55 protein-coding genes, 1 pseudogene and 1 riboswitch (2 of these 57 running past the window's edge) are annotated in these 55,198 nt (G+C 65.8%); of the genes and pseudogenes, 25 read left to right on the plus strand and 31 right to left on the minus strand.

All coding sequences use genetic code 11. The features are described 5' to 3' along the window. A protein-coding gene (locus D4754_RS02440) for an S-(hydroxymethyl)glutathione dehydrogenase/class III alcohol dehydrogenase (RefSeq protein WP_121061256.1) crosses the window boundary here: on the minus strand, positions 1-596 show its 5' portion. 532 nt of this gene lie to the left of the window's left edge; 596 of the gene's 1,128 nt are visible here — the first part of the coding sequence; it begins with the start codon at positions 594-596; the stop codon falls past the left edge of the window. Positions 597-738: 142 nt separating this feature from the next. Here D4754_RS02440 and D4754_RS24210 point away from each other — a divergent pair, with 142 nt between their 5' ends. Next, a complete protein-coding gene (locus D4754_RS24210) occupies positions 739-1,206 on the plus strand; it encodes an I78 family peptidase inhibitor (protein ID WP_205589563.1) in 468 nt (155 codons plus the stop codon). A 96-nt stretch (positions 1,207-1,302) separates the two neighbouring features. Here the strand turns inward: D4754_RS24210 and D4754_RS02450 are convergent, their stop codons facing one another. Further along, entirely contained in the window at positions 1,303-1,788 is a 486-nt protein-coding gene (locus D4754_RS02450; RefSeq protein WP_121061257.1) for a cytochrome c, read from the minus strand. Positions 1,789-1,926: 138 nt separating this feature from the next. Here D4754_RS02450 and D4754_RS02455 point away from each other — a divergent pair, with 138 nt between their 5' ends. Together D4754_RS02455 and D4754_RS02460 are read left to right on the plus strand one after the other, a co-directional pair. Then, complete coding sequence (locus D4754_RS02455) at positions 1,927-3,582, plus strand: DUF6504 family protein (RefSeq protein WP_121061259.1); 1,656 nt, start codon at positions 1,927-1,929, stop codon at positions 3,580-3,582. A 409-nt stretch (positions 3,583-3,991) separates the two neighbouring features. After that, positions 3,992-5,650, plus strand: coding sequence for an ArnT family glycosyltransferase (locus D4754_RS02460; RefSeq protein ID WP_121061261.1), 1,659 nt, complete (start codon positions 3,992-3,994; stop codon positions 5,648-5,650). Between the two features lie 387 nt (positions 5,651-6,037). Here the strand turns inward: D4754_RS02460 and D4754_RS02465 are convergent, their stop codons facing one another. Then, positions 6,038-7,513, minus strand: a complete 1,476-nt coding sequence (locus tag D4754_RS02465) for an NAD-dependent succinate-semialdehyde dehydrogenase (protein ID WP_121061263.1) — start codon at positions 7,511-7,513, stop codon at positions 6,038-6,040. Positions 7,514-7,576: 63 nt separating this feature from the next. On the opposite strand from D4754_RS02465, the gene D4754_RS02470 reads away from it, so the two are divergent. Continuing rightward, the gene (locus D4754_RS02470; RefSeq protein ID WP_121061265.1) at positions 7,577-8,389 is read left to right on the plus strand and encodes an alpha/beta hydrolase; all 813 of its coding nucleotides are present in this window, start codon (positions 7,577-7,579) and stop codon (positions 8,387-8,389) included. On the opposite strand, the gene D4754_RS02475 is transcribed toward D4754_RS02470, so the two are convergent. Then, positions 8,386-9,279, minus strand: a complete 894-nt coding sequence (locus D4754_RS02475) for a LysR family transcriptional regulator (RefSeq protein WP_121061267.1) — start codon at positions 9,277-9,279, stop codon at positions 8,386-8,388. The two genes, D4754_RS02470 and D4754_RS02475, sit on opposite strands and share 4 nt — an antisense overlap. 100 nt (positions 9,280-9,379) lie before the next feature. Between D4754_RS02475 and D4754_RS02480 the strand changes: the two genes are divergently transcribed. After that, the gene (locus tag D4754_RS02480; RefSeq protein WP_121061269.1) at positions 9,380-10,318 is read left to right on the plus strand and encodes an NAD-dependent epimerase/dehydratase family protein; all 939 of its coding nucleotides are present in this window, start codon (positions 9,380-9,382) and stop codon (positions 10,316-10,318) included. Between the two features lie 103 nt (positions 10,319-10,421). On the opposite strand, the gene aroC is transcribed toward D4754_RS02480, so the two are convergent. Continuing rightward, positions 10,422-11,519 (minus strand): chorismate synthase, encoded by a 1,098-nt coding sequence (gene aroC, locus D4754_RS02485; protein WP_121061271.1) that lies wholly within the window; start codon positions 11,517-11,519, stop codon positions 10,422-10,424. 110 nt (positions 11,520-11,629) lie between these two features. Next, positions 11,630-11,730, plus strand: a riboswitch (TPP riboswitch). Between the two features lie 35 nt (positions 11,731-11,765). Here aroC and thiB point away from each other — a divergent pair. The 4 genes from thiB (at position 11,766) to D4754_RS02505 (ending at position 15,770) form a co-directional block, all read left to right on the plus strand. Next, on the plus strand, positions 11,766-12,755 hold the full coding sequence (gene thiB, locus D4754_RS02490; RefSeq protein ID WP_121061273.1) for a thiamine ABC transporter substrate binding subunit: 990 nt from the start codon (positions 11,766-11,768) through the stop codon (positions 12,753-12,755). Further along, positions 12,731-14,290 carry a thiamine/thiamine pyrophosphate ABC transporter permease ThiP gene (locus tag D4754_RS02495; protein ID WP_121061275.1) on the plus strand — a complete coding sequence of 520 codons (1,560 nt, stop codon included), beginning with the start codon at positions 12,731-12,733 and terminating at the stop codon, positions 14,288-14,290. The genes thiB and D4754_RS02495 overlap by 25 nt, the downstream gene beginning before the upstream one ends. Beyond that, positions 14,277-14,981: a thiamine ABC transporter ATP-binding protein gene (locus D4754_RS02500; protein WP_205589564.1), complete on the plus strand. Its 705-nt coding sequence runs from the start codon at positions 14,277-14,279 to the stop codon at positions 14,979-14,981. The genes D4754_RS02495 and D4754_RS02500 overlap by 14 nt, the downstream gene beginning before the upstream one ends. Before the next feature lie 174 nt (positions 14,982-15,155). Then, positions 15,156-15,770, plus strand: a complete 615-nt coding sequence (locus D4754_RS02505; protein ID WP_121061277.1) for an FMN-binding negative transcriptional regulator — start codon at positions 15,156-15,158, stop codon at positions 15,768-15,770. 4 nt (positions 15,771-15,774) lie between these two features. On the opposite strand, the gene D4754_RS02510 is transcribed toward D4754_RS02505, so the two are convergent. The 5 genes from D4754_RS02510 to D4754_RS02530 all read right to left on the minus strand — a co-directional run bounded on the left by D4754_RS02510 (position 15,775) and on the right by D4754_RS02530 (position 21,207). Continuing rightward, positions 15,775-16,374 (minus strand): glutathione S-transferase family protein, encoded by a 600-nt coding sequence (locus D4754_RS02510; RefSeq protein WP_121061279.1) that lies wholly within the window; start codon positions 16,372-16,374, stop codon positions 15,775-15,777. Positions 16,375-16,433: 59 nt separating this feature from the next. Further along, positions 16,434-17,465, minus strand: a complete 1,032-nt coding sequence (holA, locus tag D4754_RS02515) for a DNA polymerase III subunit delta (protein ID WP_121061281.1) — start codon at positions 17,463-17,465, stop codon at positions 16,434-16,436. Further along, the gene (lptE, locus tag D4754_RS02520) at positions 17,462-17,959 is read right to left on the minus strand and encodes an LPS assembly lipoprotein LptE (RefSeq protein WP_121061283.1); all 498 of its coding nucleotides are present in this window, start codon (positions 17,957-17,959) and stop codon (positions 17,462-17,464) included. The genes holA and lptE overlap by 4 nt, the downstream gene beginning before the upstream one ends. Then, positions 17,946-20,585 carry a leucine--tRNA ligase gene (leuS, locus tag D4754_RS02525; protein ID WP_121061285.1) on the minus strand — a complete coding sequence of 880 codons (2,640 nt, stop codon included), beginning with the start codon at positions 20,583-20,585 and terminating at the stop codon, positions 17,946-17,948. Before leuS ends, lptE begins: the two co-directional genes overlap by 14 nt. Positions 20,586-20,715: 130 nt before the next feature. After that, complete coding sequence (locus D4754_RS02530) at positions 20,716-21,207, minus strand: DUF3576 domain-containing protein (RefSeq protein WP_205589565.1); 492 nt, start codon at positions 21,205-21,207, stop codon at positions 20,716-20,718. A gap of 329 nt (positions 21,208-21,536) precedes the next feature. Here D4754_RS02530 and D4754_RS02535 point away from each other — a divergent pair, with 329 nt between their 5' ends. Together D4754_RS02535 and D4754_RS02540 are read left to right on the plus strand one after the other, a co-directional pair. Continuing rightward, a complete protein-coding gene (locus tag D4754_RS02535) occupies positions 21,537-22,598 on the plus strand; it encodes a porin (protein ID WP_240453722.1) in 1,062 nt (353 codons plus the stop codon). A 106-nt stretch (positions 22,599-22,704) separates the two neighbouring features. After that, on the plus strand, positions 22,705-23,367 hold the full coding sequence (locus tag D4754_RS02540) for a YggS family pyridoxal phosphate-dependent enzyme (protein ID WP_121061292.1): 663 nt from the start codon (positions 22,705-22,707) through the stop codon (positions 23,365-23,367). Here the strand turns inward: D4754_RS02540 and D4754_RS02545 are convergent. Both D4754_RS02545 and ribA read right to left on the minus strand, forming a co-directional pair. Then, positions 23,364-23,858: a L,D-transpeptidase family protein gene (locus tag D4754_RS02545; RefSeq protein WP_121061294.1), complete on the minus strand. Its 495-nt coding sequence runs from the start codon at positions 23,856-23,858 to the stop codon at positions 23,364-23,366. The two genes, D4754_RS02540 and D4754_RS02545, sit on opposite strands and share 4 nt — an antisense overlap. Then, positions 23,855-24,982: a GTP cyclohydrolase II gene (gene ribA / locus D4754_RS02550; protein ID WP_121061296.1), complete on the minus strand. Its 1,128-nt coding sequence runs from the start codon at positions 24,980-24,982 to the stop codon at positions 23,855-23,857. The genes D4754_RS02545 and ribA overlap by 4 nt, the downstream gene beginning before the upstream one ends. A gap of 138 nt (positions 24,983-25,120) precedes the next feature. Between ribA and D4754_RS02555 the strand changes: the two genes are divergently transcribed. Both D4754_RS02555 and D4754_RS02560 read left to right on the plus strand, forming a co-directional pair. After that, complete coding sequence (locus tag D4754_RS02555; RefSeq protein ID WP_121061298.1) at positions 25,121-25,807, plus strand: response regulator transcription factor; 687 nt, start codon at positions 25,121-25,123, stop codon at positions 25,805-25,807. A 299-nt stretch (positions 25,808-26,106) separates the two neighbouring features. Next, the gene (locus D4754_RS02560; RefSeq protein WP_121061300.1) at positions 26,107-26,475 is read left to right on the plus strand and encodes a VOC family protein; all 369 of its coding nucleotides are present in this window, start codon (positions 26,107-26,109) and stop codon (positions 26,473-26,475) included. Positions 26,476-26,506: 31 nt separating this feature from the next. Here D4754_RS02560 and D4754_RS02565 read toward each other — a convergent pair whose 3' ends face one another. After that, a complete protein-coding gene (locus D4754_RS02565; RefSeq protein ID WP_121061303.1) occupies positions 26,507-27,325 on the minus strand; it encodes a sulfotransferase family protein in 819 nt (272 codons plus the stop codon). A gap of 146 nt (positions 27,326-27,471) precedes the next feature. On the opposite strand from D4754_RS02565, the gene D4754_RS02570 reads away from it, so the two are divergent. Next, positions 27,472-29,049: a DUF5928 domain-containing protein gene (locus tag D4754_RS02570; RefSeq protein WP_121061305.1), complete on the plus strand. Its 1,578-nt coding sequence runs from the start codon at positions 27,472-27,474 to the stop codon at positions 29,047-29,049. Between the two features lie 5 nt (positions 29,050-29,054). On the opposite strand, the gene D4754_RS02575 is transcribed toward D4754_RS02570, so the two are convergent. Continuing rightward, positions 29,055-29,699, minus strand: a complete 645-nt coding sequence (locus D4754_RS02575) for a DUF1523 family protein (protein WP_121061307.1) — start codon at positions 29,697-29,699, stop codon at positions 29,055-29,057. Positions 29,700-29,827: 128 nt separating this feature from the next. On the opposite strand from D4754_RS02575, the gene smpB reads away from it, so the two are divergent. From smpB to D4754_RS02590, 3 genes are all read left to right on the plus strand, one after another. After that, on the plus strand, positions 29,828-30,304 hold the full coding sequence (gene smpB, locus D4754_RS02580; RefSeq protein ID WP_121061309.1) for an SsrA-binding protein SmpB: 477 nt from the start codon (positions 29,828-29,830) through the stop codon (positions 30,302-30,304). A 368-nt stretch (positions 30,305-30,672) separates the two neighbouring features. After that, positions 30,673-31,530, plus strand: a complete 858-nt coding sequence (sseA, locus tag D4754_RS02585; RefSeq protein WP_121061311.1) for a 3-mercaptopyruvate sulfurtransferase — start codon at positions 30,673-30,675, stop codon at positions 31,528-31,530. Between the two features lie 20 nt (positions 31,531-31,550). Beyond that, positions 31,551-32,735 (plus strand): amino acid aminotransferase, encoded by a 1,185-nt coding sequence (locus tag D4754_RS02590; protein ID WP_121061313.1) that lies wholly within the window; start codon positions 31,551-31,553, stop codon positions 32,733-32,735. A 249-nt stretch (positions 32,736-32,984) separates the two neighbouring features. Here D4754_RS02590 and D4754_RS02595 read toward each other — a convergent pair whose 3' ends face one another. Next, a complete protein-coding gene (locus D4754_RS02595) occupies positions 32,985-34,313 on the minus strand; it encodes an ammonium transporter (RefSeq protein WP_121061315.1) in 1,329 nt (442 codons plus the stop codon). Between the two features lie 31 nt (positions 34,314-34,344). After that, positions 34,345-34,683 carry a P-II family nitrogen regulator gene (locus tag D4754_RS02600; protein WP_121061317.1) on the minus strand — a complete coding sequence of 113 codons (339 nt, stop codon included), beginning with the start codon at positions 34,681-34,683 and terminating at the stop codon, positions 34,345-34,347. A 274-nt stretch (positions 34,684-34,957) separates the two neighbouring features. On the opposite strand from D4754_RS02600, the gene D4754_RS02605 reads away from it, so the two are divergent. Next, positions 34,958-37,231 carry a transglycosylase domain-containing protein gene (locus tag D4754_RS02605; RefSeq protein WP_121061319.1) on the plus strand — a complete coding sequence of 758 codons (2,274 nt, stop codon included), beginning with the start codon at positions 34,958-34,960 and terminating at the stop codon, positions 37,229-37,231. Between the two features lie 41 nt (positions 37,232-37,272). Here D4754_RS02605 and D4754_RS02610 read toward each other — a convergent pair. After that, positions 37,273-37,564 (minus strand): annotated as a pseudogene (locus D4754_RS02610) (antibiotic biosynthesis monooxygenase family protein). Between the two features lie 211 nt (positions 37,565-37,775). Between D4754_RS02610 and D4754_RS02615 the strand changes: the two are divergent. Beyond that, positions 37,776-38,681 carry a LysR family transcriptional regulator gene (locus D4754_RS02615; protein WP_121061321.1) on the plus strand — a complete coding sequence of 302 codons (906 nt, stop codon included), beginning with the start codon at positions 37,776-37,778 and terminating at the stop codon, positions 38,679-38,681. A gap of 201 nt (positions 38,682-38,882) precedes the next feature. On the opposite strand, the gene D4754_RS02620 is transcribed toward D4754_RS02615, so the two are convergent. The 4 genes from D4754_RS02620 to D4754_RS02635 are packed head-to-tail and all read right to left on the minus strand — an operon-like array spanning position 38,883 to position 41,905. Then, a complete protein-coding gene (locus D4754_RS02620) occupies positions 38,883-39,854 on the minus strand; it encodes an OmpA family protein (RefSeq protein ID WP_121061323.1) in 972 nt (323 codons plus the stop codon). Next, positions 39,851-40,423, minus strand: a complete 573-nt coding sequence (locus D4754_RS02625) for a peroxidase-related enzyme (protein ID WP_121061325.1) — start codon at positions 40,421-40,423, stop codon at positions 39,851-39,853. Before D4754_RS02625 ends, D4754_RS02620 begins: the two co-directional genes overlap by 4 nt. 19 nt (positions 40,424-40,442) lie before the next feature. Beyond that, positions 40,443-41,186 carry a GNAT family N-acetyltransferase gene (locus D4754_RS02630; RefSeq protein WP_121061327.1) on the minus strand — a complete coding sequence of 248 codons (744 nt, stop codon included), beginning with the start codon at positions 41,184-41,186 and terminating at the stop codon, positions 40,443-40,445. Then, positions 41,183-41,905: a competence/damage-inducible protein A gene (locus D4754_RS02635; protein ID WP_121061329.1), complete on the minus strand. Its 723-nt coding sequence runs from the start codon at positions 41,903-41,905 to the stop codon at positions 41,183-41,185. Before D4754_RS02635 ends, D4754_RS02630 begins: the two co-directional genes overlap by 4 nt. A 48-nt stretch (positions 41,906-41,953) precedes the next feature. Here D4754_RS02635 and sfsA point away from each other — a divergent pair, with 48 nt between their 5' ends. Both sfsA and map read left to right on the plus strand, forming a co-directional pair. After that, positions 41,954-42,688, plus strand: a complete 735-nt coding sequence (gene sfsA / locus D4754_RS02640; RefSeq protein ID WP_121061331.1) for a DNA/RNA nuclease SfsA — start codon at positions 41,954-41,956, stop codon at positions 42,686-42,688. Positions 42,689-42,810: 122 nt separating this feature from the next. After that, complete coding sequence (gene map / locus D4754_RS02645) at positions 42,811-43,638, plus strand: type I methionyl aminopeptidase (RefSeq protein ID WP_121061334.1); 828 nt, start codon at positions 42,811-42,813, stop codon at positions 43,636-43,638. Here the strand turns inward: map and D4754_RS02650 are convergent. From D4754_RS02650 to D4754_RS02660, 3 genes are all read right to left on the minus strand, one after another. Beyond that, positions 43,629-43,817 (minus strand): hypothetical protein, encoded by a 189-nt coding sequence (locus tag D4754_RS02650; RefSeq protein WP_121061336.1) that lies wholly within the window; start codon positions 43,815-43,817, stop codon positions 43,629-43,631. The two genes, map and D4754_RS02650, sit on opposite strands and share 10 nt — an antisense overlap. Positions 43,818-43,975: 158 nt before the next feature. Beyond that, positions 43,976-44,533, minus strand: coding sequence for a 16S rRNA (guanine(966)-N(2))-methyltransferase RsmD (gene rsmD, locus D4754_RS02655; protein WP_121061338.1), 558 nt, complete (start codon positions 44,531-44,533; stop codon positions 43,976-43,978). Next, complete coding sequence (locus D4754_RS02660) at positions 44,533-45,744, minus strand: NAD(P)/FAD-dependent oxidoreductase (RefSeq protein ID WP_121061339.1); 1,212 nt, start codon at positions 45,742-45,744, stop codon at positions 44,533-44,535. The genes rsmD and D4754_RS02660 overlap by 1 nt, the downstream gene beginning before the upstream one ends. Positions 45,745-45,837: 93 nt before the next feature. On the opposite strand from D4754_RS02660, the gene D4754_RS02665 reads away from it, so the two are divergent. Beyond that, positions 45,838-46,326: a peroxiredoxin gene (locus D4754_RS02665; RefSeq protein ID WP_121061340.1), complete on the plus strand. Its 489-nt coding sequence runs from the start codon at positions 45,838-45,840 to the stop codon at positions 46,324-46,326. A gap of 231 nt (positions 46,327-46,557) precedes the next feature. Here D4754_RS02665 and D4754_RS02670 read toward each other — a convergent pair whose 3' ends face one another. From D4754_RS02670 to D4754_RS02695, 6 genes are all read right to left on the minus strand, one after another. Next, positions 46,558-46,851, minus strand: coding sequence for a 4a-hydroxytetrahydrobiopterin dehydratase (locus D4754_RS02670; RefSeq protein ID WP_121061341.1), 294 nt, complete (start codon positions 46,849-46,851; stop codon positions 46,558-46,560). Then, a complete protein-coding gene (locus D4754_RS02675) occupies positions 46,848-48,032 on the minus strand; it encodes a GNAT family N-acetyltransferase (RefSeq protein WP_121061342.1) in 1,185 nt (394 codons plus the stop codon). The genes D4754_RS02670 and D4754_RS02675 overlap by 4 nt, the downstream gene beginning before the upstream one ends. Positions 48,033-48,231: 199 nt before the next feature. Further along, on the minus strand, positions 48,232-49,002 hold the full coding sequence (locus tag D4754_RS02680) for a glycerophosphodiester phosphodiesterase family protein (RefSeq protein ID WP_121061343.1): 771 nt from the start codon (positions 49,000-49,002) through the stop codon (positions 48,232-48,234). A 5-nt stretch (positions 49,003-49,007) separates the two neighbouring features. Next, complete coding sequence (locus D4754_RS02685) at positions 49,008-49,469, minus strand: RidA family protein (protein ID WP_121061344.1); 462 nt, start codon at positions 49,467-49,469, stop codon at positions 49,008-49,010. Between the two features lie 106 nt (positions 49,470-49,575). Next, entirely contained in the window at positions 49,576-50,955 is a 1,380-nt protein-coding gene (locus D4754_RS02690; protein ID WP_205589567.1) for an HlyD family type I secretion periplasmic adaptor subunit, read from the minus strand. Beyond that, the gene (locus D4754_RS02695) at positions 50,952-52,670 is read right to left on the minus strand and encodes a type I secretion system permease/ATPase (RefSeq protein ID WP_121061345.1); all 1,719 of its coding nucleotides are present in this window, start codon (positions 52,668-52,670) and stop codon (positions 50,952-50,954) included. The genes D4754_RS02690 and D4754_RS02695 overlap by 4 nt, the downstream gene beginning before the upstream one ends. A gap of 255 nt (positions 52,671-52,925) precedes the next feature. Here D4754_RS02695 and D4754_RS02700 point away from each other — a divergent pair, with 255 nt between their 5' ends. The 3 genes from D4754_RS02700 (at position 52,926) to D4754_RS02710 (ending at position 55,027) form a co-directional block, all read left to right on the plus strand. Beyond that, the gene (locus D4754_RS02700) at positions 52,926-53,771 is read left to right on the plus strand and encodes an MlaA family lipoprotein (protein WP_121061346.1); all 846 of its coding nucleotides are present in this window, start codon (positions 52,926-52,928) and stop codon (positions 53,769-53,771) included. Between the two features lie 22 nt (positions 53,772-53,793). Then, positions 53,794-54,396: an MlaC/ttg2D family ABC transporter substrate-binding protein gene (locus tag D4754_RS02705; protein ID WP_121061347.1), complete on the plus strand. Its 603-nt coding sequence runs from the start codon at positions 53,794-53,796 to the stop codon at positions 54,394-54,396. 148 nt (positions 54,397-54,544) lie between these two features. Continuing rightward, on the plus strand, positions 54,545-55,027 hold the full coding sequence (locus D4754_RS02710) for an RNA pyrophosphohydrolase (protein WP_121061348.1): 483 nt from the start codon (positions 54,545-54,547) through the stop codon (positions 55,025-55,027). Between the two features lie 75 nt (positions 55,028-55,102). On the opposite strand, the gene D4754_RS02715 is transcribed toward D4754_RS02710, so the two are convergent. After that, on the minus strand, positions 55,103-55,198 hold the 3' end of the coding sequence (locus D4754_RS02715) for a GNAT family N-acetyltransferase (protein ID WP_121061349.1). 501 nt of this gene lie beyond the right edge of the window; 96 of the gene's 597 nt are visible here — the last part of the coding sequence; its start codon lies off the right edge, out of view — the gene reads right to left on this strand; the stop codon is at positions 55,103-55,105.

A 55,198-nucleotide genomic window follows, 5' to 3' on the forward strand; every position in this document is an offset into this window, starting at 1 on the left:
ATCCCGCCCAGCCCGAAGACGGCGGCGGTCGATCCGATCTCGACACCCGCCGTGTTGATCACCGCGCCGATGCCCGTGGTCACACCGCAGCCGATATAGCAGATCTTGTCGAAAGGCGCGTCATCGCGGACCTTGGCCAGCGCGATTTCGGGCATGACGGTGTGGTTCGCGAAGGTCGAACAGCCCATGTAATGATAGATTGGCGTGCCATCGAGCATCGAGAACCGCGTCGTCCCGTCGGGCAGCAGGCCCTGGCCTTGCGTGGCCCGGATCGCGGTGCAAAGGTTCGTCTTGCCCGACAGACACGACGGGCATTCGCGGCATTCCGGCGTGTAAAGCGGGATCACGTGATCGCCGGGCTTCAGCGTGGTCACGCCTTCGCCCACTTCCATCACGATGCCTGCGCCCTCGTGCCCCAGGATGCAGGGGAACAGTCCTTCGGGATCGTCGCCCGAGCGGGTGAATTCATCGGTATGGCACAGGCCCGTCGCCTTGATTTCGATCAGGACTTCGCCCGCCTTGGGCCCGTCGAGGTTGACCTCCATGATCTCGAGCGGCTTGCCGGCTTCGACGGCAACGGCGGCTTTGGTACGCATGGCTGATCTCCTTCATGGGGCTTGCCGAATTTTCGCGAGACCGTGCGGCAGGTTGGCCACGTTTTCAACCGTCTTCGATCATGTGCTGGCGAATCCGTGCAGGCTTGTGGACAATGTAGCAGTGCCGGAAAAGGGAGTGGCGATGAAACGGCTTATGGTGATCTTTGTTGTGCTGGCGGCCTGTTCGGATGGAACGGCCCCGGATCTGAACGGAACGGCTCCGGATCTGCAACAACCCCCGGCGGTCCAGACGACGCCCCTTGGCGCCGTACCGGCCGCTCCGCCCGTCGGCTCCTCGGGCCAGTTCGCGACCGATCCGGTCTTGCCGGTGCCTGGTGCCGATCCGGTCGTGTCGGCGATCGGGACCGGCATGGACGATGCGGCCGAAGACGCGGCGAGCGCGGAGGAGACCGCCTCCGTCCCCGACATGTGCGGCGCCGACCAGCGCCAGGATCTTCTGGCCCAGCCGCTGGAGATACACCGCGCCAGCTTTCCCGCAGACACCCGCATCATCGAGCCGGGCAGCATCGTGACGCAGGATTACCGCCCGCAGCGCCTGAACGTGGACGTCGACGACGGCGGATCGATCAGCCGGATCTGGTGCGGCTGAGACCGGACCATTCCCTTGGATGGGGCCGTCTTTGCTCCAACGCGGGTCCGGGTATGTGAAGGAAGCCGGCTCACGCCGGTCAGGGAAGTTCGCCGGCTACCACGTGCGATAGCTGTCATGGCAGGTCTGGCAGGCGGTGATCAGCGGCGCGATGGTATCGCGCAGGCGGATCCAGGATCGGACATCCATATCCTTTGCCCGATCCTCGGCAATATCGGCCTTGCGCCGGAAGTCGTCCCATTGCGCCCAGACATGGGGTGACGTGCGCGACAGAGGATCGTCCCGTTCCTTCCGGAAATCGCGCGGGATGTGGGACATGGTCCGGATCAGGACCTTTCGGGCGGTGCGCGCATTCGACTTGTTAAATCGCACCCGGGCCGAGAGCATGTCCGTCAGGACATGGAGCGAGGTCTGCGCCTCCACCATGCCGGTGACGCGGTCCTGCACGCGGCGGTCGTCGATCAGAAGATCGGTCGGGTCGGGTTCGACGCCGCAGGCCACCAGCACGGCCAGGCCAAGGAAGATCGCCACCGGGATCGGCCAGGTGCGGCGGTTCGTGTGCCATTTCATGCGGTCGATCATCGGTTTCACCGTCGTTCAGGCCGGGGGTGGCGACTCGACTCCGCGCCCCGACTCACCCTATAAGAACAAAATAAGAACATTTCGTTCCCCACCTGTCTGCCCTTCGGTTTCCGCTGCCCAAACTGCTGCCCAACGTGCATGTCCAAACGCCGTATTCTTTCGCTGTGGTTTCCCCGTCTCGGCGCCGAACGGCTGATCCGGGTCGACCCCGCTGTGGGTGATGGCCCGCTGGCCATCGTGGCGGAACAGTCCAACATGCAGGTTGTGATGTCGTTAAACGCGGCGGCGCAGGCGGCGGGAATTTTCCCCGGCCAGCCGGTGCGCGATGCCCATGCAATGTGTGGCACGCTGGTGACCCGCGCGCAGAACGCCCCGGCCGAAGCCGCGTTCCTGACCGCGCTGCGCCGCTGGGCCGGCAAGTTTTCCCCGTGGGTGGCCGAGGACTCCCCGGATGGCCTGACGGTGGACCTGACCGGCTGCGCGCACCTGTTCGGGGGTGAAGCCGGCCTTGCCGCGGCAGTGGAAGACGATTGCGCCAACCTGGGCCTGTCGGTCCAGCTGGGCATCGCCGACACGCTGGGCGCGGCCTGGGCGTTGGCGCGCTATGCCGGCCGGCGGGCCGAGGCCGCGCGGTCCGGCGACGCGATCGATCAGGAGGCACCCGCCACCCGCGTCCGCGCCGCGCGGCGGCGGCACTGGACGAAGGGCGGCACCGCGCCCGGGGGGGCCGCGGCGGCGGTGACATCCGCCCGGATCGCGCCCGTGGGCCAGTGCCATGCCGCGCTTGGCCCCCTGCCGGTGGCGGCGCTCCGGCTGGAGCCGGACATGATCGCGCAACTGGGGCGCCTGGGGTTGCGCCGGATCGGGGATCTGCTGGGCCAGCCGCGTGCCTCGCTGGCGCGGCGGTTCGGCAAGGGGCTGGTTCTGCGGCTCGACCAGGCGATGGGCGGCGCGCCGGAGCCGGTCTCCCCCGCCCGCGCGCCGGATCACTTCGCGGTGCGGCTGACCCTGCCCGACCCCATCGGGCTGGTGGCCGACATGGAGGCCGGGATCGACCGGATGCTGCCGCAGCTTTGCGAGAGGCTGCGGGAACGGGGCCGCGGCGCGCGGACGCTGAAGCTGGAGGCCCACCGCACCGACCGCGCGGCCGAGGTGGTGACGGTCAGCCTCGCCCGCCCCTCCCACCTGCCCGACAGGATCCGGCCGCTGCTGGTCATGAAGCTCGACCATATCGACGCGGGCTTCGGCATCGACATGCTGCGGCTGGAGGCGGTGGTGACCGAGCCCCTGCACGACCGCCGGCAGGTGGGGCATCTGCAGGCGGGTCGCGAGGTGCAGGCGCGGCTCGAGGCAAGCTCGGCGCTCGACGACCTGATCGGGCGGCTGGGCGCCCGGGTGGGGATGGAGGCGATCACGCGGATGCATCCGGCGTCGAGCCACATCCCCGAGAAATCGGCCCAGGTGCTGGCCGCCGCCTGGTCCGAACCCGCGGGCGACTGGCCGGACCGCGAGGTGACGCGGCCCTTGATGCTCTGGCGGCCCGAGCCGGTGATGGCCCCCGACGCCGGGACACTCCCCCGCGCCTTCCGCTGGCGGGGGCGCGACTGGGAGGTGAAGGTTGCCGCGGGCCCGGAACGGATCGCCCCGGAATGGTGGCTCGACGATCCCGACTGGCGGACGGGGGTGCGGGACTACTGGCAGGTGACGGCGGTGACGGGCGAACGGCTGTGGCTCTACTTCGGCCATGGCGGGACGATGTCGAAAGGCTGGTTCTGCCAAGGGCAATTCGCGTGAACGCTGCCCGCCTCCGCGCCCGCCCCGCGCCCGAGCCGGCCCTCCCGCCCGCCCAACGGGTGGACCCCTTCGGCGTCCACCCTCCCGTCTCGGTCGCGGGGCGGGCGCGGAGGCCGATGGGGCTCGGGTTCACCATAGAGATAACTGCGCCATCCCCGCAGACCCACCGTCGCCTTGATGGGCCGGATCGAGCGCCCGCTCCCGCTCGATCCGGCCCAAGGCGACAGTGGCTCCGCAGAGATGGCTTGAGAGGATCTTCGGGCGCGCGCCTTATTTGGTCTTCAACTATCTCGGCGGTGTGGGGGCAGCGCCCCCACGGACAGGTGCCGGGGAAAGCGGCTTCGGGGGTTGTGGACCCGGGCGGCGGCGCAGACTAAGACGGACCGTGGATCAGGAGTTGGGCGGAGCGATGGACCGGAGCCTCAGATGGATCGAACTCAGGATGGAGGCGCTGGCGCGGGCCCGGCCTTTCATGCCGATGCTGTTCGTGGCGGTGCTGGCCGTGGTGCTGTTCCTGCCTGGCTTCTTCACGATGCCGCCCGTCGACCGGGACGAGGCGCGGTTCGCCCAGGCCTCGCGCCAGATGGTGGAGACGGGCGATCTGATCGACATCCGGCTGGGTGACGACACGCGCTACAAGAAGCCGATCGGGATCTACTGGTTGCAGAGCGCTGCCGTCGCCGTTTGTGGCCCGGAGTGCCGCGAGGAGATCTGGGCCTACCGGATCCCGTCGCTGATCGGCGCCGTGGCGGCGGTGCTTCTGACCTACCTGATCGGGCTGTCGCTGATGGGGGCGGGCTCGGCCATGGTTGCGGCGATCCTGATGGCGAGTTGTTTTGTCCTGGGGGCCGAGGCGCGGCTGGCCAAGACCGACGCCGTGCTGCTGGCGGCGATCCTGAGCGCGCAGGCCGTGCTGGCGCGGCTGTGGATGCGACCGGGAGAGGCGCTGCCGGCCTGGCTGGCCTACGGGTTCTGGATTGCGCTGGCAGTGGCCACGCTGGTCAAGGGACCGATCGCGGCGCTGGTCGTGGGAACGACCGTGCTGGGCCTTGCGGTGAGGGCGCGCGCGTTCGGCTGGCTGCGCGCGCTGCGGCCGGGGCGCGGGGCGGTGGTGTTCCTGGCGCTCGTGGTACCGTGGTTCGTGCTGATCACGCTGCGCGCCGGTAACGCGTTCTGGGACGAGGCGCTGGGCCGGGACCTTATCGCGAAGATCGGCGAAGGGCAGGAGAACCACGGCGCGCCGCCGGGCACCTATCTTGCGGCTGTCTGGGCCACGTTCTGGCCGGCTTCGATCTTCCTGCCGTTCGGGATCGCGGCGTCGTGGAAAGGCTGGCGCCTGCGGCCGGTCTGGTTCTGCCTTGTCTGGATCCTGCCGACATGGATCGTGTTCGAACTGGTGGCGACCAAGCTCATTCACTACGTGCTGCCGGTCTTTGCCGGGTTGGCGGTGATGTCAGCCTCGGGCTGGCTGGCGCGGCCCGAGGGGCGGCCGGGGACGGCGTTCCGGATCTTTCTCGGGTTTATGCTGGGACTGGCCGTCGTCCTTCTTGCGGTGCCGGCCTATGTCACATTCGAGGGCGGGCAATGGCCGGGGGCCTACTGGATTGCCGGAGTGGTGATCATGGCGGTGTCCGGCACGGGCCTGTGGCGGTCGGTGGGGCAGGGGCGCCGCTTCGCGCCTGCCTTGTGCGGCGCGGGTCTGGCCGTCGGCCTGTCGCTGGCCTTCTATGAACAATTGTCCCGGGTCGGGTTCCTGTGGCCGTCGGTGCCGCTGGCGGCGATGCAGGATGGCGCGGCGCTGTGTGGCGATGACCCGCTGCGGCTGATGGTGGGATACGAGGAGCCGTCGCTCCTGTTCCTCACCGATGACACGGGCGCCGATGTGGGGCCCGAAGCCGCAGCCCAGGCCGTGGCGCAGGCGGACTGCGCGTTCGTCATGGTCGAGAAACGGCTGGACGACAGGTTCCACGCGGCGCTGACGCGGGACGCCGAGGTGTTGGGCACCGTGACAGGCATGAATATCGGCAATGGCCGGGAGATCGCGGTGACGGGGTACCTGTTCCGGTAGCCGCATCGCGCGCGGGCCGGTCCACCCGCCCTCCCACCGGGTGGAAACACGGGGGTTTCCACCCTTCCGACCCGCGCGCGATGCTGGGCCAGGTTCGGTGACGACGGAGGGCTGCTCGGCTCGGGTTCACCACAGAGATGAGCGCGCCATCCCTGCAAATCCACCACCGCCTTGTTGGGCCTGATCGACCGCGGCGCCCCCATCAAGGGCAAGCCGCGCATCCGCGCGGGCCTGCGGCCCCTTGACGGGAGCACCGCGCCCGCTCCTACCGGCCCAAGGCGATGGTGGCTCCGCAGCGATGGCTTGAGAGGATCTTCGGGCGCGCGCCTTCTTTGGTCTTCAAATACCTCGGGGGTGTGGGGGCAGCGCCCCCACGACCGGAACGCTTCAGACCGAGGTGCAGATGTATTTCAGTTCCAGGTAGTCCTCGATCCCGTGATGGCTGCCTTCGCGACCGAGACCCGATTGCTTCACCCCGCCGAAGGGGCCGAGTTCCGTCGAGATCAGCCCGGTGTTCACGCCGACGATGCCGTATTCCAGCGCTTCCTGAACGCGGGTCACGCGGCCCAGATCACGGGCGTAGAAATAGGACGCGAGGCCGAAGATCGTGTCGTTGGCATAGCCCACGGCCTCTTCTTCCGTCGAGAAGCGGAAGAGTGGGGCGAGGGGACCGAAGGTTTCCTCCCGCGCGACCTTCATGTCCTGTGTGACGCCGGTCACAACCGTCGGTTCGAAGAAGGTGCCGCCCAGTGCGTGGCGCTTGCCACCGGTCAGGACGGTGCCGCCGTGCGCGGTGACGTCGGCCAAGTGCTCTTCGACCTTGTCGACCGCGGCGTCGTTGATCAGGGGACCGGTGGTCACGCCGTCTTCCAGACCGTCGCCGACCTTCAGTTTGCCGACGGCTTCCGCCAGCTTTTCGGCGAAGGCATCGTAGACACCGTCCTGCACGTAGATCCGGTTGGCGCAGACGCAGGTCTGGCCGTTGTTGCGGAACTTGCAGATGATCGCGCCTTCGACCGCCGCGTCCAGATCGGCGTCGTCGAAGACGATGAAGGGCGCGTTGCCGCCAAGCTCCATCGAGCATTTCAGGACCTGGTCGGCCGCCTGCCGCAGCAGGATGCGGCCCACCTCGGTCGAGCCGGTGAAGGTCAGCTTGCGCACCTTCGGGTTCTCGCAGAACTCCTTGCCGATCTCGGACGAGCCCGAGGACGGCACCACGTTGAACACACCCGCCGGGATGCCCGCGCGTTCGGCCAGCACGCCCAGCACGATCGCCGACAGGGGCGTTTCCGCCGCGGGGCGGGCGACGAAGCTGCACCCGGCGGCCAGCGCCGGCGCGGCCTTGCGGGTGATCATGGCGTTGGGGAAGTTCCACGGCGTGATCGAGGCCGCCACGCCGATCGGCTGCTTCAGCACCGTGATACGCTTGTCGCGCTGGTGGCCGGGAATGGTCTCGCCATAGATGCGCTTGGCTTCCTCACCGAAGAATTCCACGAAGGAGGCACCGTAGGCGATTTCGCCCACCGCTTCGGCCACCGGCTTGCCCTGTTCGGCGGTCAGGATCAGGCCAAGATCGTCCTTGTTCTCGATCATCAGGTCGAACCAGCGGCGCAGGATCGCGGCGCGTTCCTTGCCGGTATGGGCGGCCCATTCCTTTTGCGCGTCGTAGGCCTGCGCGATAGCGTCGGCCACCTGTGCGCGGGTCAGGTCGGCCACGTTGGCCACGACATCGCCGCGGGCAGGGTTGGTGACGGCGAAGGTGCCATTGTCGCCGTCGATCCACTGGCCGCCGACATAGGCCTGCGTTACCAGAAGCGACGGATCCTTGAGGAGCGACTTGAGGTCGGTGGGTGCATCGAGCATGGGGGCAGTCCTTTCGCGGAATTCGTTCGCCGTCAGAATTCAGATGAGGCAAGGTTTGTCCAGATGGGTACCACGGGTGACACAGTGGAAAACTTGAACGAGGCCTATGCCAACGGGGCCTTCATTCCAAGCGCCGAAGAGTTCCCGCCGCGCTGGGAGGCCGAGGCCGCGGCATTTCGCGAGGGCCTTGGTGCCCGGGCACGGCCTGATCTTCCCTACGGGAGGGGAACGCGCGAACGGTACGATCTGTTCCTGCCGGAGGGCGCGGCGTTGGGCACCGTGATCTTCGTGCATGGTGGCTACTGGCAGGCCTTCGACAAGTCCAGCTGGTCGCATCTGGCGGCCGGTCCTCTCGCGCGCGGATGGGCCGTGGCGATGCCGTCCTACGACCTGTGCCCGGGCGTGCGGATCGCCGATATCACGCGGCAGATCGCGCAGGCGGTGGCGGCCATCGCCGCGGAACGGCCCGGCACACTGGCGCTGACGGGGCATTCTGCGGGGGGGCACCTTGTGGCCCGGATGCGTGACCGTGCGCTGGTGGCCGAAGATACTGCCCGGCGGATCGCGCATATCATGCCGATCTCGCCGCTGGGCGACCTGCGTCCCCTGATGCAGACCGACATGAATGCCGATTTCCGGCTGAATGTGGCGGAGGCCGAAGCTGAAAGCCCGATCCTGACGGCCGATCTGCACGACGTCGCGGTCACGGTCTGGGTGGGCGCCGAGGAACGGCCCGGTTTTCTGGATCAGGCGCAATGGCTGGCCGATGCGTGGCGAGTGGAGCAGGTCGTGGCCTCGGGCAAGCACCATTTCGATGTGATCGACGATCTGGCCGATCCTGAAAGCCTGATGGTCCGCCGCCTGACAGGGCGCTAGCGCAGTCCGACCAGCGCGTCGGCCAGCAGGTCCCAGATCCGGCGGATGCGGGGCGTCTGGCGCATCGCCTCGGGCGCGGTCAGCCAGACGGGGAGGGGCGATAGTTCGATCCCCAGGTCCAGTTCCTCGACCAGCGGATCGGCAAGGGCCACGCCGCGCTGGGAAAAGCCCACGCCGCAACCTGCGCGCACCAATTGCCAATAGGCCGACTGGTTGTCGCAGCGCAGCTTGAAATCCTCGCGCGTCACCGGAAAGCCGTGGGCGTTCATCGCCTGCACGATGAGGTCGCTTCGATCATAGCCGATCAGGTCATGATCCCGCAGGTCCTCCGCGCGAATGGGTCGGCCGCGACGTTCGAGGTAGGATCGCGCGGCAAAGATTCCCAGATCCAGGTCCGCGACATGGCGGGTGACAAGGCCGCCGTGCGTGGGCCGGTACATGCGCACGGCGATGTCGGCCTCGCGGAACAGCAGGTTCTCGCTGGTGTCGGACGCGGCGAGCTCCAGCTGGATCAAGGGCTCGGCCCTGCGGATGTCGGCCAGGATCGCCGGCATCAGGAAATGGGCCATGAAGATGCTGGTAGCGATGCGCACGGTGCCTTCCAGCCGTTGCGACTGTCCGGCGGCGGTCAGGTGCAGGGCCTGCATCGCCTCGCGCATGGACTGGGCGTGGGGCAGCAACGCCTCGCCTTCCGGGCTGGGCCGCAGCCCGCGGGCATGGCGTTCGAAAAGCTGGGTGCCAAGCGCATCTTCCAGTGCGCGCACCTGTCGGCCCAGCGTCGGCTGGCTTTGCCTCAACGCGCGGGCGGCGGCTGACAGCGAACCGGTCTCGGCCACGGCAAGGAAGGCTCGAACCAGCGACCAATCGGCAAGGGAAGCGCGGGTATCCATTCATGAATGAATATCAGATCGTTGGATTTTGGCAATATTCGGTACGCTTGTGAATGGATATCCCGGGGGTCAGACGCCAATCCACGCACAGGAGCATGTCATGGCTGACGACAAGAAATCGACGGGAACGGTTCTCATCCTCGGCGCGACGGGCCGGTTCGGACGTAACGCGGCCGAGGCCTTCCGGGCCGCGGGCTGGACGGTGAAGGCCTTCGACCGCGCGAAGGACGATCTTGAACAGGCGGCGCGGGGGGCGGACGTGATCGTCAACGCGTGGAACCCGACCTATGACAAGTGGGCGGCCGAACTGCCCGGGTTGACGGCCCGCGTGATCGAGGCCGCGAAGGCCGCGGGTGCCACGGCGATCATTCCGGGCAATGTCTATGTCTTCGGCGAACAGACGCCTGCGCCCTGGTCCGAGTTCACGCCGCACGCCGCGCGGAACCCGATGGGCCGGCTGCGGATCGAGATGGAGGATGCCTATCGCCGGTCCGGCGTACGCACGATCATCCTGCGGGCCGGGGATTTCCTGGATACCGAGGCCTCGGGCAACTGGTTCGACAAGATCATGGCGCCGAAGCTGGCAAAGGGGCGCTTCACCTATCCCGGCCCGACCGACCGGATGCACGCCTGGGCCTATTTGCCCGACGTCGCCCGCGCGGCCGTTCTGCTGGCCGAAAAGCGTTTCGATCTGCCGGTGTTCACCGATGTGCAGTTCGAAGGCTATTCCCTTACGGGAGCCCAGCTGTTCGCCGCCGTCCAGCGCGCGACGCCCGGTCCGGTGCGGCTGGTGTCGTTCCCGTGGTTCGCCGTCAGGATCGCCGGTATCGTGAACCCGATGATGCGGCGGATTGCCGAGATGTCCTATCTCTGGCGCACCCCGCACCGGCTGGACGGCACGCTCTTCCGGCAACTGGCGCCCGATTTCCGGGAAACCCCGCTGGACGAGGCCATCGCGACGGCCGTGGCGTTCACTGGCGTGCGTCATGCGCATACGTCCGACCGACCGCAGAATGTCGAAGGCGTTTCCACCGCGTGACGTTCCGCCTCCCGGTTTGAACGTCGTAGGGTGTGTGCTCTGCACGCACCTTCGCCCGCTTGACCCGGGTGCGGTGCGTGCAAAGCACACACCCTATGGAAGGTTACAGCGCTGCCGGCCGGCCCACCTGCCCGCGATGCAGCAGCAGGTGATCCAGCAGCACGCAGGCCATCATCGCCTCGCCCACCGGGACGGCGCGGATGCCGACGCAGGGATCGTGCCGGCCCTTGGTGACAATCTCGTGCGGCTGGCCGTCGCGCGTGATGGTCTTGCGCGGCGTCAGGATCGACGAGGTCGGCTTCACCGCGAAGCGCACCACGATGTCCTGCCCGGTGCTGATGCCCCCAAGGACACCGCCCGCATGGTTAGAGCTGTAGACCGGGTTGCCATCGTTTCCGGGAAAGATCTCGTCCGCATTCTCCGCACCGGTCAGGGCGGCGGAGGCGAAGCCCGCACCGATCTCCACGCCCTTCACGGCGTTGATCGTCATCATCGCCATCGCCAGGTCGCTGTCGAGCTTGCCGTAGATCGGCGCCCCGAGGCCCGCGGGCGCGCCGGAGGCCACGATCTCGATCACCGCACCCACGGAATTGCCGTCCTTGCGCAGCGCGTCGAGCGTACCGGCCCAGCGATCCGCCGTCGCTGCATCGGGGCACCAGAACGGGTTCTGGTCGATCTGGTCCGCGTCATAGGTGCTCCGGTCGATCTTGTCGGCGCCCATCTGGACCATGGCGCCCTTGATGCGCAGACCCGGCGCCAGGTCGGCCAGCGCGGCACGCGCCAGGCCCCCAGCGGCTACACGCGCCGCGGTTTCACGGGCGGACGACCGTCCGCCACCACGGTAATCGCGCAGGCCGTATTTCTGGACATAGGTTATGTCGGCATGGCCGGGGCGGAACGTGTCCTTGATCTCGGAATAGTCCTTCGACCGCTGGTCGGTGTTCTCGATCATCAGCTGGATCGGCGTGCCGGTGGTCACGCCTTCGAAGGTGCCGGACAGGATCTTCACCGCATCGGGCTCGCGCCTTTGCGTGGTGTACTTGTTCTGCCCGGGGCGGCGCTTGTCGAGCCATTGCTGCAGATCCGCCTCGGACACCGCCACGCCCGGCGGGCAGCCGTCGACGGTCGCGCCAAGCGCAGGCCCGTGGCTTTCGCCCCAGGTGGTGACGCGGAAGAGATGTCCGAATGTGTTGAACGACATGGGAACGCCCCTCCTCGCGGCGGTTTCAGGTTCGTGCCGATCTATCCGCGCAGCCCCGGGCTCTCAAGCGGTTTCGAGTTGCATGGGCTTCTGCCATCCCATAGCGTCGGGGCGAAACCTCGGGGTGCCCCACAGGGCTGAGATGCGCATTTGCGAACCCGTTGAACCTGAACCGGCTTGTACCGGCGGAGGGAAGGTCAGACGGCTCCGCGCCACCTTTGCCTTTCGCCGCAAAAGGAGGATGCGATGAGACATCTTGTAATTGCAGCGCTTTTCACGACCACGGCCCTGGCGCCCGCGTTTGCGCAGGACGCGAAACCCGAACTGACGGTCTACACCTACGACAGCTTCGTGTCCGACTGGGGCCCCGGCCCCGTCATCGAGGAGGCGTTCGAGGAAACCTGCAACTGCGATCTGAACTTCGTGAGTGCGGGCGACGGCGCGGCGCTTTTGTCCCGCCTGAGGCTGGAAGGGGAGCGGAGCGAGGCGGATATCGTCCTTGGCCTTGACACTAACCTGATGGCGGCGGCCGCGGAGACCGGGCTTTTCGCACCCAGCGGCGTGTCGGCCGAGTACGACATGCCGATCGAATGGACGGACGAGACCTTCATTCCCTTCGACTGGGGTTTCTTCGCCTTCGTCCACGACAAGGACATGACCTTCCCGGCGGATTTCGAGGCACTGGGCGCAAGCGACGTGTCGCTGGTGATCCAGGATCCGCGCTCGTCGACGCCGGGGCTGGGACTGCTGCTGTGGATCCAGACCGCCTATGGCGAACGGGCGGGCGAGATCTGGGAAGGCCTGTCCGACAACATCGTCACCGTGACGCCCGGCTGGTCCGAAGCCTATGGCCTGTTCCTGAACGGGGAGGCCGACGCGGTACTGTCCTACACGACATCGCCCGCCTACCACGTCATTGCCGAGGACGATGACAGCAAGACATCGGCCGCGATGGCGGAAGGCAATTACCTGCAGATCGAGGTCGCCGCGAAACTGGCCGCGACCGATCAGCCGGATCTTGCGGATCAATTCCTCGAATTCATGGTCACGAATGGCTTCCAGTCGGCCATTCCGACGACGAACTGGATGTACCCGTCGGTGATGCCCGATGACGGTCTGCCCGACGGGTTCGAAGGGCTGGTCACGCCGGACAAGGCGCTGCTGATCGCCCCCGCGGACGTGCCGGGGATGCGCAAGGAAGCGCTGGACACATGGCAAGCCGCGCTCAACCGGTAAGCGCGGGTCCGGGATGGGTTGCGGCGGCGGCGATCTTCGCGGTCGTCGCCGCCTGCCTTTCGGCGGTGGCGTTTCGCGCCGTGGGCGAAACCGGCAGCCCGCCCGGCCCGGCAGACTGGTCGGCCCTGCGCTTCACGGTCTGGCAGGCCACCCTGTCGGCTGTGTTCAGCGTTGCCCTTGCGATCCCGGTGGCTCGGGCTTTGGCCCGGCGGGAGTTTCCGGGCCGCCGCGCGCTGATCGTGCTTCTGGGTGCGCCCTTCATCCTGCCGGTGATCGTCGCCGTGCTAGCCTTGCTGACGGTCTTTGGCCGCGGCGGATGGGTCAGCGCGGGGCTGGGCCTTCTGGGCCTGCCACCGCTGTCGATCTACGGGCTCCACGGCGTCGTACTGGCCCATGTCTTCTTCAACCTGCCGCTGGCCACGCGCCTGCTGCTGCAAGGCTGGCAGGAAATCCCGCCCGAACGCTTCCGACTGGCGGCGCAACTTGGCGCAGGCCCGCGCGACGTGCATCGCCTGCTGGAACGCCCCATGCTGCGAGACACCGTTCCGGGCGCGCTGGCATTGGTCTTCGCCGTCTGCCTGACAAGTTTCGCCGTCGCGCTGACGTTGGGCGGCGGCCCGCGCGCCACGACCGTGGAACTGGCGATCTACCAGGCGGTGCGGTTCGAATTCGACCTGTCGAAAGCGGCCTTTCTGTCGGTGCTGCAACTGGGCCTTGGCGTCGCGGCCGTGGCGCTGGCCCTGACATTCGCCGCGCCGACCGGCTTCGGCGGCGGCCTTGGCCGCGCGCCCGAACGCTGGGACCGCGCGGGCGGCCTGGCGAAGGCACTGGACTTTCTTGCCATCGGGCTGGCTGCCCTGTTCCTGCTTGTGCCGCTGACGGCGATCCTGACAGCGGGCGTGACGGGACTCGCCTACCTTGAAGCGCCCGTCTGGGTGGCCGCGGGCACGTCGGTCGCGGTCGCGCTGGCGAGCACAGTACTTTTTCTTGCATTGGCCATTCCGATCACGCTGGCGGCGGCGAGCAGCCAACCCTGGACCGAAACGGCGGGGCTGCCGGGGTTGGTGGCGTCTCCGCTGGTGATCGGGACGGGACTGTTCCTGATCCTGTACCCGTTCATCGACCCGGGGCGTGCGGCGCTGGCGGTGACGGTTCTGGCGAACGCTCTGGCCGCTTTGCCCTTCGGGTTGCGGGTGCTGGTCCCCGCCGCGCGGGCCGAGATCGCGCGGAGCGGGCGTCTGGCGCTGAGCCTCGACATGGCCGGGCGGACCTACCTGGCCCGGGTGCTGCTGCCGCAACTCCGCGGGCCGCTGGGTTTTGCCGCGGGGATTGCGGCGGCGCTGTCGATGGGGGATCTGGGGGTCATCGCGCTCTTTGCCGATCCCGACCGGGCGACGCTGCCCTTGGCGATCCTGCGGCTGATGGGGGCCTACCGGATGGAGCAGGCGGCAGGGGCGGCGCTTCTGCTGACGGTGCTGTCGCTGGCCCTGTTCTGGCTGCTGGATCGGGGAGGACGCGGACGTGCTGCAATTTGAGGGCGTGACGATCCGGAACGGGGATTACCTTCTGGACGCCGATATCGCCGTGGCAGACCGGGGCATCGTGGGTGTGATCGGCGCGTCCGGTTCCGGCAAGTCGACCCTGCTGGAAGCCGTGGCGGGGTTCCTGCCGCTGGACCGGGGCCGGATTCTGTGGCGGGGCGAGGATATCTCGGGCCGGGATCCGGGCAAGCGACCCGTGGCGATGCTGTTCCAGGACGGCAACCTGTTCCCGCATCTTAGCGTGACGCAGAACGTGGGCCTTGGCCGCCGTGCGGACCTGCGGCTGGGGGCCGAGGACAAGCGGGCCGTGGCCCATGCGCTGGAACGGGTCGGGCTGGGCGATCTGGGCGCCCGCCGTCCGGGCGAACTGTCGGGCGGGCAGCGAAGCCGGGCGGCGCTGGCGCGGGTGCTGGTGCAGGGGCGGCCCCTGTTCCTGTTGGACGAACCCTTCGCGGCGCTGGGGCCGGCCCTGAAGGCCGAGATGCTGGATCTGGTGGCTGAGCTGGCGGCAGAGCAGGAGGCGCTGGTGCTGATGGTGACGCACGATCCGGGCGATGCGGTGCGGATCGCGGATCATGTGGTGCTGGTGGACGGGGCCCGGGCCCTGGCGCCGGTTGCGACGGGGGCGTTGCTTGAAGCGCCGTCTGAGGCATTGAAAGAGTACCTCGGGGACTGGTCCCTGTAGGGATTTGCGCCGCGTTCCGCGTCGCCCGGGCGGGGGGCTGCCGCCCCCCGCACCCCCCGCTTCGCAAGGGGCATTGCCCCCTGCACCCCCGCAGGTAATGTGGCGCCGATAGATGGAGGGCGGGATGCATCCCAATCCGGTTTTCAAGACGGCGGGCGATGAACNGAGGGCGGGATGCATCCCAATCCGGTTTTCAAGACGGCGGGCGATGAACGGAACCTTGGCTTCGCCTTGGCGCGTGGCTTTGGCATGCTGGCTGTGTCGGACCCGCGGGGCGGGCCGCCGTTGCTGTCTCATATCCCGTTTTCAATGAGCGAGGATGGCGCCGCACTTGAGTTGCATCTGGTCCGGTCGAACCCGATCGCTAGGGCGGTGACCGGGACCTGTCCCGCCCGGATCGCGGTCAGCGGGCCGGAGGGCTACATCTCGCCCGACTGGTACGGCATGCCGGATCAGGTGCCGACGTGGAACTATGTTGCAGTCCATGTCGACGGGGTGCTGGAACGGATGGAGGACGGCGCCCTGCGTGGCGTGATCGACCGCCTGTCCGCCGTGTTCGAAAACCGGCTGGCGCCGAAGACACCGTGGACGCTGGAGAAGACCGACCCGGAGATCACGGAAAAGCTGATGCGGATGATCGTGCCCTACCGGTTGACGATCACGGGCCTCGACGGGACATGGAAGCTGTCGCAGAACAAGGCTGATGCGGCCCGCATTGGCGCGGCCGACGGCGCGGAAGAGACCGGGGCCGGGGAGCTGGCCGCGCTGATGCGCGACCTGCCGGTGTGACGGCTCAGGCCGCCTGCCCCATCGCGACGACCTTGCGGAAGGCAGGGCGGGCGCGCAGGGACTTCACGTGGCCCAGGATCTTGTCGCTTTCGATCTCGAACTGGATGCTGCGGGCCCAGGCCGCGCAATGCGCCAGGATGATGTCCGGCACGGTGAAGATCTCGCCCGCGATATAGGGGCCTTCGAACTGCGCCTCGATCTGCCGGATGCTTTTCGCGAATTCGAACTGCAGGCTGGGCACCACAGAGGGCACGCGCTTGTCTTCCGGCAGGATCGCCGTCATCCGGCTTGCCGTCCACAGGCAGGCATCCAGTTCGTCCAGCAGCTTGTGGGTGATCCCGTCCTGCCTGGCGCGCTCGACCGTGCCGGCGGGATAGGTGACGGCATCGTGCTTGTCCGCAAGGTAGGTCATGATCGCGGTCGAATCGGTCAGCACCGTGCCGTCATCCAGCGACATCGCGGGCAGCTTGCCCGCGGGGTTCACGGCCAGGATTTCCGGGCTTTGCGGGCTGGCGGGTACATGGGTGTAGTCGAGCCCGATCTCTTCCAGGCACCACAGGACGCGCATCGCGCGCGTGAAGACGTTGCCATAGACGGTGTACATTCAGGGTCCTCTCCCGTTGGGGTTTCGGGCAAGGTGCCGACCCGGGCCCAAAGGTCAAGTCAGACGCGGCGTTGGCCCAGCATCGCCAGACGGATCAGCGCCCGTTCCACCAGCGCCATGGCCGGCGCCGTGGCCCCGGCCGAACGCAGGGCAAGGTCGGTTTCCGTCAGCACCGTCAGCGCGGTTTCCAGCTTTGGCGCGCCCCAGTCGCTGGCCTGCCGGGTGATCCGGTCGCGCCGCGGTCCGAAGACCGGGGGGCGCAGCCGTTGCACGCCGGACCGGGGGCCGCCCGGGTCCGAGGCCACGGTGTAAAGCGTCCGGAAATGCCGGGTGGCGCCGATGCACAGGCCCACGGGCTGCGTGCCCTGCGCCTGCAGGCGGCTGAGAATCGGCCCGATTTCCGCCACTTTCGCATCGGCCACCACGTTGAACAGATCGTCGAGCACGGCGTCCGATGTCTGTGGCGCGCAGGCGTCGATATCGTCGGGCGACACGGGCGTGACATCGCCATGCTTGTAAAGCGCCAGTTTCTCGGACACCTGCGCGAACGCGCCCGGGCCGATCTCGGCCGCCAGTGTCTCCAGCAGCGCCAGCGCGTCATTGGGCACCGATTGCACGCCGGCGGCGGTCAGGATGCGCTCGATCTCGGCGCGCGAGGGCGGATCGTCGTAGATCGCGGCAGTCAGGACATTGGGGTGCGATTCGAAAAGTTTGCGAAGCTTCGACGTGGCCTTCAGCGTCCCGGCGGTGATGATCAGGCGGGCGTCGTCGGGCGTCCAGTCGTCCAGCGCGGTTTCCACGGCGGGGGCGATGGCATCGCCGGCCTCTTCGACGAAGATGGCGCGCAGGCCGGGGAAGAAGCCGGTGGCCTTCAGCCCGTCCAGCAGCGCTGCCGGATCCTTGCGCAGATCGGCACCGGACAGGCGCGTGAGGCGCATCTCCTCTTCCGCGCCGGGGCCCAGAAGGGCGGCCAGAACCTGCTGGCGTTTCAGCGCGATGCGCATCCCGTCGGCGCCGTAGATCAGCAGCCCGGCCTTGGCCTTGTCTGGCCTGGCGCAGTACGAATCGACGTCGCGGGCGGAGAGTTTCATGAGCCGAGGTCGGCCGTGGCCTGAAGCCGCCCGACGAGCCTGTCGGCCATCAGCTCCATCAGGCGGGCCTGTGCATCGCGTTCGGCGGCGAAGGTTTCGACCGTGGTGCCGGTGGCCGAATAGCCGGTGAAGCTTTCGATCCGGCCGCCGGCCAGCACCTCGCCGGGTTGTCCGATGGGGTGGAGGTTATAGTCCAGCGTGCCGATCACGCTGTAGCGCGTGGTTTCGTTGTTGGGGGTGACCGCCTGGCCCTCCTGGACGATCGTCAATTCGAAATCCAGACGGTAAAGCGGCGTGTCGGGCTGGCCCAGCCGGAATTCCAGCGCCTCGACCAGCAGGAAACTTTCGACGCTGCCGGGGCCTTCGACCAGCACCTTGTTGCGCAGCGCGCTGCCGGTGCCGCCGGGGCCGTAGACGGGTTCGAACCCGCAGGCGGCCAGGGCCAGCGGCAGCGCCAGAAGCGCGCGGCGTGATGGGGCGCTACACCACCACATTCACGATCCGTCCGGGCACGACGATGACCTTCTTGGGCGTGGCACCGTCAAGGCTTTTCTGTACCGCGTCGGTGGCCATCGCGATGGCCTCGACCTCGGCCTTGTCGGCCTCGCGCGGGACGTGGATTTCGGCGCGGCGCTTGCCGTTGATCTGGACGGGCATCGTGATCGTATCCTCGATTAGCATGGATTCGTCGGCCTTGGGCCAGGGCGCCTGTGCGACAAGACCTTCGGCCCCCAGCCACGGCGCGCGGGAAACGACCCCTTCGGCGCCCAGCATGGCCCAAAGCTCCTCGCTCAGGTGCGGGGTCATGGGCGACATCAGCTGGACCAGCGCCTTGACCGCCTGCAGCTTGGCATCGCGCCCGGCCTTCGACCGGGAAATCGTGTGCGTGAAGGCATAGAGCTTGGCGATGGCGGCATTGAAGCCGAAGCTTTCGATGCCGCCGGTGACATCGTGGATCGCCTTGTGCATCTCGCGCAGGAGCGCGTCGTCATCCTCGCCGGGGCCGTCTTCCATCGCCATGGTGTCGGTCGCCAGCCGGTAGACGCGGGCGAGGTGCCGATGCGCGGCCTCGGCGCCCGATGCCGTCCATTCCACATCGCGTTCCGGCGGGCTGTCGGACAGCACGAACCAGCGCGCGGTGTCGGCGCCGAAGGCCTCCACGATGCTGACCGGATCGACGACGTTCTTCTTCGATTTCGACATCTTGGCCGACGGTACGACTTCGACCTCCTGCCCGCCGTCTTTCAGGACGGTCTTGCCGTCCTTCACTTCCACGTCTTCGGGCAGGTGATAGACGGGGCGGCCACGGTCATCGTGGGTCTGGTAGATTTCGTGCGTGACCATGCCCTGCGTGAACAGGGCATTGAACGGCTCGTCGCATTTCGCGGGCAGATGACCGGTCGCCTGCATCGCGCGCGAGAAGAAGCGCGAATAGAGCAGGTGCAGAATCGCATGTTCGACCCCGCCGATATACTGGTCGACATTCATCCAGTAATCGGCATCGGCCATGTCGGTGGGCGTTTCGGCGCGGGGCGCAGTGAACCGTGCGAAGTACCACGACGAATCGACGAAGGTATCCATCGTGTCGGTTTCGCGTTTGCCCGGCTTGCCGCAGGACGGGCAGGGCACGTCGCGCCATGTCGGGTGACGGTCCAGCGGGTTGCCCGGGACCGTGAAGTCGATGGGTTTGCCGCCTTCGTCATAGGGCAGGGTGACCGGCAGGTTTTCCTTCTTCTCGGGCACCACGCCGCAGTCTTCACAGTGAACCACGGGAATCGGGCAGCCCCAGTAGCGCTGGCGGCTAAGCCCCCAGTCGCGCAGGCGGAATTGTACCTTGCCGGTGCCCAGCCCCCTGGCTTCGGCCCAGTCGATCGTGGCGTCGATGGCTTCCTGCCCGGTGGCCACCTCAACGCCTGCGGGCTGATCGACCCAGCGGACCTTTTCTGTTTTCGGCGGCACGAAAGCCTCGGTTCCGACAGCCGTATCGTCATCCATCGCGAAGAAGGTGTCGATGACCGGCAGATCGTATTTCCGCGCGAAATCGAGGTCGCGCTGGTCATGCGCCGGGCAGCCGAAGATGGCGCCGGTGCCGTAGTCCATCAGCACGAAGTTCGCGACCCAGATGGGCAGCGTTTCGCCTTCATGCAGCGGGTGCTTCACCGTCAGCCCGGTGTCATAGCCCTGCTTTTCCGCCTTCTCCAGTTCCGCTTCCGACGTGCCGGACTTGCGGCATTCGGCGTTGAAGGCCGCGAGCTTTGCGTCGTCCTTCTCCAGCGCCTTGGCCAGCGGGTGGTCGTTGGCGATGGCGATGAAACTGGCGCCCAGCAGCGTGTCGGGGCGGGTGGTATAGACCTCGATCCCGTCCAGCCCGTGGGCCGGTTCGGACATCGGGAACACCATCTGCAGGCCGCGGCTCTTGCCGATCCAGTTCTCCTGCATCAGGCGTACCTTGGCAGGCCAGTCATCAAGCGTGCCGAGCGCCTCCAGCAGTTCTTCCGCCATCGACGATATCTTGAAGAACCATTGCGTCAGCTCGCGCCGTTCCACTTCGGCGCCGGACCGCCAGCCCTTGCCGTCGATCACCTGTTCGTTGGCCAGAACGGTCATGTCGACCGGATCCCAGTTCACGACGGCGTTCTTGCGGTAGACGAGGCCCTTTTCCATGAAGTCGAGGAACAGCGCCTGCTGCTGACCATAATATTCCGGATCGCAGGTGGCGAATTCGCGCGACCAGTCGATGGACAGGCCCAGGGGCTTCATCTGCGCGCGCATGTCGGCAATGTTGCCGTAGGTCCAGTCCTTGGGGTGGCCGCCCGATGCCATCGCGGCGTTTTCGGCCGGCATCCCGAAGGCGTCCCAGCCCATCGGGTGCAGCACGCTGAACCCGGCGGAGGCCTTGTAGCGCGCGATCACGTCGCCCATCGTGTAGTTGCGCACGTGGCCCATGTGGATGCGCCCCGACGGATAGGGGAACATCTCCAGCACATAATACTTCGCCTTGCTCTCGTCGCGGCGCGCGCGGAACAGGTCGGCCGCGTCCCAGGCTTCTTGCCATTTCGCTTCGATCGCGCCGGCATCGTAGACGGCGGTCGGCGTATTGGTCTGGGTATCCTCGGGCATGGGCGTGGGCGATCCTTCGAAACTGGGCCTTCAAAACAGGTATGGGCCGGACCTGTGCAGGTCCGGGCCTGGCGACCTCATAAAAGGATTGAGACGCGGTGACCAGAGCCCAGCCGGGCCCGGGCCCACGTCAGAACTTGTCGTCGGAGATCCGGAGCTGTCGCGCGCGCGACAGGATCGCGTCTTCCACCGCGCGGGTGGTGGCCGGGCTGACCGGACCGCCCTGCGTCTGCAAGGACACGCTGAGAGACCGGGCCGTCAGCGACGGATCCTTGATATGGACGGTCGCGCGGTACGATCTGCCGCCGCCGGGCGGCCGGCCATAGCCGGTGACGATCAGGCCGGTGAACGGATCGACCGTCTGGATCGGCAGGAAATTCAGCACATCCAGCGATGCAGTCCACAGATATCGGTTCACCTGAACCTGCTGGCTGCTGGTATCGGGGCCGAAGATATCGAAGATCGACGTCCCTTCGGACATTTGTTCACTTGGAGCAGTAATTGACGGAGTTGCCGGTTCCGCGGCACTGCCATCGGCATTCCGGTTGCCACATGCAGCAAGAGACAGGGCCATTGCTGCGAGCAGACCTGCAATGCTCCAAGGACGGGCGCGGAGCTTCATCGGGTCACACCTTGGTTTTATTGACGTTTCGCGTGATTACCGAACACGGAGACTCACCGCAAGGTCAATAGATATACTGTGGGAGACCCGGCCGAATTTGCGCGGGGAATCGTCGTGTTGTACGGTGCCGCAAGGGCAGGCAGGGGCGGGACGGGCCGGGACGGTGCCCCCAGCGTCATAAGACTGTGGCATTGCTGCACCAAAATCCGCGGCATTGCCGATGCACCGGCGCCAGCACTTGCCCCAGCGCCCCTAAAAAGCGAAACCGCTTTCATACCCACGCCGGATTCACTGGCTTGGGCGTGTGAATGAAACCCGAGGGGAAAACCATGAAAAAGGTTCTGATCCTGACCACCGCACTCGTCGCGACCGCTTCGGTTGCAGCTGCGGATGTCCGCTTCAGCGGTTATGGCCGTTTCGGCCTGGACTATAACAGCGAAAATGACGAAGGCGTCGGCGGCAATGGTGTTCGTACCACCAACCTGACCAGCCGTCTGCGTCTGCAGGTGGACATGTCCACCGAAACCGACGGCGGCGTGGGCTTCAACGCTCGCTTCCGTGCTCAGGCCGACAGCCGTAACAACCGTCCCGGCCGGTCGTTCACCGACCCGTCCGGCGTTACGCGGATCCTGTCCGGTGGCGCAGAATTCAACGGCGCACGCTTCGGTGTGACCTACGGTGGCCTGACGGTCAACGTCGGCAACATCATCGGCGCAGTTGAAAACATGCCCGGCCTGTACCTGCCGACGACTTCGGCCGGCACCGGTGTCGACGGCTCGAGCTTCCAGTCGGTTGTTCTGAACTCCGCTGGCGACCAGTTCTCGTGGGACGCATATTCGTCCGGCGGCATTGGCGCGAACGGCCTTGAAGCCCTGTACGCAGTCGGTGGCTTCACCGGTCACCTGTCGTACTCGCAGACCAACGTTTCGGCACCTGGCGCGAACGACGCACAGACCAACGTCGGCCTGATGCTGACCTACACGTTCGGCGACTGGACCGTGTCGGCAGCGCGTCAGCAATCTTCGCTGGACGGCGGCACCGCCAACCCGGAAGAGCTGACCGCAGCGTCGATCTACGGCGACATCGGCATGTTCGGCGTCGGCTTCGCAGTTGGCGACAACGACGGCACCTACAAGTACACCCTGCGCGGTTCGGTTGACGTCGGCCCGTCCGGCACGCTGCTGGCATGGGTTTCGCAGGAAGACGACACCACGATCGCTGGTACGGACTTCGGCGGCACCTCCTACGGCATCAACTACGAGTATGACCTGGGCGGCGGCGTGACCCTGATCGCGGGCGCAGCGAACTACCCGTCGACCGGCGGTGCACCGACCGGCACCGACATCGACGACGTGACGCGCGCTCAGACCGGTGTTCGCTTCAACTTCTAAGTTGACGCACACGGTTTGACAGATTTGGGCAGGCCCTCGGGCCTGCCCTTTTCTTTTCCGGCGGAATGTTGTTTCCCTTCGGCCTACGCGCAGCGGGAGGAACCTCATGTCCGTGGACGAGATCGAAGAACGTATTGCCAAGGCCGCAACCGATGCCGGGCGGGATCCGGGTTCGGTCACGCTGATCGCGGTGTCCAAGCAACAGCCGCTCGACCGGGTCGAGGCGGTGCTGGATGAAGGCTATCGGATCTTCGGTGAAAACCGCGTTCAGGAGGCAGCCGGCAAATGGCCCGACTTCCGGGCGCGCTATGACGGCATCAAGCTTCACATCATCGGCCCGTTGCAGACCAACAAGGCCCGGCAGGCGATGGAAATGGCCGACGCGATCCATTCCGTCGACCGACCCAAGCTGGCCAACACGCTTGCCCGCCTCGCGCAGGAGATCGGCACCTGCCCGGAGCTGTTCATCCAGGTGAACACGGGCGAGGAAGAGCAGAAGGCCGGCGTGCTTCCGGCCGACACCGATTTCTTCATCGAGACGTGCCGCGGGCTCGACCTGCCGATCCGAGGCCTGATGTGCATCCCGCCGGTGGAGGAAGAGCCGTCGCTTCATTTCGCGCTGCTGGCCAAGATCGCCGAACGCAACGGCCTTGGCGGCCTGTCCATGGGGATGAGCGGCGATTTCGAGAAGGCGGTGAGCTTTGGCGCCACCCATGTGCGCGTGGGATCTGCCATTTTCGGGGACCGGGACTACCCGGCGAAGGGCTAGACGATCACGCGGGTCCGGCCGGGCACGATTCTTTCGGTGATCCACAGCAGATCTTCCGGCGAAAAGGCGATGCAGCCTTCGGTCGGATGGACGGGCTTGCGCCAGCGGTGCAGGAAGATGGCCGAGCCGTTGCCCGGTTCGGGCTCCACGAAGTTCCAGTCGGTGACCAGCACGACATCGTAAAGCGGATCGGCCCGCCGCAGGCGTTCGTGGCTGTAACCATGGGGCGCGCGGACGATACGGTTGTAATCGGGATCGCGCGGATCGTCGGACCAAAGGTCGCTGACGCCGATCGCGCAGGCCTCCGGGTGGGGCGCGGGCAGGCGATCGGGCCGGTAGAGGATGCCGATGATGCGCCAGATGCCCGCGGGCGTGGCCCCGTCGCCTTCGCGCTTGTCGGCGCGGACGCCACCGCGGCCGATGCTGCAGGGGAACGTCCAGCCCTGAAAGCGCAGGCCCGAAGGCGTCAGGACCAGATCCTCCGGCGTCAAAACAGGTGGCCCGACTTGGCGGCCTTGGTTTCAAGATAGGCGCGGTTGTGTTCGGTATGGCCGGCGATCAGCGGCACGCGTTCGGTGACCGTTATGCCTTCCTTTTCCAGCATTGCCACCTTGGCCGGGTTGTTCGTCAGCAGCCGCGCCTGGCTGAAGCCCAGCTTGCGCAGCAATTCCGCGCCGATGCGGAAATCGCGCTCGTCATCCTCGAACCCCAGCCTGTGGTTGGCCTCGACCGTGTCGAAGCCCTGATCCTGCAGCGCATAGGCCCGCATCTTGTTCGCAAGCCCGATGCCCCGGCCTTCCTGGTTCAGGTACAAAAGCACACCGTTGCCTTCCGACCCCATCTGCGCCATCGCGCCGCGCAATTGCGGGCCGCAATCGCATTTCAGGCTGCCCAGAAGGTCGCCCGTGAAACAGGCGGAATGGACCCGCGCCAGCACCGGCTGGTCGCGGTCGGGGCGGCCGATCTCGACCGCGTAATGTTCCTCCCCGCCATCTGCGGGGCGGAAGACATGCAGGCGCCCGGCCTCGGACACGGCAAGCGGCAGGCGGGCGTGGACCACGGGTTCAAGGTTGAGCGGACCCAGGGTCAAGCGCACGGCATCGTCCTGATCGACGCGGGTGATGGTCTGAGGCACCAGCGCGGCGGCCGCGGGCTCCAGCGGGGCGACGATGGCCGCGGGCAGAAGCTGGGCCGACTTCGCGATCTGGATCGCCGTGCGGTGCAGATCGGCCGAGCCTTCGCGCAGGCTGAGAAGCGGGCCCTTCATCGGCGTGGTCAGGTCGCCCGCCGGATCGGCGACGGACCGGATCCACGCGAAATCGGCATCGGCTGGAAGCTGGATGCGCGCCAGGTCGCCATCGTAGGCGCGGGCCTTCAGCGTTTCCGCCCGCCGCGCGGTGATGGCCAGCGCGACCGCCCCCGACAGGGCACGGAACAGGTCCAGCCGGCCCGGCGTCAGCGTCTCGGCCGCGGCTACAAGAACCGCCCGGCCTGCCCGGTTTATCACGATGGGCATGCCCATCCGCAGATCGCCGCGCGCACGCGCCAGAACCTCGGCCGCGTCGGGGGCGAGGGTGCGGGCAGCTTCGGCCGGTCCGGTATCGCTGTTGCTCATGGCTCTCATCTAGGGTCTTCGAGGGAAATTGTGAAACATTTCACTGCGTCAGCACACGTCGCCGTGAGACCGGTGCAGCACTTCTTGCCGCGGCATGGTCACTGCCACATCTTCACAGACAATCACAGGAGTTAAAAGATGGCCCAGATCAAGAACATCCTTCTCGTGGACGACGATGACGACCTGCGCGACGCGTTGAGCGAACAGCTGGTCATGACCGAGGATTTCGATGTCTTCGAAGCCGCCGACGGCGCCCAGGCATTGGACCGCACGAAGGAGAAGCTTTACGATCTGATCATCCTCGACGTGGGCCTGCCGGACACCGACGGGCGCGAGCTGTGCCGCCTGATGCGCAAGCAGGGCGTGAAGGCGCCCGTGATGATGCTGACCGGGCAGGACAGCGATGCCGACACGATCCTTGGCCTCGATGCGGGCGCCAACGATTACGTCACCAAGCCGTTCAAGTTCCCGGTCCTGCTGGCCCGCATCCGCGCCCAGCTGCGCCAGCACGAACAGTCGGAAGATGCCGTCTTTACCCTTGGGCCCTACACGTTCAAGCCGGCGATGAAGCTGCTGGTCACCGAAGACGACCGTAAGATCCGGCTGACGGAGAAGGAAACCAACATCCTGAAGTTCCTCTACCGCGCAACCGATGGCGTTGTGGCCCGCGAGGTGCTGCTGCACGAGGTCTGGGGCTACAATGCCGGGGTCACGACCCACACGCTGGAAACCCATATCTACCGCCTACGCCAGAAGATCGAACCCGATCCGTCGAACGCGCGTCTGCTGGTGACGGAATCAGGTGGCTACAGGCTGGTTGCCTGAGTCGATTTGTCCGGTTTGCGTTGGTTGACGGTTGTCAATTTTAACGTTAATAAATTTATAATAGTACACGCATCCCGTGCATGTCCGGGGCCTGACATGCGCTCCCTGTTGGACTGGCCGGGCCATTGGCCCGGCCTTTTTTGTGCTTTACAGCCCGCACGGACCCAATGATTGCCCTTTGTCACGGTCATTGCTAGCTTTCCGGCAGGCACCGCCCTGACAGGCGATGGCTGCTGCGATACCCGGCACCGCCCGGCCAAAGGCACCATCGCGATCCACGACAGAAAAGGGCCATTGCCATGCCCCATACCCCCCTGAAACTGGGCCGCATCACCGCGACCGTGCCGGTGAGCGATATCGAACGGGCCTGTGCCGTCTACCGCGATGTCTTCGGCTTCGAGAAGATATTCGAAAACGGCGATCCGACGGGTTTCGTAATCCTGAAGAAAGACGATGCCGAACTGCACCTGACACTGCACCCCGGTCACAAGGGCGCCCGGTTCAACGTCGCGCACATGATGGTGTCGAACGCGGCCGAAGCCCATGCCCGCTGCCTGTCCCATGGGCTGCGCATCATCAAGAGCCTGCAGGACAAGGAATATGGTCTGAAGGCCTTCGTCTTCGCGGACCCGGACGGCAACCGTATCGACGTGGGCCAGCAGATCTGACACGGCCGGAGCCGGTGCAGTTGCGCCGGCTTCAGTCGCCCAGCTTGGCGTGGACCTCGTCGAGGTCGATCTCGCCGATGGGCATCTTGTTGGCGGGGTTTTCGAAATCGTAATTGAACGCGTCGAAATCGCGTTTGTAGATCTCGTACATCAGGTGCATCGACAGGTCGTCGAAATAGTCCTCCACCGGATGCGCGCGCTTGGGTCCGTGGCCTTCGCTTTCGTTGAACCGCGGGATCTGGGCCAGGTCTATGGGATGGGTGGTTTCGACATTGTCGAGCACCTGCTGCATCCCGGCGTTGAAGTCCTCGGTCCAGAAGATGTTCTTGTACCGTCCGCCGTTGACGATGAACGTCGACACGTGGCCCGACATGGCGGACCAGTGGATGTCCGGGTCCATCGGGCGGCGCCAGCGGATGGTGTCGCGGGCGAACAGCAGGAAGCGGCGGAACGACTGGATCTGGTCGAACTCCTCCTTGCCGTCTTCGCCGCCGACCTCGATCCCGTACTTGTAGATCAGCATCGGAACAAGGTTGCCGCGATACCGCTTCCCGTTGCGCTGGATGCCGCAGATCTTGTCGAAGAACGACGACAGGATGCGCGTGTACGGATTGCGCACGCAGGTGAAGGCATAGATCTGCTGCTGTTGGACGTTGCGGGTGATCAGGTCCTGGCTTTCGGTGACCGACCACTTGTGCACGCCTTCGCGGGCATCGTGGATATCACCGTCGAAGAACCGGCCGTGATCGGAATAGTACATGATCTGACCGATGGTCGAACATGCGCATTTCGGAACGACCCGATAGACCATGCTTTCGGATTCGGTCATCCACGTTCCGGGAAAACCCATCGTGCTCTGCCTCCTGGCCCCGTGCCATCATATTGCTTTCAGGGTGCCGAAGCCAAAGAGAAATCAAATTTATCAGGTTTCTTCAATCGGCAATCACACCTATCTTTGCGTTCGCGCGGAACATTTGACAAATACCGGGGATCCAGGTGCCGAAGATCGCTTACATCCTGTTGTGCCACAAGGAACCGGAAGCGATCATCCAGCAGGCCCTGCGTCTGACCGCGGTGGGCGACTACATGTCGATCCATTTCGATGCCCGGGCAAAGCCCGAACATTACCAGATGCTGCGCCGCGCGCTGGACGGCAATCCGAACGTGACCTTCGCGCACAAGCGCATCAGGTGCGGCTGGGGGGAGTGGTCGCTGGTTCAGGCGTCGCTCCATGCCGTGGAAAGCGCGGTTGCGGCATTTCCCCGTGCCACGCATTTCTACATGCTGTCGGGCGATTGCATGGCGGTGAAATCCGCCGAATACGCCCACAGCTTCCTTGACGCCCACGATGCCGACTTCATCGAAAGCTTCGACTTCTTCGAAAGCGACTGGATCAAGACCGGCCTGAAGGAAGAGCGGCTGATCTACCGCCACTGGTTCAACGAGCGCACGCAACCTTGGCTATTCTATACCGGCTACGACCTGCAGAAAAGGCTGAACCTCACGCGGGAGGTGCCCCATGACATCCAGGTCATGATCGGGTCGCAATGGTGGTGCCTGCGGCGGCGAACGGTCGAAACGATCCTGGAATTCACCCGCCAGCGGCGCGACGTGATGCGCTTCTTCCGCACCACGTGGATCCCGGACGAAACCTTCTTCCAGACGCTCGTCCGCCACCTTGTGCCCGAACGCGAGATCCAGTGCCGCACGCTGACCTTCCTGATGTTTTCCGACTACGGGATGCCCATCACCTTCTACAACGACCATTACGATCTGCTGGTGGGGCAGGATTTCCTGTTTGCCCGCAAGATCAGCCCCGAAGCGAACGAGCTTCGCGCCCGGCTGGGCCGGCTCTATTCGGCCGAAGACGTTGATTTCCAGGTCTCGAACGAAGGGCTGGACCTGTACAAGTTCCTGGCCGGGCAGGGCCGGGTCGGGCGCCGCTTTGGCGCGCGGTTCTGGGAGACGGAAGGTTCGCTGGGCCGCGATCGCGAGTTGATGATCGTGATCTGCAAGAAATGGCACGTGGCGAAACGGCTGCTCGCCCGCATCAAGCAGGTCACCAACGTGCCGGCGGTCGAATACCTGTTCAACGAGGAAACGACGCCGCTGCCGGATCTGGGCGGCATCCAGTCGACACTGGAAAAGCGTACCCGCCATCGCCGGGCCCTGATGCGGATGCTGTTCGACTACTATGAAACCGACCGGCTGATCATCTGCCTCGATCCCAGCGCCTTCGAGCTGCTGGAGGATTTCTGCAGCGACAGGTCGGTCACGCGGCTTCTGGACGTCCAGTGCGAGTTTTCCGACGAGTATCTGCTGGGCCATGCAAGGCGCGTGGGCCTGGCGGGCGAACAGACCAGCCCGGCAACGCTGGCCCGGATCCTGCCCACGATCCGCAACGACATCGCCCACGAGGCCGACCGCATCCGCGACGCCGATTTCTCCCGCTTCTCGCGGATCCGCCAGTCAGACAAGGCGGATGACATGGCCGAACGGCTCGTGGAATTCCTGACGATCTCGCCCGACGCGGCGATGGAGATCGCCGAGACCGAGCACCTGTTCGCCGAATAGCGGCCTCAGGTCCGCTGCCGGTCGCGCCAGTCGCGGAACTGGCGGCGCTTGTCGGTGAACCAGAAGCCGATATCGACGAACCAGTCCTCGATGCGTTCCAGCACCGGATCGATTCGCCGTTCGCGGAACCGCTGCCACCGGCGCCAGAGCGCGATCAGCGCCGCGCCGAAAAGCGCCAGGAAGATGATGTTGAACCAGTTGATGACCGTGTGATCGGGGGAGTCGACCTGCCAGACCTTGACCGCGTTTGGGAAGATCGAGCGCAGGTTGAACCGCCAGCCGTAGTAGCGGACCATCACCCATTTCGGTTCGGCCTGGGTCGAGACGAGCGATTGCGCCTTGGCCTGAAGGTCCGAGGCATTGAACTTCATGTAGGGCGGCCAGCCCCAGCCGGTGTCCTGGTTGCGATAGACGCGGGGTTTGCCATTGGGACGAATCGCGTTGATCATGTAGACGTCGGCGGTGTTGTCCTGGCTGACCTCACCCCCGGTCGATGTCGTGGACCAGAACCATGTGTTGCCTTCGAAGCTGACACGCTTGATGTCTGTCCCGGTGAGCTGCACCACGTCGTGCCGCGGCAGCGTGTACCATAGGAAGAGCGCGAGTGCGCCCCAGATGATCAGCGTGAACGCCCACTTGATGTAGAACATGCCCGGCCTCCGGCTATGACGCGCCCAGATGATCGTCTGCCACCGGGGATGTCAACGCGGCGCGCTGTGCGGGTCCTTCGTGCCTTGACGCTTGCGGTCGTGGGCCGGCACACCTAAATGCACCGGCTATGGTACAGGGAAAATCAGATCCGAATTACAAGGTCATCGCCGAAAACCGGCGAGCGCGTTTCGATTATGCGATCGAACGGGATCTGGAGTGCGGCATCATCCTGGAAGGGTCCGAGGTGAAATCGCTTCGCGCGTCCGGCGCGAATATCGCGGAATGCTATGCCTCGGTCGAGGACGGCGAGCTTTGGCTGACGAACAGCTACATCGCGCCCTACGGTCAGGCCAAGACCTTCGGCCACGAGGAACGCCGTCGGCGGAAGCTGCTGGTGTCGCGGAAGGAACTGGCGGATCTCTGGAACGCGACCCAGCGCAAGGGCATGACCCTTGTTCCGCTGGTGATGTACTTCAACCACCGCGGCATCGCGAAGATGAAGCTGGGCGTGGCCAAGGGCAAGAAGAACCACGACAAGCGTGAAACCCAGGCCAAGCGCGACTGGTCGCGCGACAAGCAGCGGCTTCTCAAGGAAAACCGCTGATCCAATCCGGCCACGGCGTGCTCCGCGCCCGCGGCGGCCCGCCCGCCCACCCCCGTCGGATCCCGTGCCGGGATCCTCCTTGCCGCCACGGGCGCGGGGCGTCTGGCGATTGGCGGGAATCATGTCGTGAGCGCAGCCGGGGGCTCTGCCCCCATCCGGGCCTGCGGCCCGGATTCCCCCGGAGTATTTGGAGAAAGGAGAAGAACAATAGGGTTCCTTTATTCTTCTTTTCCCAAATACTCCCGCCGGAGGCAGACTGCGCAGCAGACGTTGACGAGGGCGGGAATCACATGCGGCCCGCACCGGCGTCTCTTGTCCTTCGCTGCGGCAATCTGTAACGACGGGGAATATGCCTTTGGGAGGGTTTCATGCAGGACGATCCGACGACGCTCGTCTCGACCGACTGGCTTGCCGCACATCTGAAGGATCCGGATCTTCGGGTGCTGGACGGATCGATGTACCTGCCCGGTGCCGGCCGGGATGCGGTGGCGGAATACGATGCCGCCCATATCCCCGGCGCGCGGTTCTTCGATATCGACGAGATTTCGAACCACCGGTCTTCGCTGCCCCACATGGCGCCGCCGGCCGAGAAGTTCATGTCGCGCCTGCGCGCGATGGGCGTGGGCGACGGGCATCAGGTCGTGGTCTACGATGGCGCCGGCCTGTTTTCCGCTGCGCGCGTCTGGTGGATGTTCCGGCTGATGGGCAAGACCGATGTCGCCGTGCTGGACGGCGGGTTCCCCAAATGGGTCGCCGAAGGGCGCCCGGTGGAGGACATGCCCCCCATGATCCGCGACCGGCACATGACCGTCCGGGTCCAGAACCAGCTGGTGCGGGATGTCACGCAGGTGAGCCAGGCCAGCAAGCTGGGCGATCACGAGATCATCGACGCGCGGTCAGCCGAACGGTTCCGGGGCGATGCGCCCGAGCCGCGTGAAGGGCTGCGTGCAGGCCATATCCCGGGGTCGAAGAACGTGCCCTATGGCTCGCTTCTTGACGGCGATGGCACCATGAAGTCGGCCGACGAGATGCGTGCCATCTTCAAGGCAGCGGGGGTCGATCTGTCGAAGCCCGCGATTACCTCGTGCGGGTCCGGGGTGACGGCGGCGATCCTGTGTCTTGCGCTGGAACGGATGGGCAAGACGGATTACGCATTGTACGACGGATCCTGGACCGAATGGGGCGCCTTCCCGACGGTCCCCGTCGAAACCGGCCCTGCCACCTGACCCCTTGCGGAGCGACCCGGATGTTCCAATCGCTGCCGGTCCAGCCGGCTGACCCGATCCTTGCCCTGATGGCCGCCTATCGCGACGATCCGCGGCCCGGCAAGATCGACCTTGGCATCGGCGTCTACAAGAACGCCGCCGGCGTCACGCCGGTGATGCGGGCCGTGAAAGTGGCCGAGGAGCGGCTGTGGCGTGATCAGGAGACGAAATCCTATATCGGATTCCTGGGCGATCCCGGCTTCAATGACGCGATGATCCGGCTGGTGCTGGGCGATGCTCTGCCCCGCCAGAACGTGGCCGCCGCGGCCGCCCCCGGCGGGACCGGCGCCGTGCGGCAGGCCTTCGAGGCGATCCGCGAGGCGAACCCGGACGCACGGGTGTTCATCAGCGATCCGTCCTGGGTCAACCATGCCAGCATGCTGGACCATGTCGGGCTGGCGCGGAAGAGCTACCGCTATTTCGATGCCGAAAGCCGCGGGATCGATTTCGATGGGATGATGGAGGATCTGTCGGACCTCGGCGCGGGTGATGTGCTGCTGCTGCATGGCTGCTGCCACAACCCGACGGGCGCCGATCTGAATTCGGTGGAATGGCAGGCCGTGCGGGCGCTTCTGGCTCGGACCGGCGCGCTGCCGATGATCGACCTGGCCTACATGGGCTTTGGTGACGGGCTGGAGGCGGACGCCGGACCGGTGCGCGATCTGGTGGCAGAGCTGCCGGAGGCGTTGATCGCCGTCAGTTGTTCGAAGAATTTCGGCCTGTATCGTGATCGCGCCGGGGTGCTGATTGCCACGGCGCAGGACGGGACGCTGGCGCCGCGGCTTGGCGATACACTGGCACATCTGAACCGGCAGAATTTCTCCTTCCCGCCCGATCACGCGACGCGGGTGGTTTCGACGATCCTTGATGATGTCGATCTGTCGGCCGACTGGCTGGACGAGCTGAACGGGATGCGCGGGCGGATTCAGTCTGTCCGACAGGCATTGGCGAATGAGTTGCAGCGGATCACCGGATCGGACCGGTTCCACTTTTTGTCGCGACATCGCGGCATGTTCTCGCGTCTGGGCGCCAGTCGTGAACAAGTGGAAATGCTGCGGGACCGGCATGGCGTCTACATGGTGGGTGATAGCCGGATGAACGTGGCCGGGCTGACGGAGAGTTCCGTGCCTGTGCTGGCGGCGGCGATTGCCGAGGTTGGTCTCTGACAGGCGTCGGGGCGTGCCTGTGGCTAACGTCACGCGCGCCCGTGACGGCCCGCCCGCCCGCCCCCGTCGGATCCCTTGCGGGATCCTCCTTGCCGCCACGGGCGCGTGGAATCTGCCGCGGCGCCGGCGCTTTTAGCATCATCGGAATTTTTCTTGCGTCTTGTCGTTGGTTTTCCGCCACCGCCGCCCGGAAACAAAAAAGCCCGGGCGCGAACGCCCGGGCCGTCTTCCGGCTGATGGGAGGAGGTATCAGCCCTTGGAGAACTCCGGATAGGCCTCCATGCCGAGCTCGGCCATGTCGAGACCGTTGATCTCTTCTTCCTCGCTGACACGCAGTCCCATGATCGCCTTGATGAGGAGCCAGACGACAAGGCTGACCACGAAGACGAAGATGCCGATGGCGAAGAAGCCGACAAGCTGGGTGCCGTAGCTGGCGCCGTCGTTGGTCCAGGCGACGATGAACGTCCCCCAGAGACCCGCGATCAGGTGGACCGGGATTGCGCCGACGACGTCGTCGATCTTCATCTTGTCGATCAGCGGAACCGTGACGACCACGATCACACCACCGATGGCGCCGATGATCAGGGCCTGGAACAGCGACGGAGCAAGCGGTTCGGCCGTGATCGACACGAGACCGGCAAGCGCGCCGTTCAGAACCATGGTCAGGTCGGCCTTGCCGTAGACCAGCTGGGTCACGATCAGCGCCGTCACCGCACCGGCCGCGGCGGCCATGTTGGTGTTGGCGAAGATCCGGCTGATGTCTGCCACGTCACCCACGGTGCCCATGGCCAGCTGCGAACCGCCGTTGAAGCCGAACCAGCCCAGCCACAGGATGAATGTACCCAGGGTGGCAAGCGCCAGGTTGGACCCCGGGATCGGGACAACCTTGCCGTCCTTGTTGTACTTGCCGATCCGCGGACCCAGCACGATGGCGCCGGCCAGGGCTGCGAAGCCGCCAGCTGCGTGCACCAGGGTGGAGCCTGCGAAGTCCGAGAAGCCCATTTCCGACAGCCAGCCGCCGCCCCACTGCCAGGACGCTTCGATCGGGTAGATGAAACCCGTCAGCACGACAACGAAGACAAGGAAGGGCCACAGCTTGATGCGTTCGGCCAGGGTGCCCGAAACGATGGACGCCGTGGTAGCACAGAACATCAGCTGGAAGAAGAAGTCCGACCCGACCGATGCATAGCCCAGATCGGTCGCATCCGCGCCGACGCCCACGGGCTCGAGCACGGTGGGGGCGAAGGCGCCCAGGTAGCCCGCGATCGACCAGCCGTCGCCCGGGTACATCAGGTTGAAGCCGACCAGCCAGTACATGATGCCCGCAATCGAGAAGAGCGCGATGTTCTTCGTCAGCTGCATCGCCACGTTCTTCGACCGGACAAGCCCGGCTTCGAGCATGGCAAACCCTGCAGCCATCCACATCACCAGGAAGCCGCCGATCAGGAACAGCAGCGTGGTGAGAATATAACTCGTATGTGCGGCCGCTTCACCGGTGGCGGCGGCGTCCTGCGCCAGTGCCAGCGCGGGCAGCGCGGCGATCCCGCCGGCAAGCGCGACTGTCTTGAGAAGTTTCATTGTCCTTGTTCCCCTTGGTCCCTCACCGCACTCACAGCGCGTCGTGATCGGTTTCGCCGGTGCGCACACGCACGGCCTGTTCGACATTCAGCACGAAGATCTTGCCGTCGCCGATCTTGCCCGTGCGCGCCGCGGACGAAATCGTCTCGACGACCTTGTCTGCCATGCTGGCCGGCACGACGACCTCGAGCTTGATTTTCGGCACGAAGTTCACGGCATATTCGGCGCCGCGATAGATTTCGGTATGTCCCGACTGGGAGCCGAAACCCTTGATTTCGGTAACCATCAAGCCGCCGACACCGGCTTCGGTCAGCGCCTCGCGGACCTCCTCCAGCTTGAAGGGCTTGATCGTTGCGATAACGAGTTTCACGTCGTGTCCCCTTTTTCTCCATTGACCCCATCGCGACCTTCGTGGGGCCGGTGGCGATTGCATAAGCATTCAAGACGGGCGCGCAGGGAAAGGTGACCCCGCGACCGTCTTGCAAAGGGGTCTGTCGGGACGAATGTGCGCATTTTCTGCACAGAATTTGGAAAAAGATCAAAAATTAGGCGAACTTGTAAAATACGACATGCGCGGCTGCTCTCAACAAAGCGCCGCCGGCGCTGTATGGTGTCTCCAACAATAAAGCCAGGCAGAGCAGAGCATGACCGATTCATCCAAGGCGCGACCGCGGCTGGTTGCCGAACGCAGTGGCAAAAGCCCGCGCGCGACGGCCAAGACCGCCGCAGGCGGAGGCGGGAGGAAACCCCCGCCGAAGAAGCCCGCCAAGACACCGCCACCGAAGAAGCCGGCGCGCAAGCGCAGTGGCGGCGGGGGCGGTGGCAATACGGGCGGCGGCGGTCCCATAGGCTGGCTCTTCCGGGCCATCATGGGCCTGTTCCGGCTGATCTTCCGCGTGATCTGGGGCCTGTTCTGGCGCGTCTCGCTGATCGTGGCGGTGCTGCTGGGCTTTGCCGTGGCCTATGTCTACACCACCCTGCCCGAGGCCAGCGCGCTTTATGACGGGCGGGCAAGGGGTTCGGTTACGTTGCTTGACCGGAACGGCGACACGTTCGCCTGGCGGGGCGATCAGTACGGTGGCCAGGTGACGGCGGACGACATGTCGCCTTATCTCCGCAATGCCGTCGTCGCGACCGAGGACAAGCGTTTCTACTGGCATCCCGGCGTCGATCCGCGCGGCGTGGCCAGCGCCGTGGCGATCAACCTGCGCGAAGGGCGCGGACCGCTGTCGGGGCATGGCGGGTCCACCATCACGCAACAGACGGCCAAGTTGTTGTGTCTTGGCGATGCCTACGATCCGTCGTCGGGCATGACCGAAGCGGAATACGAGGCCGATTGCCGCGAAACCACGCTGTGGCGGAAGATCAAGGAAGCCATCTTCGCCATGGCGATGGAGGTCAAGTATTCCAAGGACGAGATCCTTGCGATCTACATGAACCGCGCCTTCCTTGGCGCGGGCGCCCGCGGGTTCGAAGCGGCCGCCCAGCGGTATTTCGACCGCACCGCGGATCAGGTCACCCCGGCGCAGGCGGCGATGCTGGCCGGGCTGCTGGTGGCGCCGTCGCGCTACGCCCCCACCGCCGATCTGGAGCGGTCGCAGAACCGTGCGGCCGTGATCGTGGGCCTGATGGAGGAACAGGGCTATCTGACCAAGGCCGAGGCCGACCAGGCCCGCGCCCAGCCCGCCGTCCTGTCCGAAGCCGCGGCCGCCCGTGCCGGCGGGTATTTCGCCGACTGGGTGATGTCGACCGGGCCCGATTTCTTCACCCGCAACACCACGGAAGACGTGATCATTCGCACGACGCTGGATCCGCATATCCAGCAGGCCGCGGAAGAGGCGATGAAGATCATCTTCCAGGAGAAGGTGAAGGACGGCTCCGAAGCGCAGGCGGCCATCGTGGTCATGTCGCCCGATGGTGCCGTGCGCGGCATGGTCGGCGGGCGCGACACGCGGGTGTCGGGCGCCTTCAACCGTGCGACGCAGGCCGTGCGCCAGCCCGGATCGGCCTTCAAGCCGTTCATCTATGCCACGGCGCTGGAGGTCGGGTATTCTCCGAACGATACCGTGGTCGACGAGCCGTTCTGCATGGACATCCCGGGTTCGGGCCGCTGGTGCCCCGACAATTATACCCACAAGCACTATGGCCGCGTGACGCTGACCCATGCGCTGAAGGATTCGCTGAACATTCCCGCGATCAAGGTGTCCGAAAGCGTCGGCCGCGATCTGGTGCGCCGCGTGGCGGGCGATTTCGGCATCGCCAGCGATCTGGCCGACGGTCCGTCGCTGGCGCTCGGCGTGTCGGAAAGCACGCTGATCGAGATGACGGGCGCCTATGCGGGCATCCTGAACGGCGGCTCGTCGGTGACACCCTACGGGCTGGAGGAACTGCGGCTTCAGGGCGATGACACGCCCCTGATCGGCGCCTCGGGCGGCATGGGCGAACGGGTGATCCGGCAGGAAGCGGCGGAACAGCTTGTCTGGATGATGGAAAAGGTTATCACCGAAGGCTCCGGTGGGCGGGCGCAACTGCCAGGCTGGCAGGCGGCGGGCAAGACCGGCACCAGCCAGTCGTCCCGCGATGCATGGTTCATCGGTTTCACCGCGGATTACGTCGTCGGCGTCTGGATGGGCTACGACGACAACTCCCCGCTCGAAGGCGTCACCGGCGGCGGGCTTCCGGCCGAGATCTGGCGCGAGACGATGATCCGCGTGCAGGAAGGCCAGACACCGCGGCCCCTGCCCATGCGCCCCCCGGAAGGCGGCGCGCAGGCGCGCGAGCCCGACCTGAACGCCATCGACCCGGTCCCGCCCCGTTCCGGCGGACTGGGGCAGAGCATCGACAACCTTGTGCAGGGCATCTTTGGCGGGGGCGGAGGCGCACCCGAGGCGCCAAAGGTCGAGGGCGGCGACCGCTAGCCGGGCGGCGCGGTGTCATGCGCCGCACGGCTGGCCGCGGTCTACCGGCCGTAGTCACGGATGATCCGCAGGCGGTAACCGCGGAAGATCCCCGCCCGGCCCTTCGACTGGGGCCGGCGAAGCGCGGCCAGCGCGCGCAATTCTTCCCGCGCGGTCTCGTCCCGGAAGCAGGACAGCGACGGCAGCTCGCCCGGCGTCTTCAGGCTTTCGAACCGTTCGACCGACACGAAGCCGTCGATCTCGCGCACCAGGGGGCGCCAGTTCGGCGGCAATGTCGAGATAGGCATCGCGCTGGCCCTCTGCCGGTTCGACCTCGAAGACAACGGCAATCATGGGCTCCGTTTCCGCATGTCGTGTTGCGGGCAATCCTAAAACGGACCGTCGCGGCACGGTTCGGTCGCGGCCGAAGCGGCGCCATGGCCGTTTCGCTATCGGCGACGATCCGGGTCGAAATCTCGATATTATCCAACCTTTGCCCAGATCTTGCCTGATTTCGCCACCATACCCGGCCTTCAAGCCACATCTGCGCCTGCAAGGACCGAACATGGACCGCCTGACTGAAATGGAAGCCTTCGCCAATGTCGTCGATCAGGGCGGGTTCACCGACGCGGCCCGGAAGATGGGGATCTCGAAATCCGCGGTATCAAAGCACGTGTCGAGCCTGGAGGCGCGGCTGGGCGCACGGCTTCTGAACCGCACCACCCGCCGCGTCAGCCCGACCGAGATCGGCCTCGCCTATTATGACCGCGCCCGCCGGGTCCTGAACGATGCGGGAGAGGCAGATGCGCTCGTTTCCGCGATGCAGTCGGCGCCGTCGGGCCTTTTGCGGGTGTCTGTCGCGACGGATTTCGGCGTGAACCATGTCTCGCCTATCCTGGGCGGCTTCCTGACCGATTTCCCCGATATCACCGTGAACATGGTCCTGAACAATCGCTTCGTGGAACTGATCTCGGAAGGGTTCGACGTGGCCATCCGGATCGGAGAGCTCGAGGATTCCACGCTCCGCGCCCGCAAGCTGGCGGAAACCACCCGCCGCATGGTGGCCAGCCCCGGCTATTTCGCGCGCCACGGCCGGCCCGCGCGGATCGACGATCTGAGCGACCACAAGCTCCTGCACTATTCCACCCAGTCGAACGCCGCGGTGTGGAAGCTGACCGCGCCCTCGGGCGAGAAGCGACAGGTCCGGTCGGGAGGTGGGCTGTCGGTCAATGACGGCCAGTCGCTGCTGAACGCCGCGATCTCCGGGCTGGGGATCGCCTACCTGCCCAGCTATCTCTACTGCGCGGCGATGGAAAAGGGGCTGATCGAAGACGCGATGCCGTCGCTGCCGGTCGAACGGCAGGGCATCTACGCCGTCTACCCGCCGGGGCGCTTCACTCAGCCCAAGGTCCGCGCGTTCATCGACTTCCTTGCCCATCAGTTCGACGGCAAGGGCCCGATGAACTGGTAGCGCCTTGCGGCGGGTGCCCCTCTGTCGTCTGATCGGCGGATGGGCCGGGCGTTTCTGCCGGATGCCTCCGGCGGGAGTATTTCGGAAGAGAAGCAGCAGCGGATCCGCCATTTCTTTGGTCCCCAAATACCTCGGGGGAGTCGCCCGCTGGGCGGCGGGGGCAGAGCCCCCTATGCTCTGCTTCGATCAAGCCCGAAGGCTTTACTCTTCCGGAAAAACCGTCAGCACCGCTTCGACCCGGCGGTTGGCTTCGCGGCCTTCGGGCGTCCGGTTCGACGTGCGAGGCGACAGGTAGCCGGTTCCGTGTGCCGAAAGCTGTCCCGGATTCACCCCGTGATCCTGCACCAGGCGGTCGCGTGCCGACCGGGCCCGTTGTTGCGACAGCCGGACGTTGGCCGATTGCGAGCCGACGGTGTCCGTGTGCCCGACCAGCGCGATGCGGGCATCTTCGTGCGCTTTCAGGAACGCGGCCAGCGCGGCGAGCGACGGGTGCGGACCTTCGCCCAATGATGAACTGCCCTCTGCGAAGTCGAGGTCGTCCAGAACGATGTATCCGTTGCCGAGCAGCAGATCCGCGACCGATCCGTCGACCGGTGTGGGCAAGGGGATTGGCATGGGTGTGCCGGCTGCCGCATCCTCGGCGTCAACCGGGGTTGGAACCGTCGATTCGCCAACGGTCGCGGCGATGGCCGTGATCACCTGCACGTAGGCGGCGGTGCGGCTGCGGCTGACCAGCACGCTGACGGCGTGGGTTTCGCCCTTCTTCGCGGACAGGAAGCGGAAGTTGCGCAGGTCGACATACATGTCGGGCGCGGGCAGCACGTCGGTCTGGAAGCGGAAATCGAACCCGCCGCAGGCCTGCGCCGCGCACTCGTAGACAACAGTGAAGCCCTCGGCCTGAAGTTGCGCGCGGATGGGATCGAGGATCTGCGCCGGGGTCGCGCGGCTCTGGACCAGTTGCCAGCTTTGCCGCGTGACCTTGCCCGGAAACAGTTCGACTGGAACGTCGCCGTCCCGGTAAGGGCCCGTGGGCAGGGCGTAGCCTTCGTTCTCCCGCGTCTCGTCGGACAGAACCCGCGCGTCAGCCGGCAAGGGCGGGGCGAAGGCCGCCGCAGGGACCGCAGGCAGAGCCGCGGACAGCAGGACAAGGTAGACGGCGCGGGCGCATCTCATCGGGATTGCGCGTGGTACTCGTCATTGGGCCGCATGGCGGTGGCGCTGGCCACGCGGTTCGTCATGTTGAAGAACCCGGCCACGTTGGCGATGTCCCAGATATCGCGGTCGGTAAAGCCCACCTCGCGCAGGGTCTGGCGGTGGCTTTCCTCGATCTCTGCGCTGGCGGTGGTCATCTTCGCGGCAAAATCCAGCATCGCCCGTTGCCGCGCGTCCAGCGGCGCCACGCGGTAGTTCATCACCAGCATCTCACCCAGCATCGGATCGCCCGACAGTTCCCGCACCGCGGCGCCGTGGGCCACAAGGCAGTAGAAGCATCGGTTGATCGACGACACGACGACGGCGATCATTTCGCGCTCCAGCTTGGACAGGCCGGAAGGCGCCAGCATCAGGTCGTTGTAGAGGCCCGTGAACGCGTTCAGCTTGTCGATGTCGAAGGCATTGGCCCGCAGCACGTTCGGCACCATGCCCAGCTTTTCCACGCAGATATCGAAATAGCGTTGCGTTTCCGGCGGAAGCGGATCCACCATCGGCAGGTTCAATGCGGTGGGCGAGTTCTTGTCGGTCATGTCGGTCCTCTTCTCCGCCTCAGGACGGTGTCGCTGGCGGCCGGCGGTAATGGTACTGGCCGTAGATTTCCATCCCCAACTGGTTGTAGAGCGCGCAGGCCGCGAAGTTGTCGCGGCGGCAGAGCGCGGCGATATGGGTCGCGCCGTGGTCTGCCGCCCAGAAGGCGGCCCGGCGCAGCATCCAGCGGGCGAGGCCGTCGCGGCGATGCTGCGGGGCGACCTCGAGCGCGTGGAGCATCGCGATGGGCCCGTGAAGCGCCACGTAGGCCACGCCTGCGGGCTTGTCACCGGTGCGGCCGAAGACGGCGGTCTTTTCGCCCGCCGCGCGGTCCATCACCGCCAGCCGGGCCGGGCCTATATCGCCGTCGGCCCAGATTTCCTTCATGATCTCCAGGGGGGGCCAAATCGTGAAGGCAGTGACCGGTGGGACCTGTGTGTCGGTCAGCCGGTCCACCGGGCCGCCATACATCGCGACCGGGTCGAACACGGAAAACCCGCGCTTGCCCAGACCGGCATCCAGCCCCGGGTGATCGACATCGCGGACCATGAACAGCGGTTCCTGATCCAGCGCGCGCATTTCGGCCACGGCATCGCCGATATCGGCCTCGGACGGCCGGGAATGCGGATCGGTCAATGTCGCGGCCGACACGCGGCTGCCGCCGCCCTGGCCCTCGCGCAGCGTCCACGGTCCGGATTCGAACCGGCGCGCCGGGGCCCATGTGCCATCGATGGCATCATAGAAATCTTCGCGTGCGGCGGTCATGTGCCGTACTCGGTAACCAGTTTTGTCATGGCGGCATCGACCTGCGCGCCGTCTGCCCCGCGGACAACCACGTTGGCGCCGAACACGCCATCCTTGTGGAACGGGTAGCAGCCGATGGACAGGTCGGGGTGACTTGTGGCCAGGTCGCTCAGGAAGGCCGCGATCTCGCCCTCGCCGCGCATGACGCGCAGGGACTGGGAGAGGAGCGGGCTGCCCCCCGTCAATTGCGGCAGGACCGAGGCGACCATGGCCTCGAACACTTCGGGCACGCCGGCCATCACGTGGACGTTCTCCAGCGTGAAACCGGGCGCGACCGAGACAGGGTTCTCGATCAGCGTGGCGCCTTCGGGGATACGAGCCATGCGCAGGCGGGCGACGTTCAGCTCTCCGCCTGTGCGCTTGTAGTGCGCCTCCAGCAGCGCGCGGGCATCGTCGCGCACGTCGATGGATGCGTCGAAAGCCTTTGCGATGCAATCGGCGGTGATGTCGTCATGGGTCGGGCCAATCCCGCCCGAGGTGAAGACATGGGTAAAGCCCGCGGACAGGGCCTTCACCGCCGACACGATGGCGTCTTGGTCGTCCGAGACGACCCGAACCTCGGTCAGATCGATCCCCGCTTGCGTCAATTGCTGCGCAAGGAAGTACATGTTGCTGTCACGGGTCCGGCCCGAAAGGATCTCGTCCCCGATCACCAGCATCGCGGCTGTTGGGTTGGCCATGCAGGTCTCCCTTGCTTGGTGCGCCCGACAACGTATAGGCCGGCTGTCATGCGCTTTGAAGCCCCCCTCGTGCCCGCCCGCCTGATCCGTCGCTACAAGCGCTTCCTGGCCGATTGCGTGCTGGAAGACGGGACGGAGGTGACGGCCCATTGTGCCAATCCCGGCGCCATGACCGGGCTGGCCGAACCGGGAACGCGCGCCTGGCTGCTGCCGGTCAGCGATCCCAAGCGGAAGCTGCAATGGAGCTGGAAACTGGCGGAACTGCCCACGGGGGCCCTGGCCTGCATCGATACCGGGCTTGCCAACCGGATCGTGGCCGAAGCCCTGGCCGATGGCCGTGTGCCCGGGCTGGCGGCCTATCAGACCGTCCGGCGCGAGGTCGCCTACGGACAGGGCAGCCGGGTGGATTTCCTTCTGGGAGGCGATGACCTGCTCCCGGCCTACGTCGAGGTCAAAAGCGTCACGCTGATGCGGGAGGCGGGCCTGGCCGAGTTTCCCGACACCGTCACCGCCCGCGGTGCGCGGCACCTTGCGGAGCTGGCGGAAATGGCAGCAGGCGGCGCGCGCGCGGTGCTGTTCTATCTGGTCCAGCGCAGCGATGCAGAGGCCGTGAGCGTCGCCGCCGATATCGATCCCGCCTATGCGCAGGCTTTCACGGCGGCCCGGCAGGCGGGGGTGGAGGTGATGTGCCATGCCGCCGCGATCTCGACAGACGGCATCTCCATCGGCAGGGCCTTGCCATTCCGGGATGCACGCAGCGCCCGTTCGGGCGGCATTTGTTAACATAAGTTTGGCAGCATTTCGTCCGACGCGGTGATGACCCTCCGTCAATGCTGCAGGTGCGCGGTGGTGCCTCTGGCGCTCGCGGAACGAAAGTCTTATGTTGCAGTATGAGAGATAGGTCGATGAGAGACGCAGCGCTGTTGGACGACGCACGTGGCAAGCTGACGAAGGACGGGATCCGCATCCATGAGGCTGCGGATTTCAAAGGCATGCATGTGGCGGGCAAGCTCGCCGCGCAGATCCTTGACGACATCGCACCGCATGTCTTCCCCGGCCAGTCCACGGCCGAGATCGACCGGGTCATCACCGATATGATCGAAAAGGCCGGCGCGACGTCGGCGACCATCGGGTACAAGGGCTATCAGCACGCCAGCTGCATTTCCGTGAACCACGCTGTCTGCCACGGCATTCCCGGGCCCAAGACGCTGAAGGATGGCGACATCCTGAACATCGACGTGACCGTGATCGTGGACGGCTGGTTCGGCGACACAAGCCGGATGTACGTGGCCGGCAAGCTGCCGCGGAAGGCCGAGCGCCTGATCGAAGTGACCCATGACGCGCTGATGAAGGGGATCGAGGCCGTGCGCCCCGGCAAGACCTTCGGCGATATCGGGCATGCCATCCAGGCCTATGTCGAAGCCCACCGGATGAGCGTCGTTCGCGATTTCTGCGGTCACGGTCTGGGCCGCGTGTTCCACGCCGCGCCCAACGTGCTGCATTATGGCCGTCCGGGATCCGGCGCCAAGCTGGAAGAGGGCATGTTCTTCACCATCGAACCGATGGTGAACCTCGGCCGCCCGGAAACGAAGACCCTGGCTGATGACTGGACTGCGGTGACCCGCGACAAGTCCCTGTCGGCGCAGTTCGAGCATTCCATCGGCGTGACGTCCGACGGGGCCGAGATCTTCACGCTGTCGCCCGGTGGACTGTTCCACCCCACCTACGGCTGATCCCCGTCTTCCAGATCTTTCCTGAGCATGGCCAGTAGCAGGGTTTCCCCCTGCCATGGCACGATGGCGTCGTGAATGAACACCGGTTCCCGCGCGCGTCCTTTCCCGGGCGCCTGGGTGGCGACGGGCCGGGCCATCAGCGAGAAGGACGGCAGGAAGCGGGCGAGGGCGGCTGTCATCGGGACAGTCTAGCCGAAACGGCGTTCTTTCGCGACTCTGTCAGCAACGCGTCACCCCGGATCGCGCCCGTTCCGGGCCCACCCGCCCACCCCGCCGCATCGCTGCGCGATCCGCCGGCCCGGCCCGGGCGCGATCCTTCGCGCTTCTGTGTTGGCCGTCAGAGGGGGCGGAGAACGGTCACGTGTGTGTCGCCATAGCGGCGCTGATCGTCGACCGTGAAGCCTTCTGGCGCCGGCATGGGGGTGCTTTCCTCCCAGACGATCGTGGCATCGGCGGCAATCCAGCCACGGGCTTTGAGTGCGACCAGCACAGGCCCGCCCAGATCCTTGCCATAGGGCGGATCGAGGAAGACGAGATCGGCGGGCAGGTCGTCCCCCGTCGCGTCTCCCAGCTTCAGCACCTCGCGCGCCAGAACGCGGGTTTCGCCCGCCACGCCCAGCAGCCGGATATTGGCGGCCAGCAGCTTCTGCGCCGCGCGACCGCTATCGACGAAGACCGCGGATTGCGCGCCGCGGGACAGCGCCTCGAGCCCCAGCGCGCCGGTCCCGGCAAAAAGATCCAGCACGCGGGCATCTTCGATCGCCCCGCGGGAGGCCAGCATCGAGAACAGGCTTTCGCGCACCCGGTCCGACGTGGGGCGTAGATGTGCCGCGGGATCGCCCTTGCCCAGCGGCGTCAAAGGCCGCCCTCGGAACCGACCGGAAACGATGCGCATCAGGCTTTCAACAGGGCCTTGAGTTCGGTCTCGGGCGCGGCGACCGCGGCCGGATCGGGGGACTTTCCGGCCTCGATCAACCGCTTGCCCACCATGTAGCCGCGCGGATCGTTCATCGCGTCGACGGCCACCAGCCTGTCGCCCGAGTAATACCAGAACGAGGCCGTGAGCCCCTCGCCCCGGCGCGCCACGACCGAGGTATAGCCGGCGTTCAGCCCCGCGATCTGCAGCTTCACGTCGTACTGATCCGACCAGAACCACGGCTTCGGCACATAGACCGTCTCCGCCCCCAGCATGTTGTCCGCCACGCATTCGGCCATGTCGATGGCGTTGGGCACGCTTTCCAGCCGCAACCGACCGCCGTCATGGGGAAAGGACGCGCAATCGCCGGCGGCCCAGATCGACGGATCAGACGTCTGCCCGTAGGCGTTCACGGCAATGCCGTTGTCGATGGCAAGGCCCGCCGCCTCGGCCAGCGCTGTGCCGGGGGTGATGCCCACGCCCACGACGACGAAATCGACGTCCAGCTCGGTGCCATCGGACAGCACCGCGCCTGAAACGTGGCCATCGGTGCCCACCAGCCGCTCCAGCCCCACGCCTTCGCGGATATCCACGCCATGGCTCCTGTGGAGCGCGCGGAAGTAATCCGACGTCTCGGGCGCCGCGACCCGTTTCAGGATGCGGTCGGACATTTCGACGAGTGTCACCTGCACCCCGCGCTTGGTGGCCACTGCCGCGGCCTCCAGCCCGATGTACCCGCCGCCCACGATCAGCGCGCGCCGGCCGTGGGCCACTTCGGGCGCCATTGCATCGGCATCGGCCAGATCGCGCACGGTGAAGACGCCGCCCAGATCGCCGCCGATGGCCGACGGCAGGCGCCGCGGGGCCGAGCCTGTGGTCAGCGCCAGCTGGTCATATTCCAGCACCTCGTCGCCCAGCGTCAGCGTCTTCGCAGCCGGATCGATGGCCGACACGGTGGTCCCCAGCCGCAGGGTGATTCCCTGGTCCGCGTAAACACTTTCCGGCCACAGGAACAGGCGTTCCAGCGCCATGTCGCCCAGGAGATAGGCCTTCGACAGGGGCGGGCGCTGGTAGGGGGGATGTGCTTCGGCGCCGATCAGAACGATCTCGCCTTCGTATCCATCCTTGCGCAACCGCGCCGTCAGCGATGCGCCGGCCTGGCCCGCGCCTGTCACGATGATCCTGCCCATGCGGCAAACCCTCTCAAATCCTTGGCGCTAGCGCCGCGGCAATCTATATCCCTCAGAAGCGACAAAGCCAAATCCATGACCGGGAGTTAATTCATGACCATTTCCACGGGCGATACCCTGCCTGACGCCACGCTGCTGCAACTGGGCGCCGAGGGCCCCGAAAAGGTTTCCATCGCCGAACGGACCAAGGGCCGCAAGGTCGTGATCTTCGCCGTGCCCGGCGCCTTCACGCCCACCTGCCATTCGGCTCATGTGCCAAGCTTCATCCGCACCAAGGCCGAGTTCGACGGCAAGGGCGTGGACGAGATCATCTGCGTATCGGTCAACGACCCGTTCGTGATGAAGGCCTGGGGCGAATCGACCGGCGCCACTGACGCGGGAATCACCATGCTGGCCGATCCGGAAAGCACGTTCACCAAGGCCATCGGTCTCGATTTCACCGCGCCGCCGGCCGGTTTGATGGCGCGGTCGCAGCGCTACGCGATGCTGGTCGACGACGGAAAAGTCACCGTCCTGAACCTCGAAGAAAGCCCGGGCACCTGCGACGTGTCCGCGGGCGAAGGCCTGCTGGCCGCGCTCTGAAGCCTGTTCCGGGACGTAGGGTGCGTGGAAACCACGCACCCTACGTCCCGGGTTTTCCTGCCGGCCGGGCGCCGCCAATCGGCGGATGCCTCCGGCGGGAGTATTTGGTGAAAAGAAGAAGACAGGCGCCCATCTTTCTTCTCTTCCCCAAATACTCCGGGGAGTCCGGCCCGAAGGGCCGGGCGGGGCAGCGCCCCTGCGGCATCTGCCCCTTTACTTTCGCCTGATCGGTCAGACCAGCCCGTCGAACTTCCCGGCCAGCTTCACGTCCTTCTCCGTCAGGCCACCGGCATCGTGCGAGGTCAGCACCACCTCGACCGTCTTGTAGACGTTGCTCCATTCCGGATGATGGCCCAGCTTTTCCGCCCAGATCGCGGCGCGGGTCATCCAGCCGAAGGCCTCGACGAAGTTCTTGAACGTATAGGTCTTGGTGATGGCATCGCGGCCCTCGACCTCGGTCCAGCCGTCCTGTGCCAGCGTGGCGAGCGCGTCGGTGCGCGCCGTTCCTTCGAGTTTGTCGGTCATTCCTGTTCCTCCACATGGGCCCGTTTGAACGGGCCATAATCTGTCAAGACTTCGATCTCGTGTTCCACCGCGTCGCGCTCGGCCTCCAGATAGCGGCCGATGGCCTTCGCGAGCCCCGGATCGGCGATCCAGTGCAGCGAATGCGTCTGCGTCGGCAGGTAGCCGCGGGCGAGCTTGTGTTCGCCCTGTGCGCCGGCCTCTACCCGGGCCATGCCGTGGCCGATGGCGAAGTCGATGGCGCGGTAATAGCACAGTTCGAAATGCAGGCAGGAGTGATGTTCGGTACAGCCCCAGTACCGGCCATAGAGCGTATCCCGCCCGATGAAGTTCAGCGCGCCGGCCACCCAGTGTCCGTCGCGTTCGGCCATTGCAAGCAGGATGTCGCCGCGCATCGTGTCCTGGGCGTCGTCGAAGAAGGCGCGTGTCAGGTAGGGCTGGCCCCATTTTCGCGCGCCGGTGTCCTGGTAGAAGCGCCAGAAGGCGTCCCAGTGTTCGGGCTCGATGGCGTCACCGGTCAGCATGTGGATCGTTCCGCCGAACGCATTGGCGGTGCGGCGTTCCTTGCGGATCGTCTTGCGCTTGCGGGAGGACAGGCTCTCCAGGAAGCCCTCGAAATCGGCGTAGCCGTCGTTCTTCCAGTGGAATTGCTGCGTGGTGCGATCCATCAGCCCCATCGCGCGGCCGGCTTCGGCTTCGGCTTCGGTGCAGAAGGTGACGTGGAGCGAGGACAGGTTGTTGTTGTCGGCCAGCTGGACAGCGCCCTGCACAAGGGCCGAGGCGCCAATCTCCTCGTAGCCCGGGCGGACAAGGAAGCGGCGGCCCGTGGCCGGCGTGAAGGGTACGGCGATCTGCAGTTTCGGGTAATACCGGCCGCCTGCGCTTTCATAGGCATGGGCCCAGTTGTGATCGAAGATGTATTCGCCCTGGCTGTGGGACTTCGCGTAAAGCGGCGCGGCGGCGATCAGCTGACCGTCCATGTACGCGGTCAGGTACTGCGGTTGCCACCCCGTGCCAGGGCCGACGGAGCCCGAGCGTTCCAGCGCCAGCAGGAACCGGTGCGTGGTGAACGGGTCAACGGGCCGGCCATCCGCGGCCTCGGGGCAGGCGCAAGCATCCCAGTCGGTAGGAGCGATCTGCTCCAGAGATCCCAGGACCTGAATTTCGATCTGCGCCTGATCCATCTCGCGTCCGGCTCCCACTTGTTCACTGTCCGGGCCGTGCAGCGGCCGCAGCCGCGCCCGGTCAGCCCCGCCACGCCCGATCCGCCAAGGAGGTCGCGCGGCACGCGCGGCCGACGGGGGCGGGCGGGTGGGGCGGATCGGGCATGGCCGTGGCCGATCCCTCCCGCCTCTTCTTTATCTGTGCCCGACGTCGCGCCGATCAAGCGGGAAGCGCGGGCAGATAGCCTTCGAAGGTCACGTTGTCGGCAAATGCGCGGGCCGCTGCCTCTTCCCCGGGCGACCGAATCGTCCAGCAGAGCACCGGAACCCCCGCCTGTCGCAGTGCCTCCACACGGTCGCGCGGGAAATCCGCGGCGTGGTGGCTGATGAAGCTGGCTTCGACACGGTCGAAATCCGCGATTTCGGTCAGCCGGTCGCAGGTCGCGGCGGGCAACGGCCAGAGGTCGGGGTCGAAGCTCATCGTCGTCAGGCCGCGGGGCACGTCCGGCAGTAGCCGGGACATCTCGGCCATCGATTCCGGGTTGAACGACATCAACGCAACCGGCCCTGCATAGCTTTGCAGAGCGCGCGCCGCTGCGGCCTCAAGCGGTCCGACACCGGGGCCGTCATGGCGGTCCTGGTCCTTGATCTCGACCAGAAGCGGTACCTCCCCGTTCACGGCGTCCCGCACGGCGGCCAGTGTCGGGATGCATTCGCCGTCGCCGCCCAGCAGCGGGACCGTGGCCGCCTCTGCCGCGGTCAGATCCCGCAGCAGACCGTCGCGCCCGGTCAGGCGCGACAGGTCGTAGTCATGAAAGACCATCGCTTCGCCGTCGGCTGTCAGCTGCAGGTCGATCTCGATCCCGTAGCCTGCCGCCACCGCTGCCCGCACGGCGGACAGCGCGTTTTCGGGGCGCCCGGCGGCGATGTCGTGAAGCGCGCGATGCGCGATCGGCGGGCCCGTGAAGGCCGCGGGCAGGGCGGGGCGCATGGTTTCTACCGGATCTGGAAGATGCCTTCGATCTCGACCGCGACATTGCGCGGCAAAGCACCTGCGGACACGGCCGAACGGGCGTGCCGGCCGGCGTCGCCCAGAACCTCGACAAGGAAATCCGACGCGCCGTTGACGACTTCCGGCTGGTTGGTGAAATCGGGGGCCGAGTTCACGAAGCCGGTCAGCTTCACCACGCGCACCAGTTTCGACAGGTCGCCGCCGCAGGCGGCCTTGGCCTGCGCCAGAAGCGAAATCGCGCAGGTCCGGGCCGCGGCCGCGCCATCGGCCACGTCCAGATCGACACCGATCTTGCCGGTGATCAGCGAGCCGTCGGGCGCGGTCGAGATCTGGCCCGACACGTAGACCGTATCGCCCACCTGCACGAAGGGCACATAGTTCGCGGCCGGCGCCGGGGCATCGGGCAGTTCGATTCCAAGTTCGGCCAGTTTCGCTTCGATCGACATGGGCGTGATCTCCTGTTCCAGTCCGCCGGACCCCTGCCCGGCCTTCGCCGCGGACGCTAGTCCGGTTGGCCGGGGCCTTAAAGCCCAAATCCGGCCATGTGCGATCCTAGCGCATCGCCTTGGTGAAGTAGTCCGACATCGGTTTGACAAGGTAGGACAGCGGCGACCGGGCCGTGGTGCTGATGAATGCCTCCACCGGCATGCCGGGGATCAGCAGCGTGCCTTCGGGCAGGCGTTCGGCCTCACCGGGGTTCAACTCGATCTCGGCGCGGTAGAAGGACACCTGGGAGTTCGAATCCTCGAACGTGTCGGCCGAGATCTGCGACACCGTGCCGTTCAGTTCCGGCGTGGTCCGCTGATCCAGCGCCGAGAAGTGCAGAACCGCGTCCTGACCCACGTAGATCTGGTCGATGTCGATCGGATTCACGCGCACGACGATCACCAGCGGCCGGTCCTGCGGGACAAGGTACAGCACGGGTTCCGCCGGCCGGATCACCGATTGCGGCGTCTGCACCTGCAATCCGTAGACAATGCCCGACACCGGCGCCTTCAGGTCCAGCCGGTCGAGCCGTTTCAGGATCGACCGCCGTTCTTCCGCCAGTTCCAGTTCGCGGTATTGCAGATCGCGGAGCCGCGTGGTGGCGTCTTCGCGGGTCTGGGTGTCGAGTTGCAGGATCTGCAGGTCGATCTCGGTGATGCGGCCTTCGGATTGCGCTTCGGTCGCGGTGAGTTCGCCGATGGTGCCTTCCATTTCGGCCTGCGCGCGCAGAAGCCGCAGCACCGTGCCGGCCTGTGTCAGACCCTGATCGAGCAGGGATTGCTGCTGGCTCAGCTCCTCCTCGATCAGGTCGAGCTGCTTGCCCATCGAGGTCTGTTGCGCCTGGACGCCTTCGATCTGGTTCTGGATCTGGCCGCGCCGTTTCTCCAGCTGCTCGGTTTCCTTGTCGATCGTGTCGCGGCGGGCCTGGAACAGTTTTTCCTGCCCGGCGACCAGATCGGCCACGTCGGTGGATTTCTTGGCTGCCTCCAGCAGGACCGGATCGAAGGTGATCGTGTCGGTGCCGTCCTGTTCCGCTTCCAGTCGGCCGCGGCGGGCCATCAGTTCGAACAGCTGGCCTTCGGTGATCACCAGCTGCGATTGCAGGTCAGACGCATCCAGCCGGATCAGCGTATCGCCTTCTGCGACCTTGTCGCCTTCGTCCACGAGGATTTCCGACACGATGCCACCGTCGATATGCTGCAGCACCTGCCGGTCGCGTTCGACTTCGAACCGGCCCGAGGCGACGATGGCGCCCGAGATGTTGGTCAGCACCGCCCAGGATCCGAAGCCGCCGACCAGCAGCAACAGTCCGAAGACGCCGAACAGGACCGGACCGCGGGCGGACCAGCGGCGGGTTTTGTCGGGCGGTCGGGCGGGATTCAACGGCGCCTTCTTCGGCTTGACGGGTTTGGCCTTGGGGCCGGTCTTGCGTGATGCGGCGTTCATCGGACACCTCCCATCGAGGCGGTCTTGGAGAGTTCTTCGTGATTGGTGACCATCTCGCGCAGGACCTGATCCTTCGGACCGAAGGCTGCGCGCGTTCCGCTGTCGATCACCAGCAGCATGTCGCATTCCTGGATGGCGGCGGGGCGGTGGGCCATGATCATCACCGCGTGGCCCGCGGCCTTCAGTTCACGGATCGCCGCGTTCAGCGCCATCGAGCCTTCGTTGTCGAGGTTCGAGTTCGGCTCGTCCAGGATCAGCAGGACCGGTTCGTCATACATCGCGCGGGCCAGCCCGACGCGCTGGATCTGGCCGCCGGACAGACGGCCGCCGCCCTGGCTGATCTTGGTGTCATAGCCATCGGGAAAGTTGACGATCATGTCATGCGCCGCGGCGCGCTTGGCCGATGTCACGACCTTTTCGGCTTCCGGTTCCAGTTCAAGCCGCGCAATGTTCTGCGCGATGGTGCCATCGAACAGCATCACCCGTTGCGGCAGGTAGCCGATCAGCCGGCCCAGCACGGCCGGGTCGTACTGGTCCAGCGATGCGCCATCCAGTCGGATCGTCCCGCCTGCCGGTTTCCAGACGCCCGTCAGCGCCCGCGCCAGCGACGACTTTCCCGACCCGGACGGCCCGATGACCCCCAGCGCCTGTCCCGGTTCGACCTCGAACGAAAGCGCGCGCAGCACCGCACGGGATTCGCCCGGTGGCACCAGTGTCAGGGATTGCACCTGCAGCTTCGCCTTGGGGCGTGGCAGGGACGTGCGGGTATCTTCGGGCGGGGTGCTGTCCAGCAGGTCGGCCAGCGTGCGCCAGCCCTTGAAGGCGCGCTGCACCACCGGCCACTGGCCGATCGACAGCTCGATCGGGGCCAGCGCGCGACCCAGCAGGATCGAACCGGCGATCATCGCACCGGCGGAAAGTTCGCCCTGCAGGACAAGATAGGCGCCAAGGCCCAGCATCGCCGATTGCAGGAACAGCCGCAGCGTTTTCGTCATGGAGGAGAACGTGCCGCCCACATCGTTGGCGCGGATCGATTCTTCCAGCGAGGAATCGCGGGCCACCATCCAGCGGCGGAACGCCGAATCGCGCATGCCCATCGACTGGATCATCTCGGCTTCGGACCGGATTTCTTCCGACAGCATGCTGGCTTGGTTAGATGCGACGCCCGCCTTGAGCATCGGCCGGCGCGTGAAATGCTGGTTGACCCAGGTGATGAAGATCAGAAGCGCGCCGCCGCCCATCGCCAGGTAGCCCAGCCAGGGGTGGAACAGCGTGATGCCGGCCAGGAAGACCGGCGTCCACGGAATGTCGAATCCGGCCATCAGAACGGGCGACGAAATCAGCCGCTGCACCGATTCCAGATCCGCCAGTCCCGTCTGGGCCGCCGGATCGCGCGCCACGGCCGAACGGCGGATCATCGCGTCGAAGACCCGCTTGTCGAGCGCCGACTGGAACCGCGCTCCCGCCCGCGCCATGATCCGGCCGCGGGTGTAATCGAGGATCCCCATGATCCCGTAGAGGAAGGCCACCAGCAGCGTCAGCGCGACAAGCGTCGCCTCGGACCGCGATCCAAGCACACGGTCGTAGATCTGCAGCATGTAGATCGGGCCGGTCAGCATCAGCATGTTCGCGAAGAAACTGAATATTCCGACAGTCCAGTAGAGCCCCCGGCTCTGCTGCCGTGCGGCGACGAGTTCTTCACGTCCTTTTGTCATGCCCTTACCCGATCCCTCTGTCACTTATTCCATAAGCGACTCACTCTGCCGCTGCTGGAAGGTGGTACACTAGGCCGCAATCGGCAGGAAACCGTTGTTTCACCCTGCAAGCTGTTTCAAATCAGCGACAAATTAATCTATCACGATGACTATCAGTTCAGGGGCCGACTCGATCCAATGGATCACGGACCGGAACGGTGACTCGCGGTGCCTTGATGGACCGGCGATTGGACGAATACGATTGGACCTGACGTAATGCATCTTTGGCTTAGCCGGCTGGCTGCGCTTCCCGCCGCCACAGTGATTACCCTGACAGCGGCCTGCACGGTCCCGTCCGAAGAACACCGCGCCAGTGGCGAGGTGTTTGACCCCTATGAAAACGTCAACCGGAAGGTCCATGCCTTCAACATCGGCGTCGACAAGGTGATCTATCGTCCTGCGGCGAAAGGATATGTCTTCATCCTGCCCGACGAGATCCGGACCAGCATCGGCTACTTCGCCGACAACATGTCCAAACCGACGGACGTGGTCGATTTCCTGGCACAGGGCAGGATCAAGGAAGCCGTTATCACGGTCGGCCGGTTCCTGATGAACACCACCATCGGATTCGGCGGCCTTGCAGACCCCGCGACAGAATTCGGGATCCCGGACCTCGACACCGATTTTGGTGAGGTCCTGTACACGTGGGGCTTCGACGAAGGCGCCTATATCGAGCTGCCGTTCTTCGGTCCGTCGACAGAACGCGATTCGGTCGGGCTGGCCGTCGATGTGTTCACGAACCCGTTGGGTTACCTGGAATATGGATCGAATTTCCAGAACCTGCGTTATGGGTCGTACATCCTCGATCGCCTGAATGACCGGGGTACATACTCCGAAACGATCGACACGGTTCTTTACGAAAGCGCAGACAGTTACGCGCAGGCGCGGATCATATTCCTGCAAAATCGCCGCTTCGAACTGGCAGGAGAGGGGGGCGACCCCTATGTTGATGCCTATGCCGATCCCTATGCCGACCCTTACGAGGACGCCTATGCAGACCCATATGCAGACCCCTACGCCGACATCTTCGACGATCCGGAAGCAACGGCAGACCGTTTCTGACCTTGAGCGTGCGCCGCTGCGCATGCCCCGCCGGACGTTCCTTTCAACCGCGATGGCCGGCGTGGGCTTTGTCGCCGCCGGCTTGTCGAGCTGGCCCAGCCAGCTTCTGGCGCTGACCAAGGCCGGCGCCGAAGGTCTGGTCGACCAGCTGGTCGCCGACATCAACCAGGTGATCGCCACCAACAAGTCCGAAGCCTCGAAGATCCGGGACTTCGAACAGATCTTCTCGCGCTATGCCGACACTGCGATCATGGCCCGCTACGTGCTTGGCGCGGACGTGCGCACCGCATCGCCCGCGCAGCTGCGCGCCTTCACCGACGCGTTCGAGAAGTACATTGCCAACAAGTACGGCCGGCGCTTCCGGGAATTCATCGGCGGCACGGTCACCGTGACCGACTCGCGCCAGATCAAGGCCGGGTACGAGGTCAAGGCCATCGCCAAGCTGAAGGGCGAAGCGCCGTTCGGCGTCAGCTTCCTCGTCTCCGACAAGTCGGGCCGCGGCAAGTTCTACAACCTGTTCATCGAAGGCGTGAACATGCTCCTGACCGAACGGACCGAGATCGGCGCGATCATGGACCAGAACGGCGGCAGCATCGACAAGACCACCGCCGCGCTGAAGCGGTAAGGTTTCAGGCCAGCGACAGTTTCAGGGGCGTCCGGGACAACCGGGCGCCCTTTGCCTTTGCGGTTCGGTGCGTGGGCCGCGGGCTCTGGGCATGATCGCCTTGGGAGGTTAAGTCTGGGTCCGACATCGGACAGCCCCGGAGACCTGCATGACGCCCGAAGACATCGCCCGCCTGCCATATCGCCCCTGTGTCGGCGTGATGCTGATGAACGCCGAGGGCCGCGTCTGGGCCGGGCGCCGGAACGACCGCGATCACGATGCCTGGCAGATGCCCCAGGGTGGCGTGGACAAGGGCGAAGACGCCCGCACCGCGGCCCTGCGCGAACTGTGGGAAGAAACCGGCGTCACGTCCGACCTCGTCGAGATCGTGGCCGAAACCGACGACTGGCTGACCTACGACCTGCCGCACCACATTGTGCCACACACCTGGAAGGGAAAGTTTCGCGGGCAGGAGCAGAAGTGGTTCCTGATGCGATTTCAGGGCCGGGACGACCATGTCAACATCGACACCGAGCATCCCGAATTCGCCGAATGGCAATGGCGTCCGGCCGACCAGCTGGTGGATGGCGTCGTACCCTTCAAGCGTGACGTGTACCGGCAGGTGCTGGACGCGTTTTCCGAGCACCTCTGACAACGCCGGACGATCAGGGCGCCGGTGAACGCCGCCGTAGGGTGCGTGGTCTCCACGCACCGTTCCCCCGGAACATCAGGGCCGGATCAACGGGATCTGCGGCGCGCAATCCTCGGGCAGAAGGCCCATGAGGCGCGGATCCGGCTGGTGCTCGAATTCCTGCGCGAACGG

Source organism: Chachezhania antarctica (assembly GCF_003646465.1).
Taxonomy (GTDB): Bacteria; Pseudomonadota; Alphaproteobacteria; order Rhodobacterales; family Rhodobacteraceae; genus Chachezhania; species Chachezhania antarctica.

Bases quoted from the DNA above. Each gene is read 5' to 3' on its own strand.
- D4754_RS24210 (WP_205589563.1), top strand. From the start codon at position 739: ATGAAACGGCTTATGGTGATCTTTGTTGTGCTGGCGGCCTGTTCGGAT.
- D4754_RS02450 (WP_121061257.1), bottom strand. From the start codon at position 1,788: ATGATCGACCGCATGAAATGGCACACGAACCGCCGCACCTGGCCGATC.
- D4754_RS02455 (WP_121061259.1), top strand. From the start codon at position 1,927: ATGTCCAAACGCCGTATTCTTTCGCTGTGGTTTCCCCGTCTCGGCGCC.
- D4754_RS02460 (WP_121061261.1), top strand. From the start codon at position 3,992: ATGGACCGGAGCCTCAGATGGATCGAACTCAGGATGGAGGCGCTGGCG.
- D4754_RS02465 (WP_121061263.1), bottom strand. From the start codon at position 7,513: ATGCTCGATGCACCCACCGACCTCAAGTCGCTCCTCAAGGATCCGTCG.
- D4754_RS02470 (WP_121061265.1), top strand. From the start codon at position 7,577: ATGGGTACCACGGGTGACACAGTGGAAAACTTGAACGAGGCCTATGCC.
- D4754_RS02475 (WP_121061267.1), bottom strand. From the start codon at position 9,279: ATGGATACCCGCGCTTCCCTTGCCGATTGGTCGCTGGTTCGAGCCTTC.
- D4754_RS02480 (WP_121061269.1), top strand. From the start codon at position 9,380: ATGGCTGACGACAAGAAATCGACGGGAACGGTTCTCATCCTCGGCGCG.
- aroC (WP_121061271.1), bottom strand. From the start codon at position 11,519: ATGTCGTTCAACACATTCGGACATCTCTTCCGCGTCACCACCTGGGGC.
- thiB (WP_121061273.1), top strand. From the start codon at position 11,766: ATGAGACATCTTGTAATTGCAGCGCTTTTCACGACCACGGCCCTGGCG.
- D4754_RS02495 (WP_121061275.1), top strand. From the start codon at position 12,731: ATGGCAAGCCGCGCTCAACCGGTAAGCGCGGGTCCGGGATGGGTTGCG.
- D4754_RS02505 (WP_121061277.1), top strand. From the start codon at position 15,156: ATGCATCCCAATCCGGTTTTCAAGACGGCGGGCGATGAACGGAACCTT.
- D4754_RS02510 (WP_121061279.1), bottom strand. From the start codon at position 16,374: ATGTACACCGTCTATGGCAACGTCTTCACGCGCGCGATGCGCGTCCTG.
- holA (WP_121061281.1), bottom strand. From the start codon at position 17,465: ATGAAACTCTCCGCCCGCGACGTCGATTCGTACTGCGCCAGGCCAGAC.
- lptE (WP_121061283.1), bottom strand. From the start codon at position 17,959: ATGTGGTGGTGTAGCGCCCCATCACGCCGCGCGCTTCTGGCGCTGCCG.
- leuS (WP_121061285.1), bottom strand. From the start codon at position 20,585: ATGCCCGAGGATACCCAGACCAATACGCCGACCGCCGTCTACGATGCC.
- D4754_RS02530 (WP_205589565.1), bottom strand. From the start codon at position 21,207: ATGAAGCTCCGCGCCCGTCCTTGGAGCATTGCAGGTCTGCTCGCAGCA.
- D4754_RS02535 (WP_240453722.1), top strand. From the start codon at position 21,537: ATGAAAAAGGTTCTGATCCTGACCACCGCACTCGTCGCGACCGCTTCG.
- D4754_RS02540 (WP_121061292.1), top strand. From the start codon at position 22,705: ATGTCCGTGGACGAGATCGAAGAACGTATTGCCAAGGCCGCAACCGAT.
- ribA (WP_121061296.1), bottom strand. From the start codon at position 24,982: ATGAGCAACAGCGATACCGGACCGGCCGAAGCTGCCCGCACCCTCGCC.
- D4754_RS02555 (WP_121061298.1), top strand. From the start codon at position 25,121: ATGGCCCAGATCAAGAACATCCTTCTCGTGGACGACGATGACGACCTG.
- D4754_RS02560 (WP_121061300.1), top strand. From the start codon at position 26,107: ATGCCCCATACCCCCCTGAAACTGGGCCGCATCACCGCGACCGTGCCG.
- D4754_RS02565 (WP_121061303.1), bottom strand. From the start codon at position 27,325: ATGGGTTTTCCCGGAACGTGGATGACCGAATCCGAAAGCATGGTCTAT.
- D4754_RS02575 (WP_121061307.1), bottom strand. From the start codon at position 29,699: ATGTTCTACATCAAGTGGGCGTTCACGCTGATCATCTGGGGCGCACTC.
- smpB (WP_121061309.1), top strand. From the start codon at position 29,828: ATGGTACAGGGAAAATCAGATCCGAATTACAAGGTCATCGCCGAAAAC.
- sseA (WP_121061311.1), top strand. From the start codon at position 30,673: ATGCAGGACGATCCGACGACGCTCGTCTCGACCGACTGGCTTGCCGCA.
- D4754_RS02590 (WP_121061313.1), top strand. From the start codon at position 31,551: ATGTTCCAATCGCTGCCGGTCCAGCCGGCTGACCCGATCCTTGCCCTG.
- D4754_RS02595 (WP_121061315.1), bottom strand. From the start codon at position 34,313: ATGAAACTTCTCAAGACAGTCGCGCTTGCCGGCGGGATCGCCGCGCTG.
- D4754_RS02605 (WP_121061319.1), top strand. From the start codon at position 34,958: ATGACCGATTCATCCAAGGCGCGACCGCGGCTGGTTGCCGAACGCAGT.
- D4754_RS02615 (WP_121061321.1), top strand. From the start codon at position 37,776: ATGGACCGCCTGACTGAAATGGAAGCCTTCGCCAATGTCGTCGATCAG.
- D4754_RS02620 (WP_121061323.1), bottom strand. From the start codon at position 39,854: ATGAGATGCGCCCGCGCCGTCTACCTTGTCCTGCTGTCCGCGGCTCTG.
- D4754_RS02625 (WP_121061325.1), bottom strand. From the start codon at position 40,423: ATGACCGACAAGAACTCGCCCACCGCATTGAACCTGCCGATGGTGGAT.
- D4754_RS02630 (WP_121061327.1), bottom strand. From the start codon at position 41,186: ATGACCGCCGCACGCGAAGATTTCTATGATGCCATCGATGGCACATGG.
- D4754_RS02635 (WP_121061329.1), bottom strand. From the start codon at position 41,905: ATGGCCAACCCAACAGCCGCGATGCTGGTGATCGGGGACGAGATCCTT.
- sfsA (WP_121061331.1), top strand. From the start codon at position 41,954: ATGCGCTTTGAAGCCCCCCTCGTGCCCGCCCGCCTGATCCGTCGCTAC.
- map (WP_121061334.1), top strand. From the start codon at position 42,811: ATGAGAGACGCAGCGCTGTTGGACGACGCACGTGGCAAGCTGACGAAG.
- D4754_RS02650 (WP_121061336.1), bottom strand. From the start codon at position 43,817: ATGACAGCCGCCCTCGCCCGCTTCCTGCCGTCCTTCTCGCTGATGGCC.
- rsmD (WP_121061338.1), bottom strand. From the start codon at position 44,533: ATGCGCATCGTTTCCGGTCGGTTCCGAGGGCGGCCTTTGACGCCGCTG.
- D4754_RS02660 (WP_121061339.1), bottom strand. From the start codon at position 45,744: ATGGGCAGGATCATCGTGACAGGCGCGGGCCAGGCCGGCGCATCGCTG.
- D4754_RS02665 (WP_121061340.1), top strand. From the start codon at position 45,838: ATGACCATTTCCACGGGCGATACCCTGCCTGACGCCACGCTGCTGCAA.
- D4754_RS02670 (WP_121061341.1), bottom strand. From the start codon at position 46,851: ATGACCGACAAACTCGAAGGAACGGCGCGCACCGACGCGCTCGCCACG.
- D4754_RS02675 (WP_121061342.1), bottom strand. From the start codon at position 48,032: ATGGATCAGGCGCAGATCGAAATTCAGGTCCTGGGATCTCTGGAGCAG.
- D4754_RS02680 (WP_121061343.1), bottom strand. From the start codon at position 49,002: ATGCGCCCCGCCCTGCCCGCGGCCTTCACGGGCCCGCCGATCGCGCAT.
- D4754_RS02685 (WP_121061344.1), bottom strand. From the start codon at position 49,469: ATGTCGATCGAAGCGAAACTGGCCGAACTTGGAATCGAACTGCCCGAT.
- D4754_RS02690 (WP_205589567.1), bottom strand. From the start codon at position 50,955: ATGAACGCCGCATCACGCAAGACCGGCCCCAAGGCCAAACCCGTCAAG.
- D4754_RS02695 (WP_121061345.1), bottom strand. From the start codon at position 52,670: ATGACAAAAGGACGTGAAGAACTCGTCGCCGCACGGCAGCAGAGCCGG.
- D4754_RS02700 (WP_121061346.1), top strand. From the start codon at position 52,926: ATGCATCTTTGGCTTAGCCGGCTGGCTGCGCTTCCCGCCGCCACAGTG.
- D4754_RS02705 (WP_121061347.1), top strand. From the start codon at position 53,794: ATGCCCCGCCGGACGTTCCTTTCAACCGCGATGGCCGGCGTGGGCTTT.
- D4754_RS02710 (WP_121061348.1), top strand. From the start codon at position 54,545: ATGACGCCCGAAGACATCGCCCGCCTGCCATATCGCCCCTGTGTCGGC.